General features: G+C 71.5%; 48 protein-coding genes, 1 other RNA gene and 5 pseudogenes (1 of these 54 only partly in view). 29 read left to right on the top strand and 25 right to left on the bottom strand.

Features of this window, described 5'->3' with window-relative positions:
- On the top strand, positions 1 to 881 hold the 3' portion of the coding sequence (locus tag ACFWP7_RS23510; protein ID WP_384384104.1) for a Zn-dependent alcohol dehydrogenase. 196 nt of this gene lie to the left of the window's left edge; the window shows 881 of its 1,077 coding nt (coding positions 197-1,077); its start codon lies off the left edge, out of view; it ends in the stop codon at positions 879 to 881.
- Positions 882 to 919: 38 nt separating this feature from the next.
- Positions 920 to 1,858 (top strand): 3-oxoacyl-ACP reductase, encoded by a 939-nt coding sequence (locus tag ACFWP7_RS23505; protein ID WP_384384101.1) that lies wholly within the window; start codon positions 920 to 922, stop codon positions 1,856 to 1,858.
- Positions 1,859 to 1,954: 96 nt separating this feature from the next.
- Here the strand turns inward: ACFWP7_RS23505 and ACFWP7_RS23500 are convergent, their stop codons facing one another.
- On the bottom strand, positions 1,955 to 2,107 hold the full coding sequence (locus ACFWP7_RS23500; RefSeq protein ID WP_384384098.1) for a hypothetical protein: 153 nt from the start codon (positions 2,105 to 2,107) through the stop codon (positions 1,955 to 1,957).
- A 45-nt stretch (positions 2,108 to 2,152) separates the two neighbouring features.
- Complete coding sequence (locus ACFWP7_RS23495; protein WP_384384095.1) at positions 2,153 to 3,448, bottom strand: hypothetical protein; 1,296 nt, start codon at positions 3,446 to 3,448, stop codon at positions 2,153 to 2,155.
- 243 nt (positions 3,449 to 3,691) lie between these two features.
- On the opposite strand from ACFWP7_RS23495, the gene ACFWP7_RS23490 reads away from it, so the two are divergent.
- From ACFWP7_RS23490 to ACFWP7_RS23480, 3 genes are read left to right on the top strand one after another with little or no spacing between them, the layout of a single operon-like run.
- Complete coding sequence (locus ACFWP7_RS23490) at positions 3,692 to 4,543, top strand: Nif3-like dinuclear metal center hexameric protein (protein ID WP_384384092.1); 852 nt, start codon at positions 3,692 to 3,694, stop codon at positions 4,541 to 4,543.
- Positions 4,540 to 5,283, top strand: coding sequence for a zinc ribbon domain-containing protein (locus tag ACFWP7_RS23485; RefSeq protein ID WP_384384234.1), 744 nt, complete (start codon positions 4,540 to 4,542; stop codon positions 5,281 to 5,283). Before ACFWP7_RS23490 ends, ACFWP7_RS23485 begins: the two co-directional genes overlap by 4 nt.
- 37 nt (positions 5,284 to 5,320) lie before the next feature.
- The gene (locus ACFWP7_RS23480) at positions 5,321 to 6,691 is read left to right on the top strand and encodes a bifunctional RNase H/acid phosphatase (RefSeq protein WP_384384089.1); all 1,371 of its coding nucleotides are present in this window, start codon (positions 5,321 to 5,323) and stop codon (positions 6,689 to 6,691) included.
- Positions 6,692 to 6,704: 13 nt separating this feature from the next.
- On the opposite strand, the gene eda is transcribed toward ACFWP7_RS23480, so the two are convergent.
- Complete coding sequence (eda, locus tag ACFWP7_RS23475) at positions 6,705 to 7,349, bottom strand: bifunctional 4-hydroxy-2-oxoglutarate aldolase/2-dehydro-3-deoxy-phosphogluconate aldolase (RefSeq protein ID WP_384384086.1); 645 nt, start codon at positions 7,347 to 7,349, stop codon at positions 6,705 to 6,707.
- An 86-nt stretch (positions 7,350 to 7,435) separates the two neighbouring features.
- Positions 7,436 to 8,236, bottom strand: a complete 801-nt coding sequence (gene yaaA / locus ACFWP7_RS23470) for a peroxide stress protein YaaA (RefSeq protein WP_384384083.1) — start codon at positions 8,234 to 8,236, stop codon at positions 7,436 to 7,438.
- Positions 8,237 to 8,335: 99 nt separating this feature from the next.
- On the opposite strand from yaaA, the gene ACFWP7_RS23465 reads away from it, so the two are divergent.
- Positions 8,336 to 9,766 carry an RNB domain-containing ribonuclease gene (locus tag ACFWP7_RS23465; RefSeq protein WP_384384081.1) on the top strand — a complete coding sequence of 477 codons (1,431 nt, stop codon included), beginning with the start codon at positions 8,336 to 8,338 and terminating at the stop codon, positions 9,764 to 9,766.
- 200 nt (positions 9,767 to 9,966) lie between these two features.
- Here the strand turns inward: ACFWP7_RS23465 and ACFWP7_RS23460 are convergent.
- Positions 9,967 to 10,212 (bottom strand): annotated as a pseudogene (locus tag ACFWP7_RS23460) (MerR family transcriptional regulator); the annotation flags it as partial.
- 170 nt (positions 10,213 to 10,382) lie between these two features.
- Between ACFWP7_RS23460 and ACFWP7_RS23455 the strand changes: the two are divergent.
- The 5 genes and pseudogenes from ACFWP7_RS23455 to ACFWP7_RS23435 all read left to right on the top strand — a co-directional run.
- Positions 10,383 to 10,678: pseudogene (locus ACFWP7_RS23455) on the top strand (hypothetical protein); the annotation flags it as partial.
- A gap of 79 nt (positions 10,679 to 10,757) precedes the next feature.
- Positions 10,758 to 11,579, top strand: coding sequence for an AraC family ligand binding domain-containing protein (locus ACFWP7_RS23450; RefSeq protein ID WP_384384079.1), 822 nt, complete (start codon positions 10,758 to 10,760; stop codon positions 11,577 to 11,579).
- Positions 11,580 to 11,663: 84 nt separating this feature from the next.
- Positions 11,664 to 12,443, top strand: a pseudogene (locus ACFWP7_RS23445) (DMT family transporter); the annotation flags it as partial.
- A gap of 142 nt (positions 12,444 to 12,585) precedes the next feature.
- Positions 12,586 to 12,991, top strand: an RNA gene (gene rnpB, locus ACFWP7_RS23440) — RNase P RNA component class A.
- Between the two features lie 392 nt (positions 12,992 to 13,383).
- Positions 13,384 to 14,922, top strand: coding sequence for a CHAD domain-containing protein (locus tag ACFWP7_RS23435; protein ID WP_384384076.1), 1,539 nt, complete (start codon positions 13,384 to 13,386; stop codon positions 14,920 to 14,922).
- Positions 14,923 to 15,047: 125 nt separating this feature from the next.
- Here the strand turns inward: ACFWP7_RS23435 and ACFWP7_RS23430 are convergent.
- Positions 15,048 to 15,230 (bottom strand): annotated as a pseudogene (locus ACFWP7_RS23430) (NADH-quinone oxidoreductase subunit D); the annotation flags it as partial.
- On the opposite strand from ACFWP7_RS23430, the gene ACFWP7_RS23425 reads away from it, so the two are divergent.
- Positions 15,142 to 15,324: a hypothetical protein gene (locus ACFWP7_RS23425; RefSeq protein ID WP_384384073.1), complete on the top strand. Its 183-nt coding sequence runs from the start codon at positions 15,142 to 15,144 to the stop codon at positions 15,322 to 15,324. The pseudogene ACFWP7_RS23430 and the gene ACFWP7_RS23425 sit on opposite strands and share 89 nt — an antisense overlap.
- A gap of 319 nt (positions 15,325 to 15,643) precedes the next feature.
- Here the strand turns inward: ACFWP7_RS23425 and ACFWP7_RS23420 are convergent, their stop codons facing one another.
- From ACFWP7_RS23420 to ACFWP7_RS23395, 6 genes and pseudogenes are all read right to left on the bottom strand, one after another.
- Positions 15,644 to 16,045: an ANTAR domain-containing protein gene (locus tag ACFWP7_RS23420; protein ID WP_384384071.1), complete on the bottom strand. Its 402-nt coding sequence runs from the start codon at positions 16,043 to 16,045 to the stop codon at positions 15,644 to 15,646.
- Between the two features lie 135 nt (positions 16,046 to 16,180).
- On the bottom strand, positions 16,181 to 17,080 hold the full coding sequence (nrfD, locus tag ACFWP7_RS23415) for an NrfD/PsrC family molybdoenzyme membrane anchor subunit (protein ID WP_384384068.1): 900 nt from the start codon (positions 17,078 to 17,080) through the stop codon (positions 16,181 to 16,183).
- A 47-nt stretch (positions 17,081 to 17,127) separates the two neighbouring features.
- Positions 17,128 to 18,051, bottom strand: coding sequence for a 4Fe-4S dicluster domain-containing protein (locus tag ACFWP7_RS23410; protein WP_384384065.1), 924 nt, complete (start codon positions 18,049 to 18,051; stop codon positions 17,128 to 17,130).
- The gene (gene fdh / locus ACFWP7_RS23405) at positions 18,048 to 21,293 is read right to left on the bottom strand and encodes a formate dehydrogenase (protein WP_384384062.1); all 3,246 of its coding nucleotides are present in this window, start codon (positions 21,291 to 21,293) and stop codon (positions 18,048 to 18,050) included. Before fdh ends, ACFWP7_RS23410 begins: the two co-directional genes overlap by 4 nt.
- A 91-nt stretch (positions 21,294 to 21,384) precedes the next feature.
- Positions 21,385 to 21,645, bottom strand: a complete 261-nt coding sequence (locus ACFWP7_RS23400; protein WP_384384059.1) for a hypothetical protein — start codon at positions 21,643 to 21,645, stop codon at positions 21,385 to 21,387.
- Between the two features lie 127 nt (positions 21,646 to 21,772).
- Positions 21,773 to 22,000 (bottom strand): annotated as a pseudogene (locus ACFWP7_RS23395) (alkanal monooxygenase); the annotation flags it as partial.
- 535 nt (positions 22,001 to 22,535) lie between these two features.
- Between ACFWP7_RS23395 and ACFWP7_RS23390 the strand changes: the two are divergent.
- From ACFWP7_RS23390 to ACFWP7_RS23355, 8 genes are all read left to right on the top strand, one after another.
- On the top strand, positions 22,536 to 24,551 hold the full coding sequence (locus tag ACFWP7_RS23390; RefSeq protein ID WP_384384057.1) for a hypothetical protein: 2,016 nt from the start codon (positions 22,536 to 22,538) through the stop codon (positions 24,549 to 24,551).
- A gap of 95 nt (positions 24,552 to 24,646) precedes the next feature.
- Positions 24,647 to 26,272 carry a GT4 family glycosyltransferase PelF gene (gene pelF / locus ACFWP7_RS23385; protein ID WP_384384054.1) on the top strand — a complete coding sequence of 542 codons (1,626 nt, stop codon included), beginning with the start codon at positions 24,647 to 24,649 and terminating at the stop codon, positions 26,270 to 26,272.
- Between the two features lie 319 nt (positions 26,273 to 26,591).
- A complete protein-coding gene (locus ACFWP7_RS23380) occupies positions 26,592 to 28,064 on the top strand; it encodes a hypothetical protein (protein WP_384384052.1) in 1,473 nt (490 codons plus the stop codon).
- 48 nt (positions 28,065 to 28,112) lie between these two features.
- The gene (locus ACFWP7_RS23375; protein ID WP_384384049.1) at positions 28,113 to 29,126 is read left to right on the top strand and encodes an SDR family NAD(P)-dependent oxidoreductase; all 1,014 of its coding nucleotides are present in this window, start codon (positions 28,113 to 28,115) and stop codon (positions 29,124 to 29,126) included.
- A gap of 109 nt (positions 29,127 to 29,235) precedes the next feature.
- Entirely contained in the window at positions 29,236 to 29,949 is a 714-nt protein-coding gene (locus ACFWP7_RS23370) for an NDP-sugar synthase (RefSeq protein WP_384384046.1), read from the top strand.
- Positions 29,950 to 29,958: 9 nt separating this feature from the next.
- Positions 29,959 to 30,873, top strand: a complete 915-nt coding sequence (locus ACFWP7_RS23365; RefSeq protein WP_384384044.1) for an NAD-dependent epimerase/dehydratase family protein — start codon at positions 29,959 to 29,961, stop codon at positions 30,871 to 30,873.
- Positions 30,870 to 31,565, top strand: a complete 696-nt coding sequence (locus ACFWP7_RS23360) for a spherulation-specific family 4 protein (RefSeq protein WP_384384042.1) — start codon at positions 30,870 to 30,872, stop codon at positions 31,563 to 31,565. The genes ACFWP7_RS23365 and ACFWP7_RS23360 overlap by 4 nt, the downstream gene beginning before the upstream one ends.
- A gap of 41 nt (positions 31,566 to 31,606) precedes the next feature.
- Positions 31,607 to 32,359, top strand: a complete 753-nt coding sequence (locus tag ACFWP7_RS23355) for an endo alpha-1,4 polygalactosaminidase (protein ID WP_384384231.1) — start codon at positions 31,607 to 31,609, stop codon at positions 32,357 to 32,359.
- A 75-nt stretch (positions 32,360 to 32,434) separates the two neighbouring features.
- On the opposite strand, the gene ACFWP7_RS23350 is transcribed toward ACFWP7_RS23355, so the two are convergent.
- The 6 genes from ACFWP7_RS23350 to ACFWP7_RS23325 all read right to left on the bottom strand — a co-directional run bounded on the left by ACFWP7_RS23350 (position 32,435) and on the right by ACFWP7_RS23325 (position 39,066).
- Positions 32,435 to 33,931 carry an MFS transporter gene (locus ACFWP7_RS23350; protein ID WP_384384040.1) on the bottom strand — a complete coding sequence of 499 codons (1,497 nt, stop codon included), beginning with the start codon at positions 33,929 to 33,931 and terminating at the stop codon, positions 32,435 to 32,437.
- Positions 33,932 to 34,099: 168 nt separating this feature from the next.
- A complete protein-coding gene (locus ACFWP7_RS23345; protein WP_384384038.1) occupies positions 34,100 to 34,531 on the bottom strand; it encodes a heme-binding protein in 432 nt (143 codons plus the stop codon).
- Positions 34,532 to 34,567: 36 nt separating this feature from the next.
- Entirely contained in the window at positions 34,568 to 36,115 is a 1,548-nt protein-coding gene (locus ACFWP7_RS23340; protein WP_384384035.1) for an MDR family MFS transporter, read from the bottom strand.
- Positions 36,112 to 36,696, bottom strand: coding sequence for an NADPH-dependent FMN reductase (locus ACFWP7_RS23335; protein ID WP_384384033.1), 585 nt, complete (start codon positions 36,694 to 36,696; stop codon positions 36,112 to 36,114). Before ACFWP7_RS23335 ends, ACFWP7_RS23340 begins: the two co-directional genes overlap by 4 nt.
- A 65-nt stretch (positions 36,697 to 36,761) precedes the next feature.
- Complete coding sequence (locus ACFWP7_RS23330) at positions 36,762 to 37,697, bottom strand: fumarylacetoacetate hydrolase family protein (protein ID WP_384384031.1); 936 nt, start codon at positions 37,695 to 37,697, stop codon at positions 36,762 to 36,764.
- 517 nt (positions 37,698 to 38,214) lie between these two features.
- The gene (locus ACFWP7_RS23325) at positions 38,215 to 39,066 is read right to left on the bottom strand and encodes a hypothetical protein (protein WP_384384028.1); all 852 of its coding nucleotides are present in this window, start codon (positions 39,064 to 39,066) and stop codon (positions 38,215 to 38,217) included.
- Positions 39,067 to 39,336: 270 nt separating this feature from the next.
- On the opposite strand from ACFWP7_RS23325, the gene ACFWP7_RS23320 reads away from it, so the two are divergent.
- The 3 genes from ACFWP7_RS23320 (at position 39,337) to ACFWP7_RS23310 (ending at position 42,794) form a co-directional block, all read left to right on the top strand.
- Entirely contained in the window at positions 39,337 to 40,095 is a 759-nt protein-coding gene (locus tag ACFWP7_RS23320) for an SDR family NAD(P)-dependent oxidoreductase (RefSeq protein WP_384384024.1), read from the top strand.
- Positions 40,096 to 40,296: 201 nt separating this feature from the next.
- A complete protein-coding gene (locus ACFWP7_RS23315; RefSeq protein ID WP_384384022.1) occupies positions 40,297 to 41,127 on the top strand; it encodes a FadR/GntR family transcriptional regulator in 831 nt (276 codons plus the stop codon).
- Positions 41,124 to 42,794 (top strand): thiamine pyrophosphate-dependent enzyme, encoded by a 1,671-nt coding sequence (locus ACFWP7_RS23310; protein ID WP_384384020.1) that lies wholly within the window; start codon positions 41,124 to 41,126, stop codon positions 42,792 to 42,794. Before ACFWP7_RS23315 ends, ACFWP7_RS23310 begins: the two co-directional genes overlap by 4 nt.
- Here ACFWP7_RS23310 and ACFWP7_RS23305 read toward each other — a convergent pair.
- From ACFWP7_RS23305 to ACFWP7_RS23295, 3 genes are all read right to left on the bottom strand, one after another.
- Positions 42,784 to 43,293 carry an AAA family ATPase gene (locus ACFWP7_RS23305; RefSeq protein ID WP_384384229.1) on the bottom strand — a complete coding sequence of 170 codons (510 nt, stop codon included), beginning with the start codon at positions 43,291 to 43,293 and terminating at the stop codon, positions 42,784 to 42,786. The two genes, ACFWP7_RS23310 and ACFWP7_RS23305, sit on opposite strands and share 11 nt — an antisense overlap.
- Before the next feature lie 64 nt (positions 43,294 to 43,357).
- On the bottom strand, positions 43,358 to 43,720 hold the full coding sequence (locus ACFWP7_RS23300; RefSeq protein WP_384384017.1) for a MazG-like family protein: 363 nt from the start codon (positions 43,718 to 43,720) through the stop codon (positions 43,358 to 43,360).
- Between the two features lie 71 nt (positions 43,721 to 43,791).
- Complete coding sequence (locus ACFWP7_RS23295) at positions 43,792 to 44,337, bottom strand: DoxX family protein (protein WP_384384014.1); 546 nt, start codon at positions 44,335 to 44,337, stop codon at positions 43,792 to 43,794.
- Positions 44,338 to 44,458: 121 nt separating this feature from the next.
- On the opposite strand from ACFWP7_RS23295, the gene ACFWP7_RS23290 reads away from it, so the two are divergent.
- A complete protein-coding gene (locus ACFWP7_RS23290) occupies positions 44,459 to 44,785 on the top strand; it encodes a nuclear transport factor 2 family protein (protein ID WP_384384011.1) in 327 nt (108 codons plus the stop codon).
- Between the two features lie 182 nt (positions 44,786 to 44,967).
- A complete protein-coding gene (locus tag ACFWP7_RS23285) occupies positions 44,968 to 45,963 on the top strand; it encodes an aldo/keto reductase (RefSeq protein WP_384384009.1) in 996 nt (331 codons plus the stop codon).
- 24 nt (positions 45,964 to 45,987) lie between these two features.
- Here ACFWP7_RS23285 and ACFWP7_RS23280 read toward each other — a convergent pair whose 3' ends face one another.
- On the bottom strand, positions 45,988 to 46,710 hold the full coding sequence (locus ACFWP7_RS23280; protein WP_384384005.1) for an ABC transporter ATP-binding protein: 723 nt from the start codon (positions 46,708 to 46,710) through the stop codon (positions 45,988 to 45,990).
- Positions 46,711 to 46,839: 129 nt separating this feature from the next.
- The gene (locus ACFWP7_RS23275; protein WP_384384002.1) at positions 46,840 to 48,276 is read right to left on the bottom strand and encodes an ABC transporter permease; all 1,437 of its coding nucleotides are present in this window, start codon (positions 48,274 to 48,276) and stop codon (positions 46,840 to 46,842) included.
- A gap of 398 nt (positions 48,277 to 48,674) precedes the next feature.
- On the opposite strand from ACFWP7_RS23275, the gene ACFWP7_RS23270 reads away from it, so the two are divergent.
- Entirely contained in the window at positions 48,675 to 49,826 is a 1,152-nt protein-coding gene (locus ACFWP7_RS23270; protein WP_384383999.1) for a D-alanyl-D-alanine carboxypeptidase family protein, read from the top strand.
- Positions 49,827 to 50,238: 412 nt separating this feature from the next.
- Here the strand turns inward: ACFWP7_RS23270 and ACFWP7_RS23265 are convergent, their stop codons facing one another.
- The gene (locus tag ACFWP7_RS23265) at positions 50,239 to 50,997 is read right to left on the bottom strand and encodes an SDR family oxidoreductase (RefSeq protein ID WP_384383996.1); all 759 of its coding nucleotides are present in this window, start codon (positions 50,995 to 50,997) and stop codon (positions 50,239 to 50,241) included.
- A 144-nt stretch (positions 50,998 to 51,141) separates the two neighbouring features.
- Between ACFWP7_RS23265 and ACFWP7_RS23260 the strand changes: the two genes are divergently transcribed.
- Positions 51,142 to 52,788 (top strand): alkaline phosphatase D family protein, encoded by a 1,647-nt coding sequence (locus ACFWP7_RS23260; RefSeq protein ID WP_384383993.1) that lies wholly within the window; start codon positions 51,142 to 51,144, stop codon positions 52,786 to 52,788.
- 82 nt (positions 52,789 to 52,870) lie between these two features.
- On the opposite strand, the gene ACFWP7_RS23255 is transcribed toward ACFWP7_RS23260, so the two are convergent.
- Positions 52,871 to 53,899 carry a Gfo/Idh/MocA family protein gene (locus tag ACFWP7_RS23255; protein WP_384383991.1) on the bottom strand — a complete coding sequence of 343 codons (1,029 nt, stop codon included), beginning with the start codon at positions 53,897 to 53,899 and terminating at the stop codon, positions 52,871 to 52,873.
- A gap of 129 nt (positions 53,900 to 54,028) precedes the next feature.
- Here ACFWP7_RS23255 and ACFWP7_RS23250 point away from each other — a divergent pair, with 129 nt between their 5' ends.
- Positions 54,029 to 55,396: a multidrug effflux MFS transporter gene (locus tag ACFWP7_RS23250; RefSeq protein ID WP_384383988.1), complete on the top strand. Its 1,368-nt coding sequence runs from the start codon at positions 54,029 to 54,031 to the stop codon at positions 55,394 to 55,396.
- Positions 55,354 to 56,556: a serine hydrolase domain-containing protein gene (locus ACFWP7_RS23245; RefSeq protein WP_384383986.1), complete on the top strand. Its 1,203-nt coding sequence runs from the start codon at positions 55,354 to 55,356 to the stop codon at positions 56,554 to 56,556. The genes ACFWP7_RS23250 and ACFWP7_RS23245 overlap by 43 nt, the downstream gene beginning before the upstream one ends.
- Positions 56,557 to 56,688: the final 132 nt, after the last annotated feature.

Here is a 56,688-nt window from a genome sequence, read left to right as displayed (position 1 = left end):
AGGTCGTCGAGGTCGGCGAGGGCGTCACGAACGTCAAACCCGGCGACCGTGTCGTCGTCTGCTGGCTGCCGGCCTGCGGTATCTGTCCCGCCTGCAAGCGCGGCCAGACCGAACTGTGTCTGGCCGGGTTCATGAACGCGGGCACCCCCAACTTCAGGCGCCCCGGCGGTGATGTCTTCGGCTTCGCGGGCACCGGCACCTTCGCCGAGGAGGTCGTCGTCGACGCCGGATGCGCAGTACCGATCCCCGACGACGTGCCCTTCGACATCGCCGCCCTCATCGGCTGCGGGGTCACCACCGGACTCGGCGCCGCCCTCAACACCGCGGACGTGGAAGCCGGTTCGTCGGTCGCCGTCATCGGCTGCGGCGGCGTCGGCATCTCCGCCATCCAGGGCGCACGGCTCAAGGGCGCCGCCGAGATCGTCGCCGTCGACCCGGTCGCCTCCCGCCGCGAGGCCGCGCTGACGTTCGGCGCCACCCAGGCCGTCTCCCCGGACGAACTCCCGGACGCCAAACAGCGGATCACCGCCGGCGAGGGCTTCGACTACGTCTTCGAGGTCGTCGGCCGCTCCGCCACCGCCCGCACCGCGTACGAGAACACCCGGCGCGGCGGCACCCTCGTCATCGTCGGCGCGGGCGCCATGGACGATTTCCTCCAGCTCAACATGTTCGAGCTGTTCTTCGACGAGAAGCGGATCCTGCCCTCGATGTACGGCGGCGGAGACGTCCTGCGTTCCTACGAGCGGACCGTCGCCCTGTGGCGCGCGGGCCGCATCGACCTGGAGGGCCTGATCACCCACCGGGTGCCGCTCACCGAGATCAACGAGGCGCTGGACCAGATGCGGACGGGCACGGCGCTGCGTACGTGCATCGAGATCTGACCCCGACCACAGCTTCTTCGCGAGCTCTAAGGACCTTGATGTCACTGCCACTTGAGGGGCTGGCCGCGGTCGTCACCGGCGCGGGGCGCGGGCTCGGACGTGCCGAGGCGCTCGAACTCGGCCGTCTCGGCGCGACCGTCGTCGTCAACGACTACGGCCGGCCCGGACGGGACGGTTCCGGTGAGGCGTCGGCCACCCCCGCCGAGGAGGTCGCCGCCGAGATCCGCGGCGCGGGCGGCCGGGCCGTCGCCCACACCGGTGACGTCGCCGACCACGAACAGGCGCGCGCCCTGGTCGAGTTGGCGGTCGCCGAGTTCGGGAAGCTCGACATCCTGGTCAACAACGCGGGCATCCTGCGCGACCGGATGGTCTTCTCGATGTCGGAGGACGAGTGGGACTCGGTCATCAGGGTGCACCTGAAGGGCCACTTCAACACCACCCACTTCGCTTCCGCGCACTGGCGGGAGCGGTCCAAGGCGGCGGGCGGGCCGGTGTACGGGCGGATCGTGAACACCTCGTCGGAGGCGTTCCTCGCCGGCTCGGCGGGACAGCCCAACTATGCGGCGGCCAAAGGTGGAATCGTCGGGCTGACCACCTCCACGGCACTGGCTCTCGCGAAGTACGGCGTCACCGCGAACGCGATCTGTCCGCGGGCCCGGACCCGTATGACCCAGGACGTGTTCGCCGGCGTCGCGGAGCCCGCGGACGGCCTGGATCCGCTCGCTCCCGAGCATGTCGCCCCGCTCGTCGGCTACTTGGCCTCGCCCGCCGCAGCGCACGTCAACGGTCAGCTTCTCGTCGTGCACGGAGGCATGGTCGCGATCGTCGAACGCCCGCGGGTGGCCGCCAAGTTCGACAGCGAGCAGGACACCTTCACGTACGACGAACTGGACGCGCTGCTCAGCCCGCACTACGCGGAGCGGCCGACGGGGGAGACGTTCGCGGCGGCGGAGGTGTTGGGGCTCAGGCGCGGATAGCTCTGCTTGCGGGGAGGGCTCCGGTGCACGGAGCGGCCCCGCTCGCTCTGCAGCGGGCGGGGCCGTGGTGTTGCCGGTTCTGACTGCGAGCTGTCGTCAGGCCTGGTTGCCCTGGTCGGACGGCTTGCGGTGGCGGCCCTGCGGGGTCGCGTCCGCGTCCCCGCCGGAGACCACCGGGCCGCGGTGCTTTCCGTGGCCCTCGGTCTGGGTGTCAGTGGTCGGCCATTCCATCGTGCCGGTTTCGCTCATCTTGTGTTCACCCCGTAGACAAGATCCTTCTTGTGCCGGGGGATTCTAACCGGCGGTCAGGGCGGGCGCTTCGGCGGGGGCCGGGTTTTTCTCGCCCCCGCCGCCCCTGCCCTTCCCGTCCCGGGGGGCTGCGCCCCCAGACCCCCATTCGGCCTGGACGGCCTCGTCCTCGAACTTCCCCAGAGGGGGCGCCCCCAGACGGGATGAGACCTTCCGTCCGTTCAGAGGCGCCTGCTGGAGAGGGATCGGGCGGGGGGTGGTGGTCCGCTCCGGGGGAGCCGGAGTGGCCTTCTCCTGTTCCTCCTCCTGCTCCTCCGCAGGCGCCTTCACCCTCGCGACTCCGTACGCCACCGACCCTGTCGCGTAAGGGAGTTGGAGCACCCCTTCGCCGCTCCACAGGCCCGCTCCCGTCAACCATCCCTCGGGGGCGGGGAGATGGTGGACCTGTCGTCCGGCGGGGCGCCACAGGCCCACCCAGGTGCCGGTCGGGCCGTCGATGCGCAGGGCGACCGCGCAGTTCTCCGGCATCAGCACCTGGCCGGGCTGGATCGCGAACGGGGTCACCGCGCAGTGGGCCAGGTGGAGGCTCTCCGGGAAGCGGACCGGCAGCGTGCTGCCGAGGACACCCCAGCCGAGCCGGTCGTGGCCCGGGGAGGGGGCGTCCGAGCGGATGAGGAGCAGTCCGCTGTCCGGATCCGCGAGGAGCAGCCGGTCGTTGCTGTTCTCGGCGATCTGGAGCAGCGGGGACACCTCGCCGCCGCGCTCCAGGTCCACGACGACCGTCTTGGTGTGGCCGTCCTGCAAGCGGTCCAGGGCCAGCAGACGCCCCGTGGTGTCCAGCCACACCCCGCCCGAGCAGCGGCCCGGCACCTCGGCCAGATGCTCGGGCCCGAAGGCGCCGCCCGCCACCTGCCACACCGCCGTGGACCCCCGTCCCACGGCGAGGGCGTATGCGTGACCGCCGTCCGGCGCGGGCGGCAGCAGCCGCAGCAGGGTCCCCTCGTCCGGACACTCCACCGCGCCGAGCGGCAGCTCACCGGTGCCGGGCCCGGTCGGGTAGAGCAGCGAGAACGCGTGCCGCCGGTCCGTCTCACGGTGGATCAGCACCCGTCCGTCGGTCAGCGGCAGCACCTCGGTGCCGGGCTCCTCCGGCTGATGGGACGGTAGGGGTACGGCGTACGGCTCGGGGCCGTCCAGAGTCCAGCGCTCCGGATACCAGGACTCGCCGTCGAGGGTGAGGCGTGCCGCGTACGTTCCGTCCGCGGTGATCACGCAGGCAGGGCGGGCGGCCCGCTCGTTCTCAGCCGCCTCGTTCCCGGGTTCGGTGGCACAGGCCGTCATCGTTCGGTCACCTCCGGCCACGAAGCTAGTTTTCGTACGCACGGGCGTGGGACCGGTGGGCGGACGCTTCACACATAAGGATGGCTATGTCGAGATTCGCCTGAGGAAACGGGGGCGGATGTGCTGAACGGGACGGGCGGCGGGTGGCGGGAGCGGGGTGACCGCGACGCGTCCGTCGCGGGGGTCCCGGCGGAGTGGCCCGCGGCCGGTGGGGGACCGGCCTGAGCCAGGTAGCCTTTCTTCGTGCCCCGTCTGTCTGAAGTCATCGCCGCGCTCGACGCCCTCTGGCCTCCCGAGCGGGCCGAGGGATGGGACGCGGTCGGTACGGTCTGCGGCGATCCCGACCAGGAGGTCACGCGCGTCCTGTTCGCCGTCGACCCCGTCCAGGACGTCGTCGAAGAGGCCCTGAAGCTGGGCGCCGGCCTGCTGGTCACCCACCACCCGCTCTACCTTCGCGGTACGACGACGGTCGCGGCCGACACCTTCAAGGGCCGCGTCGTGCACACCCTCATCAAGAATGACATCGCGCTGCACGTCGCCCACACGAACGCCGACCGCGCCGATCCGGGAGTCTCGGACGCCCTCGCGGGCGCGCTCGACCTCCGGGTCGTACGCCCCCTTGTGCCGGATCCGACCGACCCGGACGGCCGGCGGGGCCTCGGCCGCGTCTGTGAGCTGGACCACCCGGTGACCGTCCGCGAGTTCGCCGCGCGCGCCGCCGAGCGGCTGCCCGCCACCGCGCAGGGCATCCGCGTCGCGGGCGACCCCGAGGCGCTGGTGCGTACCGTCGCGGTCAGCGGCGGCTCCGGCGACAGCCTCTTCGAGGACGTACGCGCCGCCGGCGTGGACGCCTTCCTCACCGCGGACCTGCGCCACCACCCGGTGAGCGAGGCCCGCGCCCACAGTCCTCTCGCGCTGCTCGACGCGGCGCACTGGGCCACCGAGTGGCCCTGGTGCGAGCTGGCCGCCGCCCAGCTCGACGAGATCTCCGACCGGAAGGGATGGGGACTTCGGGTCCACGTCTCCAAGACGGTCACCGACCCCTGGACCGCCCACGCGGCCTCGACTACCGACACATCAGGAGCCCCCAACTGAACGCCGCGCCCGCCGACCAGATCCGACTCCTCGACGTCCAGTCCCTCGACGCCCGCCTTCAGCAGTTGGCGCACAAGCGCAGGTCGCTGCCCGAGCACGCCGAGATCGAGTCGCTGAACAAGGACCTCATTCAGCTGCGCGACCTGCTCGTCGCCGCGCAGACCGAGGACAGCGACTGCGCCCGCGAGCAGACCAAGGCGGAGCAGGACGTCGACCAGGTGCGCCAGCGCGCCGTCCGCGACCAGCAGCGCCTCGACTCCGGCGCCGTGTCCTCACCCAAGGACCTGGAGAACCTCCAGCGCGAGATCATCTCCCTCGCCAAGCGGCAGGGCGACCTGGAAGACGTCGTCCTGGAGATCATGGAGCGCCGCGAGTCCGCGCAGGAGAGGTCCGCCGAGCTGACCGAGCGGGTCTCCTCCGTCCAGTCGAAGATCGACGACGCGACCGCGCGCCGGGACGCCTCCTTCGAGTCGCTCGACAGCGAGGCGGCCACGGCGACCAAGGAGCGCGAGGTCATCGCAGGCGTCGTCCCCGCCGACCTCCTCAAGCTCTACGACAAGCTGCGCCAGCAGCAGGGCGGCGTCGGTGCGGCCCGGCTCTACCAGCGCCGCTGCGAGGGCTGCCGCCTGGAGCTCAACATCACCGAGGTCAACGAAGTGAAGGCGGCCTCCCCGGACACCGTGCTCCGCTGCGAGAACTGCCGTCGCATCCTGATCCGCACGTCCGAGTCCGGCCTGTAGGCCTGAGGCACCAGTAGGCCAGTAAGGAGCTTGTGCGGTGCGGGAGTTCATCGTCGAGGCCGACGGCGGGTCCCGGGGCAACCCGGGACCCGCGGGCTACGGCTCCGTGGTCATCGACGCGACCACCGGGGAAACGCTCGCGGAGGCCGCCGAGTACATCGGCGTGGCCACCAACAACGTCGCGGAGTACCGGGGGTTGATCGCCGGCCTGAAGGCGGCCCGCGAACTTGACCCCGCCGCCTCGGTCCGGGTCCGCATGGACTCCAAGCTCGTCGTCGAGCAGATGTCGGGCCGCTGGAAGATCAAACACCCCGACATGAAGCCCCTCGCGGCGGAGGCGGCCCGGATCCTCCCGCCGTCCCAAGTCACGTACGAGTGGATCCCGCGCGAGCAGAACAAGCACGCCGACCGGCTCGCCAACGAGGCGATGGACGCGGGGAAGCGGGGCGAGCGGTGGTCGCCGTCGATGTCGACGGCGGAGCTGGCCGCGAGGGCCGCGAGGTCGGCTGCGCCTGAGCCGTCGGGTCCGCCGGGGGACGCGGCTACGGGCGCGGCGAAGGCACGAGCGGCGATCGCAGCGACGCGGGGAGCGGCGGCGCCCTCTGCTGCGCCGGGTTCGGGAGCGCCCCGCCAGGGGCGCGGGGAACCGCGTGACCAGCCCCCGACGGCCCGCACTGCGAAGACTTCCGGCGGCGAATCCGCGAAGGCCGAATCCGACGTGCGGGCAGCGCGGAACCTGGCCACCGGGACCCCGTCCGTCGGCTGGGGCGCACCCCCGGACCTCGGCGCCCCCGCCACCTTCGTACTCCTTCGCCACGGCGAGACCCCCCTCACCCCCCAGAAACGCTTCTCCGGCAGCGGCGGCACGGACCCGGCCCTGTCCGAAGTCGGCCGGGACCAGGCCGAGCGAGCCGCAACGGCGCTCGCCGCACGCGGCACGATCCAGGCGATCGTGGCGTCCCCCCTCACCCGCACCCGCGAGACCGCCGCGGCCGTAGCCGCTCGCCTCGGGCTCGACGTGGTCATCGAGGAAGGCCTGCGCGAGACGGACTTCGGCGCGTGGGAGGGTCTGACGTTCGGCGAGGTACGGGAGCGCTACCCCGACGACCTCAACGCCTGGCTCGCATCGCCGGACGTCGAACCCACCGGCGGTGGCGAGAGCTTCGAGGCCACCGCCCGCCGAATCGCCCTCACCCGCGACAAGCTCATCGCCGCGTACGAGGGCCGCACCGTCCTGCTCGTCACCCACGTCACCCCGATCAAAACCCTCGTACGCCTCGCGATCGGGGCCCCGTCGGAGTCCCTGTTCCGGATGGAGCTGTCCGCGGCCTCCCTCTCCGCGGTGGCGTACTACGCGGACGGCAACGCGAGCCTGCGCGTCTTCAACGACACCTCCCACCTCCGCTGAGGAGGAGCTGTCGTCAAGCTCGCAGAGCCGCCGCTTCCCGCGCCAGGGACTCGATCCGCCCCCAGTCCCGTGCCGCCACCGCGTCCTCGGGGAGCATCCAACTCCCGCCCACACAGCCGACGTTGGGCAGGGCCAGGTACTCCGGTGCGGAGGCGAGGCCTATACCGCCCGTAGGGCAGAACCGAGCCTGCGGCAGCGGCCCCGCCAGCGACCTGAGATACGCCGTACCGCCCGCCGCCTGCGCCGGGAAGAACTTCATGTCACGCACCCCCCGCTCCAGCAGCGCCACGACCTCCGACGTCGTGGACACCCCCGGCAGGAACGGCACCCCGGACCCCTCCATGGCGGCGAGCAGTACGTCCGTCCAGCCGGGGCTGACGAGAAAGCGCGCCCCGGCGTCCACGGACTGAGCCACCTGTGCCGGTGAGAGCACGGTCCCCGCCCCCACCACCGCGTCCGGCACCTCTGCCGCCACCGCCCGGATCGCGTCGAGCGCCGCCGGTGTCCGCAGCGTCACCTCGATCACCGGCAGCCCGCCCGCGACCAGCGCCCGCGCGAGCGGCACGGCATCGGCGGCGTCCTTGATCACGACGACGGGGACGACCGGCGCGAGGTCCAGCACGGAGGCATGCGGAGATGAGGGCAGCGGCGAAGTCATGCCGCTCATCCTGCCCGCGGTGCGCAGCATGCGCAAAGGTCATTGCACATGCTGCAATATGACGTAGCTGACGTAGCTGCGGAGACTCAGTGGACCTCCGTCACCACCACGTCCAGCGCCCACGGCCTGCCCGCCCTGCCCGGTGCCTCGACCTCCACCGCGTACCCGAGATCCCGCAACGCCTCCACCAGCTCCGCCGGACCCTTGGGAGCCGCGCCCGCCATGAGCAGGCTGCGCACGATCTTTCCCTTGGTCGCCTTGTTGAAGTGGCTGACGACGGACCGCTTCTCGACGCCGTTCACGAGCTGCGCGTGCAGCACCCGTACGGTGGCCGTCCGCGCGGCGACCTCGCCCTTCGGCCTCCAGGCGGCCGCGTACGCGGCGGACCGCAGATCGAGGACGAGCCCGTCGCCGGCCGCCTCGGGGAGCGAGGTGGCCATCGGCGTACGCCAGTACGCGCCCAGCGCTCCCAGCGCGGGCAGCTTCACACCCATGGAGCAGCGGTACGAGGGGATCCGGTCGGTGACCCGGACCGCGCCCCACAGACCCGAGAGGACGAGGAGCGAACGGCCCGCGCGGCGCTTGGCCGCCGGGTCGAGCGAGGCCAGGTCCAGGGCGTCGTACAGGACCCCCGTGTAGATCTCCCCGGCCGGACGCGCGCCCGCAGTCCGCAGCTCCGTGTTCTTGGCGACCTCGCCGCGCAGGCCCTCGCTCAGCCCGAGCACCTCGCGGGCCTTCTCCTCGTCGCCGAGGCACAGCTCGACCAGCTCGTCGAGAACCGCCTGACGCGCCTCGTTGAGCCCCGGAAGCGACAGCGACTCCAGTTTCAGCGCGGTTCCCCGCCCGGAGGACGCCTTGCCTTCGGAGGGCGGCAACAGCACGAGCACGGTGGTATCTCCCTACGATGGATCCGGCCCGGGCAAGCCTAAGGGGTACCTGACGGCATCCGGAGTGCCGCCCGATGCGGCGCGGCCTACGCTCGACCCATGCCTCGCCGCCGCATCCGTGTCACCGGCACAGCCGAGGCCCCCTTGCGGGCCGCCCTGCGCGCACTGCGTACCGAGCTCGACGTGCCCGAGAGCTTCCCGCCCGACGTGCTCGAAGAAGCCGCGCGGGCACCTCGCCTCCCCGCCCACGACGCGACGGACATCCCGCTCTTCACCATCGACCCGCCGACGTCCAGGGACCTCGACCAGGCGATGCACCTGTCACGCCGCCCGGGCGGCTTTCGCGTCCGGTACGCCATCGCCGACGTCGCCGCGTTCGTCGCACCCGGCGGCGCCCTGGACGCCGAGGCCCACCGCCGCGTGACGACCCTGTACTTCCCGGACGAGAAGGTCCCCCTCCACCCGGCCGAGCTCTCCGAGGGCGCCGCCAGCCTGCTCCCGGACCAGACCCGCCCGGCCGTGCTGTGGACGCTCGACCTCGACGCGGACGGCCGCACCGAGACGGCCGACGTACGCCGTGCCCTCGTACGCAGCCGCGCCAAACTCGACTACGCGCACGTACAGAAGCAGATCGACGACGGGACGGCCGAGGAGCCGCTCGCCCTGCTGAAGGACATCGGGCTGCTGCGCGAGGGCCTTGAGGTGGAGCGCGGCGGCATCTCGCTCAACGTGCCCGAGCAGGAGATCGTCGAGAAGGACGGGATGTACGAACTCGGCTACCGCGCACCGCTCCCCGCCGACGGCTGGAACGCGCAGATCTCCCTGCTCACCGGGATGGCGGCGGCCGATCTCATGCTCGTCCACGGCACCGGTGTCCTGCGCACCCTCCCCGCCGCACCCGACGGCGCGGTCGGCCGGCTCCGCCGTACCGCCACGGCCCTGCACATCGACTGGCCGCACCACGTCTCGTACGCGCAACTCATCCGCTCCCTCGACCCGCACCGGCCGCACCACGCCGCCTTCCTCCAGGAGTGCACGACGCTGCTGCGCGGCGCGGGTTACACGGTCTTCCGCGACGGCGCCCTCCCGGAGGTCACCTCGCACGCCGCCGTCGCCGCGCCCTACGCCCACTGCACCGCCCCGCTACGCCGCCTCGCCGACCGCTACGCCTCCGAGATCTGCCTCGCGGCCATCGCCGAACAACCGCCCCCCGACTGGGTGTTGGCCGCCCTCGGCGAACTTCCCAAGGAGATGGCCGACGGCACCCGGCGCCAGGGCACCGTCGAGCGCGAGTGCGTCGACATCGTCGAGGCCGCGCTGCTCAAGGACCGGATCGGCGAGGTGTTCGAGGGCTGCGTGGTGGACGTACAGGAGCGTGAACCCACCGTCGGGACCGTGCAGTTGGAGTCGCCCGCGGTGTTCGCCCGCCTCGTCGGCGGCCCCGCGCCGCTGCCGCTGGGGGAACGGCTGCGGGTGCGGCTCACACAGGCCGACCCGGGAGCGGCGAAGGTACGGTTCGCGCCCGCGTGAGGCTCCGGAGCAGTTCGTCGGGGTCGTCCGCGTGGAGACACGCAGCCGAAAACCGTGCCCCTCTCCCACCTCGTGGGGCGGGCACAGGGCCACTCGCCGCCCGAGGCTGGCGAGCAGCCGCAACTCGGCAACTCGTGTGCGAGGGAGCCGCCGCAGCAGTCGTAGGAGACGTAGCAGGCCGTACGAGGTCTTCATCGCGCACTCCTGCAGCTCCGCGAGCACCTCGACGATCTCGCGGCCCGCGTCGTCCGCGCGCACGTCCCGCACCTCGGCGAGCCCGAGCCCCAACTCGGTCAGCCGCCGGATCCGGGTCGGCGCGACGGCGTGCCGCAGCCCGTATTCGCGGTACCCGTTCGGACGCCGCTCGGGCTCGGGCGGCAGCCCGAGGTGGTGATAGTGCCGCACGGTCCGCGTCCTGACACCGCACGCGTGGCGAGCTCTCCGATCCGCCTGCCCCCAGTAGAAACGTTGACGCTGCGGCAGGGTCAAGCGACGGCGCGCGCCGGGCGGACGAGGTCTGACGGGGGTGCCACGATCGGAGGAACAGTTCACGATCTCTTGGACGAGTGATCCCCTGATGTCCCAGTCCGGCGAGCGACGGAGGGAGGGTCGTCACATGACTGCCACGGCACGTGAATCGCTCACGCAGGGGGAGGCCCTGATCGAGGGCTTTGCGGCCCTGGGTACCCCGGAGGGATTCCGGGCCGAACCGATCGAGGGGCAGATCGTTGTGACGCCGCCGCCGGTCGGGGACCATGAGGACTGCATCAGTCTGATCGTGAGGCCTCCTCGGTGACGCTGTTCAGCGACCCTGAACAGGACGACTACCGGCAGCTCTGCATGCTCCCCTTCGGCAAGCCGCTCGCCCTCCCGGAACCGTTCGCCTTCGAGCTGGACACGACAGACTTCGTCCGAGCCCCTCGCGGTATGGAAGGGGAGCGCCCGAGCGTTGCGCCTCTGACAGTGGGCCGAGGCGGCGGAGGAGTACGGGGTGGGCGGACGTGAGCAGGCGCTCTGGACCAGGGCGACCCTCGGACGGGACGGGGGTTCGCTCGATCTGCTGACCGCTCGCTTCGACCGGCACCGGTATGCCCCGCACGCCCACGCGGAGTTCACCGTCGGGGTCTGTGTCGACGGTGCCGAGCTCATCGACTACCGCGGCGGCCGGATCCGTACCGGACCGGGCTCGATCGTCGTCCTCGCCCCCGGTGAGGCGCACACCGGTGGGCCCGCGGCCTGCGAGGGCTACGCGTACCGCGCGATGTACCCGGACGCCTCCCTCCTCGCCGAGGGCACCCTGACCCTGCCGCACTTCCGTGAACCGCTCCTCGACGACCCCGAACTGGCCGCGGCCCTGCGCCTCGCACACACCGAACTCAGCCTCTGCCCCGACCCGTTGGAGGCCGAGTCCCGCATCCCGTGGCTGCTCACGGCCCTCGCCCGCCGCCACTCCACCGCCCGCCCGGTGTGCGACACGATCCCGGGGGCCGGCCACATCGCCCATGCCGTACGCGACCGTCTCGCCGACGAGCTGCAGAGCCCGCCCTCACTCGCCGACCTCGCCGCCGACCTCGGTCTCTCCCGCTACCAGCTCCTGCGCGCCTTCCGTACGACGATGGGGATGCCGCCGTACGCCTGGCTCGCCCAGCATCGGGTGGAACGGGCCCGCGGGCTACTTGAGGCCGGGCGGCGCCCCGCCGAGGTGGCCGGCCTGGTGGGCTTCGCGGACCAGGCACATCTGACGCGCTGGTTCCGGCGGGTGCTGGGGGTGACTCCGGCGGCGTACCGCATGAGTGTGTTCCCGGTGGCGTAGCTTCACGACCGCTCGCGCAGCTACGTGATCGGTCGCGCAACAGCGTTCAAGACACCGCCCGTCGCCCCGGCCGAGACTGCTCCCATGACTGCACGAGGCTGGCTTCTCTTCTCCCTGATGGGAGTCCTCTGGGGCATCCCCTACCTGATGATCAAAGTGGCGGTGGACGGGGTCTCCCCGTCCATGGTCGTCTTCACGCGCTGCGCGCTCGGCGCGGCGCTGCTGCTTCCCTTCGCCGTACGGCAAGGGGGCCTGGTCCGTGTCGTACGGACGCACTGGCGCCCGATGCTGGCCTTCGCCGTAATCGAGATCATCGGCCCGTGGTGGACCCTGACGGACGCGGAGCGCCACCTGTCCAGCTCCACGGCCGGCCTGCTGATCGCGGGCGTACCGATCGTCGGAGTCGTCCTCGCCCGCTTCTTCGGCGACACGGAACGGCTCGGCACCCGGCGGATCACCGGCCTCGGCCTGGGCCTGGCCGGCGTCGCGGTCCTGACCGTCCCGCACCTCACCGGCGGCGACGCCCGCTCCCTCGCGGAGATGCTGGTCACGGTCCTCGGCTACGCGACGGCGCCCCTGATCGTCGCGCACTACCTCAAGCCGGTCCCGACGCTCCAGCTGATAGCCCCGTGCCTGCTGCTCGCGGCCCTGGTGTACGCCCCCGCGGCAGCACTGACCTGGCCTTCCGAGATCCCGTCCTCGCCGGTCCTGGCCTCCCTCGCGGGCCTGGGCGTCATCTGCACGGCCCTCGCTTTCGTCGTCTTCCTCGAACTGATCCGCGAGGCGGGCGCGACCCGGGCGATGGTCTTCACGTACGTCAACCCGGCGGTAGCGGTTGCGGCGGGGGTGACATTCCTGGACGAGTCCCTGACCACGACGGTCGCGGCGTCCTTCGCCCTGATCCTGGCGGGCTCCTTCCTGGCCACGGCGTCCTCCGGACCGGCCTCCGGACCCGCCTCCGGACCGAAGAGGGTCACCCGCCCGGTACCATGGTCGACACGGCAGACGAGCCGGGCGGACGGCCGCGTGGAGGTCCTTGTGGACCTCCCCGAGGAACGTCCGGGCTCCACAGGGCAGGGTGATGGCTAACGGCCACCCGGGGTGACCCGCGGGACAGTGCCACAGAAAACAGACCGCCAGGGACTTCGGTTCCCGGTAAGGGTGAAACGGTGGTGTAAGAGACCACCAGCGCCTGAGGCGACTCAGGCGGCTAGGTAAACCCCACCCGGAGCAAGGTCAAAAGGAGCCGCCGTAAAAAGCGACTCTGCGCGGACGTTCGAGGGCTGCCCGCCCGAGTCCGCGGGTAGACCGCACGAGGCCGGCGGCAACGCCGGCCCTAGATGGATGGCCGTCTCCCCGGCCGCCGCGAGGCGACCGGGCGACAGAACCCGGCGTACAGCCCGACTCGTCTGCCGGCAGGGCTCTGAACTGGTCTTTTGGGCCGGTCGGGGCCCTTTCGCGTGTCTGGGGGCTTCGCGCTTCTACCAACGGGTTCCCCGGAGTTCCCTAGAAGTGTGCACGCGTTGTGCACTGGAGCGGGGTGCGGAGTCGCGCCCTACGCGAGGGAGCCGAAGTGGCAGCGACGGTGCAGAGGCGTTCGGAGGTTGGGTACATACCCGAACGTGTCGGGCCGGAGTCGTGACGAGATGGGGAAACAGGCGGGTCGGACCCGGCCGGTTCGCCGGCACCCCATGGGCGGCAGCACCTCATGGCACCGGAGCCCGGTCCACCCTCCGGGGGCCATGTGTGACGCGACAATGGACCGCCCATGTTTACCCGGGGCTCAGATGTGTACGCGCACGTCATGACCGAGTCGAAACGAGAGACAGAGCGGAAGTACGAAGCACCCTCGGCCGACGACACCGCATGGCTGCCCGACCTCGCCGGTATGGGCGGGATCGCGTCCGTGGTGGATCAGGGCACCGAGGATCTGGACGCCGTGTACTACGACACCGACGACCTGCGGCTGGCCGGCAGGTCGGCCACCCTCCGTCGAAGGACGGGCGGGCGTGACGAGGGCTGGCACCTCAAGCTGCCGCTGTCCGGTGACAGCCGGGAAGAGGTGCGGGCCCCGCTGTCCGAAACCATCCCGGACACCTTGCGGGAGCTGGCCCTCTCCCGTACCCGTGGTGCGGAGCTGCGGCCGGTGGTCCGGATCCGTTCCACTCGTGGCGTACGGCAGTTCGTCGGCTCCGACGGAACGGCCCTCGCCGAGCTGAGCATCGACTCGGTCCGTGCCGAGTCCCTGCTCGCCACGGGGATGCGGGCCGCGTGGACCGAGATGGAGGTCGAACTGGCACCGGACACCGACCCCGCACTGCTGGACGCCGTGGACAAGACACTGGGCGAGAACGGCATCGGCCGCGCACACAGCTCCTCCAAGCTGGCTCGCGCCCTGGAGGAGACAGCAGGAGGAGTGCCCCGGGGGCCGGACGAACGTGCCGAGGCGGTAGCGCCCGGATCCGCCGGTGAGGAGGTCCTTCGCTCTGTGGACGAACGTATCCACGCCCTGGTGGACCTGGATCCCGCGGTCCGCCGTGACCTGCCCGACGCCGTGCACAGGATGCGCACCACCTGCCGTCGGCTGCGCAGCGTGTTGCGGTCCTACCGGTCGGTCCTGGACCGGGAGGCCACCGACGCCGTCCGCGAGGAACTCAAGTGGCTGGGCAACGAACTGGGCGCGGAACGCGACCAGGAGGTCCTTCGGGAGCGACTGGGCGCGAGGATCCAGGCGTTGCCTCGGGAACTGGTCTTCGGGGCCGCCTCCGCGCGCCTGCGGGTGTGGGACGCCGGCCACACCTCCAAGGCCCGCCTGCGCACGCTCGACGCCCTGGACTCACCCCGATACCTGGCCCTTCTGAACCGTCTGGCAACGCTGACGGAACGGCCCCCGCTGCGCGGCAAGGCCGCCCGGCGGCCGGGGAAGGTCATGGTGAAGGCCATCCTCAAGGAATACGGTCGGCTGGCCGACCGCATGGCCCACGCCCTGGATCTCCCGCCGGGAACGGAACGCGACACGGCTCTCCACGAGGCCCGCAAGGCGGCCAAGAAGACGCGGTACGCCACTGAGCCGGCGCGCGACTCACTCGGCAAGCCCGCCAGGCGGCTGGGCAAGCGTGTCAAAGCCGTCCAGCAGGTGCTCGGCGACCACCAGGACAGCGTCGTGGCCCGCGACGCCCTGCGGAAGGTGGCCGTGGCGGCGCACGCGGCCGGCGAACCAAGCTTCACCTGGGGCCTGTTGTACGGACAGGAGCAAGCCGCGGCCGACCGGGGCGAACGGGAGCTGCCGCCCGTGTGGGCCGAGGCGTCGCGGCACAGGCTGCGCAAGGCGCTCAACCGTTGAGGAGCGGCGGAGCCGTACGGCTCGGCGACGAACAGCGCGGTCATCGGGCCGCTGAGTGTCTCCTCGATCACGGCTTTCCCGAGCCCGATGCCGAGGGGCGGCAGGCCGGCGAGGCTCAGTGCGCCGACGACGTAGAGCACGGCGACTCCGCGCAGCTTGTGGGCGCGCCCGTGCAGGGTGTGTTCGTCCACCGAGCCGTACCGGTCGAGGAGGACGCCGGTGCAGGCGAAGAGGGCGGCCTTCACGCCTGCGTGGCCCAGGATGTACAGCGCGACCCCGTCGTCGGCCTCGGGGCTGAGGCTGCCGATCCCGATGAGGAAGAGCCCCGTGTGGGCGACGGTGGAGTACGCCAGCGACTCCTGCGCCACCCTGCGCGAACGCGTACTGGCCGAGGCGGCCTAGGGTCCTGTCGTCAAGTTCCCGTCTGCCTCGCGACGCCATGCACGCCCTCTCGCCGCACCGGGCGCAGACCCGAGTGCGTCCAGTACGAGGGTCCACGCCCGGCACACGCACCTGACACCGCGAGGCCGCCCTCCGGGCGGCGACGGGAATGTGACGACAGGACCTAGCCGCGCCGGGGAGGCGAGGCCGGCCGCCCTGCGGGACTGGTCCCCGGGCGGCCGGTGGCGAGCTCACTGCCGAACCCTCCCGGGAGCGGTTGGACAGTTGGCCGCCTTCTTCGGACTACCGGGCTGGGCCTGCTTCAAACAACCCCCGCGGATCACGGTTGGGGCGGAGCTCCGGGAATCTGGGTGGGCCCGTACCTGTCGAGGGCCTCTTCCAAGGGCGCCCGGATGTCGGACGGGAGATCTCCCGTCCGCCCCCAGACGAGAACCAGTTCCGCGATGCTGCGCAGCTTGACGTTCGTGCGCTGGGAGACTTCACGGAGTACGGCCCACCCCTCGTCCGGTGTGACACGGCCGAGGGCGACCATCATGCCGATGGCCTGGTCCACCGTGGCGTGCGAGGTGACGGCCTCCTTCAACTGGCCCACCTCTTCCCGCAGTTCGAAGATCTCCTCCACGACCTCCGCGGGCACGGGGGATTGCGTCGGGACGCCGCGTCGCTCGTCGTTTCCCGAAGTCGTCTCCGAAGTCGTCTCCGAAGTCGTCTCTGAAGTCATCTGTTCTCCGCGGTCGGGATCCCGGCCCTGCGCCGTTGTCCGTCGAGTCCATCGTCTACGTCGTCGCTACCGGGGCGCACCAGTGCCGATGGGACTGGCGGCCGCCGAGATAACCATTCCTACGGTCCGGAAGCCTCAGCCCTCGTCGGGCGGGTCGTCGGCCCGTTGGGGGACCACGGTGTATTTCGGGTCCTCCGCCGAGGCCACCCCCGCCGCGAAGATGCCGAAGCGGGTGCACGCCGAGCCCGCGAGGAGGGCAAGACCGCTCGCCACGGCAGCCGGCCGACTGCGGCGGCCGAGCAGCAGGCCGCCCGTGGCACCGGCCGCGGTGAGCAACCGGGCGGCGCGCAGCAGGGTTCCGGCCTGGTCCTGGCGGTAGGTCTCGGCGACCATTCCCAGCCGCCTCTCGGCCGCGCCGGTCGCCGTCGCCTCGGCCGCGGCGGCCAGCACCGCGGCGCAGCGGGCCGGTGCGGACTCGGTCACGGGACCGAGGACCAGGGCCATTCCGGCCGCGGCCGCCGTCGCGGACGCGGCGAAGACGTACGGGAGTTCGCGGTGCGCGCCGTGCCAGGCCGGTACGGCGGTGTCCGCTGCCAGGACGGCCGTGTACGAGGCGACCGCCGGGCCCAGCAGCGCCGCCGTCGCGGTCGCCGCCGCACCGGCCCGGGGCAGCCGCCCGGTGAGGGCGCTGACGGCGGCCGCGCCGGCTGCCGGACCGTAGCAGGCGAGCAGCCACGAGCCCACGCTCATGGGTGAGGTGGGCTTGAGCACCCGCAGCATGTTCGGGAACCGGCTCGGTACCCCGAGGTCGTGCACGAGTGCGGCGGCGGACAGTGAGACCGCGGCGAGCGAGGACACCTTCATCGCCGTGGCGGTGGTCGTACGTCCCGTGAGCTGGGCGCCCGCGGCGAGCACGGAGCCCGCGCCGGCGAGCCCGCCCAGGAAGAAGTAGCCGGCGATGTCCCGGGCGGCCCAGGATGGTGCCTTGATGACCGGGCGGCCGTAGTACGACTCGAACTCGGCGTGAGGGACCATGAGTTGCTCTCCGCGACTCCTGCGGTGGCTGTCTCGCCCCGTCTGCGTCATCGTGTTCCCTTCTTTCCCCGGAGGGCGGGCAGCGCGAAGGAGAGGGCGAAGCCGCCGACCAGCGAGAGGGCCGCCGCACCGGCGTGCTTCCACATCGTGGGGAGATCGCGGGTGGTGACGACCGGGTTCGGGGGCAGCCCGTAGACCTCGGGTTTGTCGAGGAGGAGGAAGAACGCGCCGTCGCCGCCGACTCCGTCGTCGGGTTCGTGGCCATAGAGCCGGGCGCCGTCCACGCCCGCCTCGTGCAGCTGGTCCACGCGCAGCGCCGCTCGTTCGCGCAGTTCGTCCAGCGGGCCGAACTGGATGGACTCCGTCGGGCAGGCCTTGGCGCAGGCGGGTTCCTGTCCGGCGCCGAGCCGGTCGTAGCACATCGTGCACTTGAACGCCCTGCCGTCGTCGGGGCGTTGCTCGATGACGCCGTACGGGCAGGCGGGGACGCAGTAGCCGCAGCCGTTGCAGATGTCCTCCTGGACGACGACCGTGCCGAACTCGGTCCGGAAGAGCGAGCCGGTGGGGCAGACGTCAAGGCAGGCCGCGTGGGTGCAGTGCTTGCACACGTCGGACGACATCAGCCAGCGCAGCTCGCCGGGGCCGCTGCCGGGTGCTTCCGGCTCGGCCTCCACAAGGGGGAGTTGAGTCCGTCCGTCCGGTGCCGGTACCTGCGGCTTCTGCTGTTCGATGAAGGCGACGTGGCGCCAGGTGGAGGCGCCGAGTCCCTGGGTGTTGTCGTAGCTCATGCCGGTGAGGGAGAGCCCGTCCTCCGGGATGGCGTTCCACTCCTTGCAGGCCACCTCGCAGGCCTTGCAGCCGATACAGACGGAGGTGTCGGTGAAGAAGCCCACGCGGGGCGGGGGTTCGGGGTGTCCGGCGTCGCCGGCGGGGTCGGGTTCCACACCGCTGAGCAGATGACGGTCCGTCATTTCCGTGTCTCCGTCCCCGTCTTGTCCGTGATGCCCGCGCGCCTGCGGTACTCGGCGACCAGCTTCGGCAGGTCGGGGCCGCGTGGCCGGCGCCCCGGGCGGATGTCGGCGGTCAGCGCCTTGTCCTCCTGGATGTGGGCGTTGGGGTCCAGGGCGATCGCCACGAGTTCGTTGGCCGCGTCACCGGTGGCCACGCCGTTGGGGCCCCAGTGGAACGGCAGTCCGATCTGGTGGACCGTCCGGCCCCGCACGGTCAGAGGCCTGATCCGCGCGGTGACCATCACCCGGGCCTCAACGGCGTTGCGGGCCGTGACGATGGTGGCCCATCCCATGTGCTCCAGACCGCGTTCGGCGGCCAGTTGGGGGGAGACCTCGCAGAAGAACTCCGGCTGGAGTTCGGAGAGGTAGGGCGACCAGCGGCTCATGCCGCCCGCCGTGAAGTGCTCGGTGAGGCGGTGTGTGGTGACGACGTAGGGGAAGACCTCGGCGCCCTTGTCGTCGCCGCTCGGGTGGTAGCGGTTGCCCTCCCGGGCCAGCAACTGCCGTACGGGGGAACGCGGTGTGGAGGGGTGGAGAGCGTTGGTGAAGGGCGAGTCCTGCGGTTCGTAGTGCGTGGGGAGCGGGCCGTCCTCCAGTCCCGCGGGCGCGTAGAGCCAGCCCTTGCCGTCGGCCTGCATGATGAAGGGATCGTCGCCGCGCAGGGCGTCCGGTCCGCGGGCGTCGTCCGACGGTACGAAGTCGGGGGCGCGGTCGGGCACGAAGTCGGGGACGTCGTACCCCGTCCACTTCCTCTCGGCCTCGTCCCACCAGACGTACGCCTTGCGCTCGCTCCACGGCGTGCCGTCCGGGGCGGCCGACGCCCGGTTGTAGAGGACACGGCGGTTGGCGGGCCATGCCCAGGCCCACTCGGCGGCCACCCAGTCCTGCTCGTTTCCGGGCCTGCGGCGGGCCGCCTGGTTGACGCCGTCCGCGAACACCCCGCAGTAGATCCAGCAGCCGCACCTCGTCGAGCCGTCGTCCTTGAGTTCGGTGTACGCCGAGAGCGGCGCCCCGTCCGGGCCATGGCCGTTGATCTCGGCGAGTACGGTGGCGGCGACAGGTTCGGCCAGCGGCCCGTCGACCGGGTAGTCCCAGGTCAGATCCTGTACGGGCCGGTCCATCGGGTCGGTCGACGCGGCCAGCCGCTCCTTGATACGGCGGCCCAGGTGGTACATGAACCACAGGTCGCTGCGGGCGTCGCCCTCGGGCTCGACGGCCGCGTGGTGCCACTGCAGCCAGCGGTTTGTGTTGGTGAAGGAGCCGTTCTTCTCGGTGTGGGCGGCCGCCGGGAAGAAGAACACCTCGGTGCCGATGTCCTCCGTGCGCAGTTCCCCGGTCTCGATCTCGGGGCCGTCCTGCCACCAGGTCGCCGACTCGATGAGGGAGAAGTCGCGCACGACCAGCCACTCCAGGTTGGCCATGCCGAGCCGTTGGAGCCGCGTGTTGGCGGAGCCCACCGCAGGGTTCTCGCCCATCAGGAAGTAGCCGTTGCACACGCCGTCCAGCTGGGCCATCACCGTGTCGTAGGTCGAGTGCGAGCCGGTCAGACGGGGCAGGTGGTCGAAGCAGAAGTCGTTGGCGGCGGTGGCCGCGTCGCCGTAGTACGCCTTGAGGAGGCTCACGAAGTAGGCCCGCATGTTGCCCCAGAAGCCCTTGTCGGTACGGCTGGCCTCGATGAACGCGTCCAGGTTCTCGTGCGCGTGGGCGTGCGGCATGGGCAGGTAGCCGGGCAGCAGGTTGAACAGGGTGGGGATGTCACTGGAGCCCTGGATGGAGGCGTGGCCGCGCAGGGCCTGGATACCGCCGCCGGGGCGGCCGATGTTGCCGAGCAGCAGTTGCAGCACGCTCGCTGCGCGGATGTACTGCGCGCCGACCGAGTGCTGGGTCCAGCCGACCGCGTACGCGAACGCGCTGGTCCGCTCGCGGCCCGAGTTCGCGGTCAGGTCCTCGCACACCCGCAGGAACGTCTCGCGCGGCACTCCGCAGACCTCCTCCACCAACTCCGGGGTGTAGCGGGCGTAGTGGCGCTTGAGGATCTGGTAGACGCAGCGCGGATGGCGCAGCGTCTCGTCCTGCGGGGCCTGGTGTCCGGTGCGCGCCCCGCCCGAGCCGTGTGCCTCGGGGCCGCCGGAGCCGTGGACGCGCTCCTCGTACTGTTCGTCGACCTCGCCGGTGGGCTGCTGCACCTCGACGCCCTCGTACTGCCAGCTCGACGGGTCGTAGTGGTGCTTGTCCTCGTCCAGGCCGGAGAAGACGCCGTCGAGATCCTCGGTGTCGCGGAAGTCCTCGCTCACCAGGGTGGCGGCGTTGGTGTAGGCGAGAACGTACTCGCGGAAGTCCTTCTCCTCCGTGAGGACGTGGTTGATGATCGCGCCGAGGAACGCGATGTCGCTGCCGGCCCGGATCGGGACGTGGAGGTCGGCGAGGGCGCTGGTGCGGGTGAAACGCGGGTCGACGTGGATGATCCGGGCGCCGCGCTTCTTGGCCTCCATCACCCACTGGAAGCCGACGGGGTGCGCCTCGGCGAAGTTGGAGCCCTGGATGACGATGCAGTCGGCGTGCTGGAGGTCCTGCATGAAGGTGGTGGCGCCGCCCCGCCCGAAGGAGGTGCCGAGCCCGGCGACCGTGGAGCTGTGGCAGACCCGGGCCTGGTTCTCCACCTGGACCACGCCGAGACCGGTCAGCAGCTTCTTGATCAGATAGTTCTCCTCGTTGTCGAGGGTCGCGCCGCCCAGGCTGGCGATACCGAGGGTGCGGACGGTGCGCAGCCCTCCGGACTCCCACTCCCAGGTCCGGCGCCGCGTCTCGATCACCCGGTCGGCCACCATGTCCATGGCGGTCTCCAGGTCGAGTGGCTCCCAGTCGGTGGCGTACGGCCGCCGGTACAGCACCTGGTGGCGGCGGGCCGGGCCGGTGGTGAGCTGGAGCGTGGCGGAGCCCTTGGGGCACAGGCGGCCCCGGCTGATGGGCGAGTCGGGGTCGCCCTCGATCTGCACGACCTTGTCGTCCTTGACGTAGACCTGCTGGCCGCAGCCCACCGCGCAGTAGGGGCACACGGAACTCACCACCCGGTCGGCGGTGTCCGTGCGCGGCCTGAGCTGCTCGGTGCGTGCCGACATGGCGGCCCGGCCGCGGCCCAGCGGGTCGGATCCGGTCAGCTGGCGGAAGGCGGGCCAGTCGCTGACCCATGTGCGCACACCCATGGCGTGTCCTCTCGGCGGCTGGAATCTCCGATGTCGGCGGTGGGCGCCGCTTTCAGACTGGCCCACCGGGGCGGGGACGGCACGCGGAGCGTCAGCCGGACGGTTCGTCGGGCACGGGGTGCTCGGGCCGGGGGCTTCCGGAGCGGGGGGAGCCGCGCCGACCCGTTCCGGCTTCGTCCGTGTCGGGGATCTCCGGGTCGGGCCGTGCGTCCTCGGCCGGCCGAGTCGAGTCGCCGTCCGGCTCCCAGGGGTCCCCGTCGGCGCCCGCCTGCTGGTCGGGCATGTCCCTCGGCACGGGCTTGGTCTCGCGCCCTCCGCCGTCCCCGTGACTCCCCGGACGGTGACCGCTCACGGTGCTCTCCCCTTCTCGACCGGACCCTGGTCCGGCCCCGGGTACCCCGCACGAGGCATCGCCACGCAGGGCCGTCAGGTCTTTTCGTCTGGATCACCGCCGACTGCTGCTCGAGTCTTTTCGTCTGGATCACCGCCGGACTGCTGCTCGAGAGGCCCGGCATGGAGTGGTGCTCTGCCACCCAGTACCGCAGGAACCCACGGGAGTCGGCCAGTTGGGCCGGCCGCCGGGAGGCTCTCAGCGCCTCCCGGGCCGTGTTGCGCTCACCCACGGCCACCGGATCCGGTACGGACGACAGTGCGGGCGCGGTTCCTCGGGTACTGCCCCGGACGGGATCGCTGAACCGCTCGGTCATGTCGGCGGCAGCGGGGTGCCGACCGGCCCTTCCGCGCCGCGGACTCGGGTGGCTGGATTTCAGACGGCCTGACGGATGTCCTCCACCTCGCCCCCCAGCCCCCTGTCTCCGCTGGTAGGAAGCGAAAGAGGGCGCCTTCCCGGAGCGGCCTACGGCTTTCTCGGAGAGTCCCGTGCAGGGGAAGGAGCTGGCCGAAAGGCCATCGCGTTCCACCCGGGTGTTGGGGGCTCCTGTCGGCTGGCGACAGGAGCCCCGCTCCTGCCGGTTCCTGGGAGTTCGCGGGGAATCACCTGTGCGCTGAGTGAACATTCATGTACGCAAGGTAAACAAGCGCAGGGTGGCTGAGAAACTTTTTCGAATTACCCACGAAACCTCCTCACCTCATCGGAGGATGTGTGCGGCACGGGCCGGGGGCTGCTCGCGGCCAAGGCTTTTCCATTCGCCTCGGCGTAGGTGCGCAACAAGGGTTCTTCGCTGTCCTGGTCCGGTTTTTCTTCATGCGGCCATTCGTGCCGCAGCCCATGGGGGGCACATCATGCAGGGTCTTTCGCGCGGAGCCGCGGTCTGCGCGGCGTCGCTGTTGCTCACGTTCCTGGCGCCGGTGGCCGGGGCTAGAGCCGACGACACGGAACCGAGAATCGACCTCAGAGTGCTGGTGGTCGATGACGGTGGCGAGGCCACGGCGGCCGTCGCCTCGGAGCTCGACGGAGCGGGAACGCCGTACACCGAAGTGGATTTGAGTGACGCGGGTAGACCGCAGATCGACGCGGCGTTCCTCAGCGACACCGTCGACGGGCGGCCGAGGGCGAAGTACCAGGCCGTGGTGCTGCCGAACGACAACCCCTTCGGGGCGGGCTCGGCGGAGATGGCGGCGCTGACCTCGTACGAGCAGACGTACGGGATCCGCCAGGTCGACGCCTACACCTACGCCCAGCCGGCCGTCGGGCTGAACTGGGCGGAGAACCCCGGGTACATGGGGTCGCTGGACGGTGTGACGGCGCAGGTGACCGCTGCCGGTCTCGCGGGACCCTTCGGGTATCTCGACGGCCCGGTCCCGTTCGAGGACAACGCGGCCGATGTGTCCGAGAGTTACGGCTACCTGTCCGTGCCGCTCGCCCAGCAGGCGGAGGGGGCCACGTTCACGAGTTACGTGGAGGCGCCCATTCCCGGCACCGCGGTGAACGGATCGCTCATCGGGGAGTACGCGCACGACGGCCGCCGGGAACTGGTGGTGACGTTCGTCTACAACCAGGCACAGCAGCAGTACCGACTGCTCGCCCGCGGAATCGTGGAGTGGATGACGCAGGGCGTCCATCTCGGCGCCGACCGGAACTACTTCGCGGTGCACGTGGACGACGTCTTCGGCGCGGACGACCGGTGGGACACCGTGCTGAACTGCACCCCCGGAGACGTGGACTGCCCCGAGGGTCAGGGCACGACGGACCCGATCCGGATGACGGTCGCGGACGCGCAGTACGCGAAGCAGTGGTCCCAGGAGCACGGTCTGACGCTCGACTTCATGTTCAACGGCGCGGGCAGCGAGACCTACAAGGAGGAGAACGGCGGGGCGGACGCGCTGACCGATCAACTGGTCGCGGACAAGGACGCCTTCCGGTGGGTGAACCACACCTACGACCACCCGTTCCTGGGCTGTGTGCAGAACGTGACCGTGGTGCCGTGGGTGTGTTCCACCGACGCGGCCGGGAACGTGCAGTGGGTCAGCCAGGCGGACATCACCGCGCAGATCGTGGACAACCGGAACTGGGCCACGGCCAAGGGACTTGCCCTCGACAACACGGAACTGGTCACGGGTGAGCACTCCGGCATGAAGGTGCTTCCGCAGCAGCCCGACGACAACCCGAACCTGGCGCCCGCGCTCGCCGCGACCGGGGTGACCGCGCTGGGCAGCGACAACTCGCGTGACCCGCAGCAGCGGCAGGTCGGCGCGGCGCTGACGGTGCCGCGCTTCCCGGTGAACATCTTCTACAACGCGGGCAAGCAGGCGGAGCAGGTCGACGAGTACAACTGGATCTACACCAGCGCGGCCGACGGCGGCAGCGGCATCTGCGACAACTCCACGACGACCACCTGCCTGGACGCCCCGCTGGACACCGCGACCGGTTACACCTCGTACCTCGTACCGACCGAGAGCCGGATCGCGCTCGGCCACGCGCTGTCGAACAACCCGCGCCCGCACTACATCCACCAGTCGAACCTGGCCGAGGAGCGGATCGCCTACCCGGTCCTGGAGAAGGTCCTGAGCGACTACGCGGGCCTCTTCGCCGACAACACCCCGCTGGTCAACCAGGGGATGAGCGAGACCGGCGCCGAACTCGCGAACAGGGCCGCCTGGGACGCCGCCGTCGACGGCGGACAGGTCACCGCCTACCGGATCGGGAACACCGTCACCATCGACGCGCCCAGCGGGGTGCAGGCCCCGGTGACCCTGCCCGCCGGTACGAACGGCTTCGGCAGCCCGTACGCCGGAGCGAGGTCGGGATGGACTGCCGACGGCTCGCTGGAGCCGGCGGCAGCGGCGACGGCCGGTTAGCCGCGCGCCCCGGCGGCATCGGCCGCCGGGGCCCGACCGCGCTCCTGACCACGGCCGCGGCCTGAACCAACCGTTCCTTGGGGGGAATGAGACGCATGTCCACGCGAGAGATCCTGCACGCCGTGCCACCATCGGGCACGGACGACCGGGCGGTGGTGACACTGCTCACCGAGGGAACGTATCCGCACCAGCACGGCGGGGTGAGCGTGTGGTGCGACCAGTTGGTGCAGGGGATGCCCGAGGTCGACTTCCAGGTCGTCGCGATCACCGGGACCGGCCAGGAGCCGCTCGCCTGGGAACTGCCCCCGAACGTCGGCTCAGTGGCCTCCGTCCCGCTCTGGGGACCCGCTCCGAACGGACGCGCGCCCCGGGGCAGGCGGCTGCGCCGCTTCCTCGGTACGTACGAGCGGTTCCTGCTCTCGCTCCTCGAGCCCGGCTCGCCGACCGCCGGAGCTGACTTCGCCGACGGCCTGTACGCCCTCGCGGCCCGGGCCCGCAAAGGGGAGCTGTCGGCGGCCATGCGCACCGAGGAGGCGCTGCGCACCCTGACCGCGGTATGGAACCGGCCGCACATACCCGTGGCGGCGGCCCGGCCGACCCTGCACGACGCGCTGACCGCCACCGAACTCCTCGAGCACGCGCTGCGGCCGCTCGCGGTCACGCCCTCGCAGGGCGGGGTCGCGCACGCCGTCAGCGGAGGTCTTGCCGCACTTCCCGGGCTGATGGCCCATCAACTGCACGGAACGCCACTGCTGTTGACCGAGCACGGCGTCTACCTCCGTGAGCGCTACCTCGGCTACCGCACGGGCGGTTACCGCTGGCCGGTGAAGTCGCTGCTCCTCGGCTTCTTCCGGCAGCTGGCCCGGGAGACCTACGCCCGCGCCGCGCTCGTCACCCCGGGCAACCGCTACAACCGGCGCTGGGAGGAGCACGGCGGCACGGCGCCCGACCGGATACGCACCGTCTACAACGGAGTCGACCCCGGCGCCTTCCCGCCCGCCGGTCCTGAACCCGAAGTGCCCACCCTCACCTGGGCGGGACGCGTCGACCCGATCAAGGACCTGGAGACACTGATCCGCGCCTTCGTCCTCGTACGCGAGGAGTTGCCGCAGGCGCGGCTGCGGCTGTTCGGCGGCACACCGCGCGGCGGAGAGGCCTACCGGGAGCGCTGCGAGGCCCTCGCCGCGGAGTTGGGGGCCGGCGACGCGGTGGTCTTCGAGGGCCGGGTGGAGGACATCCGCGACGCGTACGCGGCGGGCAACGTGGTGATGCTGTCCAGCATCAGCGAGGGCTTTCCCTTCACCCTCATCGAGGCCATGTCCTGCGGGCGGGCCACCGTCTCCACCGACGTGGGCGGAGTGCACGAGGCGGTCGGCGACACCGGCCTCGTCGTACCGCCCCGCGAGCCGCAGGCGATGGCGCGCGCGGCACTGGAACTCCTGCGCGACCCGGCACGCCGCGCCCGGATGGGCGAGGCCGCACGACTGAGGGTGATCGAGCAGTTCACCCTCCGCCAGACCATCGACACCTTCCGCGGAATCTACGGCGAACTCGCCACGCGCGCCGCCACCGGCCGCGAGCGGTACGCCGAGGAGTACGCCCAGGAGTTCGCCCCGGCGTCCGTCGGCGGGCGCGAGCCGCAGCCGGAGTTCGCCGGGCACGGCGTACGGCAGCAGGAGTTCGCGGGACACGGCGCAGGGCAGGCGGGTGAGGTGGGGTGAGCGGGCGGACGACCGACACTTTCCGCGGGATCCCCGGCCGGCTCGACGCGGGGTTCGCCGCCGGGCACGAGCGGGGCGTCGTGGTGCGGGTTGTTGGGCGTGGGCGGGGCGTCGTGGTGCGGGTTGTTGGGCGTGGGCGGGACGCCGTGGTGCGGGCTGCTGGGAATGAGCGGGGCGCTGTGGTGCGGGCCGCTGGGTGCCGGCGGGGCGCCGTGGTGTCGGCTGTTGGGCACGGGCGGGAAGCCGTGGTGTCGGCCGCCGGGTGGCTGTGGTGCCAGGAGGCCCCTGTGGCCGGCGTATGGCGGGCGGGTGAGGTGGGGTGAGCGGGCCGCTGCGTCTGCTGCCGGGGGACGGTGGCACCGATCAGGAACATGCCGAGCGGCGGCGGTTCCCGGCGGGATGGCCGGGCAACACGACGGCCGGTCAAGGCGGTTCGGGCCGTAGGCCGGGCCGGACCGGTCCGGCCCGGTCCCGTGACGGCGACGCGCTGCCTGAGCTCGGGCCGCGCCCGGTCCGTCGGCGTCGGCCGTCCTGGGCCGAGGACCCTTTCGACGAACTCGCCGAACGGCTTGCGGACGTATGCGGTGCGGCCGTCCACCCGGACGAGATCGCCGCCGTACTGGAGTCGGACGGGCTGACACAGGAACAGATCACCGGCCGCTACGGACGGCGGGACCTGTTCGAGGTCGCCGAGGAACTGTACGAGCGGGTACCGCGCCGCTTCCCCGACCCGGAACCGCCGCCCGACCCCTGGCGCACCAGCCCCTGGCGGTGCGTACTGCGCGGGGCGGTCTTCGGACTCCCGGGCCTGGCCTACGTGTTGGGCGCCGGGCTCCTTGCGAGCGGTACCGGCGCGATCGCCGGGCTGGCCGCCTCGGCGCTGGTCGCCTGGGCGTGGAACCAGGGCCTGGCCCACCGCGCCTACGTACGGCTCGCGGCGGGCGGCCGCCGCGCCGCCGCGCGCACTCTGCGCACCGGGGCCCCGGTCGGGGCGCTGGGCGCGGTGTCAGCCGGGCTGCTGCTGTCTGGGCAGGGCACCATGGCCGCGTTCGCCGCCGGTCAGGCGCTCTATCTCGCGGCGGGCACGGTGCTCCTGGTGCTGGGCCGCGAACGGGATCTGCTGCTCGCGCTCACCCCGACGGTCGCCGGAGCGGCCTCCCTGCTCCTCTGGCACCCCGGCCCACTGACCGTCACCGCGCTGCTCCTTGTCACCGTCGCGGCGGCGGTGCTGCTGGCGGCCCGCGAGATCGTACGGTCGCTGCGCACGGACGGTGCGACAGCTCCCGGCACCGGGCCACCGCTCGCCGCCTCCCTTCCGTACGGGCTGTTCGGCCTCGCGGCGGGGTCGCTGACGCTGATGGCCGCGTCCGCCGACGGGGCCGCCGTGGTCGTGCTCACCCTGAGCATGGGCGTCGCCGAGTGGCTGCTCTACCGCTACCGGAGCCTGGGCCTCGCCGCACTGCGGCACAGCACCACACCCAGGGGCTTCCAACTCCGGGCCGGGCGGGCGCTGTTGCTGTGTCTCGCCGGATACCTGGCGCTGCTGGCCACGCCCGCCCTGATCCGCGGGGACTCGCCCGGACCGCTGCTGGCGCTGGGAGCCGTCCTGTGGACCGCCCTGCTGCTGCAGGCCTTCGGCACGGCCTGGCCACCCGCCGTCGTCTGTCTGGCCGCCGCCGCGGGCGCGGCCCTGGGCCCCGCCGGCGTCCGCCCACTCGTCTGCGGCTGCGCCGCCGCCGCGCTGGTGATCGTCTCGTACGCCCTGCTCGGCCGGGCCACGGCCCACCGCTGACACATCTCCATCATCCGCATCACCCCTGACACCTGAGGAGACAGACCCGTGACCGAACCCGGACCCGTAACCGGACCCGTCGCCGTCACCGGAGCGGAGGGCTTCATCGGCTCGCACCTGGTGGAGGCGCTCGTCGCCGCCGGGCACCGGGTGCGCGCGATGGCCCAGTACAACTCCTTCTCCTCCTACGGCTGGCTGGAGACGCTGCCCGAGGACGTGATGGACAGCGTCGAGGTCGTCCTCGGCGACGTACGCGACCCCGGCTCGGTGGACCGGCTGCTCGCCGGCACGCAGGCCGTCTACCACCTGGCCGCGCTGATCGCGATCCCGTACTCCTACCAGGCCCCGCACAGCTACGTGGACACCAACGTCACCGGCACCCTCAACGTCCTGGAGACGGTCCGCCGGCTCGACATCCCGCGCCTCGTGCACACCTCCACCAGTGAGACGTACGGCACGGCCCAGACGGTGCCGATCACCGAGGACCACCCCATCAACACCCAGTCCCCGTACGCCGCTTCGAAGGCGGGCGGCGACCGGCTGGCCGACAGCTACCACGCGAGCTTCGGCACCCAGGTGGTCACCCTGCGGCCGTTCAACACCTTCGGGCCGCGCCAGTCCATGCGCGCGGTGATCCCGACCGTCATCGGGCAGGTCGCCGCCGGGGAACGGACCATCACCCTCGGCGATCTGCGGCCCACCCGCGACTTCACCTTCGCCAAGGACACCGCCCGGGCCTTCCTCGCGGTGGGCACCGCGCCCGCCGACGCCGTCGTCGGCCGCACCTTCAACGCCGGTACCGGCGGCGAGATCTCGGTCGGCGACCTCGTCACCCTGATCGGCAAGCTGATGGCCGCCGACCTGGAGGTCCGCGAGGACCCGCAGCGCATCCGCCCGGCCGGGTCGGAGGTGATGCGGCTGGTCTGCGACGCGTCACGACTGCGCGCCGCCACCGGCTGGGCGCCCGCCCACAGCCTCGAAGAGGGCCTTGAGGCAACCATCGACTTCTTCCGCGACCCGGCGAACCTCGCCCGCTACAAGACGTCCGTCTACAACATCTGACGGCTCCCTGACCTGTCCCTGGCTCCACGACCTACCGAGTCCCTGAACCCAGGAAATCGGCGACACCGAATCGGCGACACCTGACGACAGTCGGAAGGAAACCCCCACGATGCATGCAGTCATCCTGGCCGGAGGCAAAGGCGTGCGGTTGCGGCCCTACACGACCGCCCTGCCCAAGCCACTCGTCCCCATCGGCGACCAGCACGCGATCCTGGAGATCGTGATGCGGCAGCTCGCCGGCGCCGGCTTCACCACCTGCACCATCGCCATCGGGCACCTCGGCCACATCATCCGGGCCTACGTCGGCAACGGCTCCCAGTGGGGCCTGCGTGTCGGCTACGCCACCGAGGACAGCCCGCTGGGCACCATGGGTCCCCTGCTGACCATGCTCGACCGGCTGCCCGAGCACTTCCTCGTCATGAACGGCGACATACTCACCGACCTCGACTTCAGCGCCGTACTGCGCAGTCACGAGAAATCCGACTCGCCGCTCACCATCGCCACCTACGCGCGTACGGTCGCCATCGACTTCGGCGTACTCACCACCGAAGGCGGCAAGGTCGTCGGCTTCGCCGAGAAGCCGAGCATGGACTACCGGGTTTCCATGGGCGTCTACGGACTCTCCCGCGCCACCCTCAACGGCTACACCCCCGGCCTGCCGCTCGGCTTCGACGAACTGGTCCTGGACCTGCTCAAGGCCGAAACCCCGCCTGCCGCCTACGAGTTCGACGGCTACTGGCTCGACATAGGGCGCCCGGACGACTACGACCGGGCCAACGCGGAGTTCACCACGCGCCGCCCCGACCTGCTCAAGGGAGCGTGAGCCGGCATTATGCGCATCCTCGTCCTGGGCTCCACCGGATTCCTGGGCGGCCATGTCGCCGGGCAACTGCGCACCCGCCCGGGTGTGCGGGTGCTCGGCGGCGGCCGCACGATGGACCCCGGCCTGCCCGTGAACCTCCCCGTCGACCTTGCCGCCATCTCCGTCGCCGGACTCACCCGGTCCCTGCGGGCCCTCGCCCCCGACGCGGTCGTCAACTGCGCGGGCGCCGTCAGCGGCGACCCCGTACGCATGGCCGAGACCAACGCCCGCGGACCCGCCGTACTGTGCGAGGCGCTGCGCGAGGCGGCCCCCGGCGCCCGCCTTGTCCACCTCGGGTCGGCCGCGGAGTACGGGCCGACGCCCGCCGGGCAGACCCTCACCGAGAGCTCGCCGGCCAGCCCGCAGGGCACCTACGGGGCGACCAAACTGGCCGGTTCGTACGCGGTGACCGAAGCCGGCCGGACCGGCCTGGACAGCGTCGTCCTGCGGGTGTTCAACCCGATCGGCCCCGGCGCCCCCGCCACCAGCCTGCCCGGGCGGCTCGCCGACGAACTGCGGCGCGCACTGCCCGACGGCACGGTCACCGTCGGCGACCTCTCGGCCTACCGCGACTTCGTCGACGTACGGGACGTGGCACGGGCCGCCGTGCTCGCGGTGACCACCCCCGGCCCCCTGCCTGCCGTACTCAACATCGGCAGCGGCACGGCCACCCGCGCCAGGGACCTCGCGGAAGAACTGGCGCGGACCGCCGGATACCGGGGACCGATCGAGGAACGCGGCGCCGGGTCGCAGCGCTCCTCGGCCGTGTCCTGGCAGCGGGCCGACGTGAGCGCCGCCGCGGACGCGCTCGGCTGGCGGCCCGAACTGACCCTGGCCGACTCGCTCGCCGGCCTGTGGGCCGAGCACACCGGGGTCCCGGCGTGACCGACGCGGCGACGGACCCCGCCCGCGGCCGACTGCTCGTCCCGCTCTACGTCCACCCGGCCGTGGACCCGGCCGCCTGGCGCGCCCTGATCCGCGCCGGACCACAGCTGTACGGCGTCGTCCTCAACATCGCCGACGGACCCGGCGACACACCCGATCCGGCCTTCGTCACGGCCGCCGCCCAACTGCGGGAGGCGGGCGTGCGGGTGCTCGGATACGTGGACACGGCCTACGGCGCGCGGTCGGTCCGCGCGGTCGTCGGCGACCTGCGCAGACACCGCCGCTGGTACGACACCGACGGCGCCTTCCTGGACCGCACGGCCTCCGGCGCCGAGGCCCTGCGCCACTACCGCCGGCTGACGCGGGCGGCCCGTCTCTGCGGGGCCGGCACCGTCGTCCTCAACCCGGGCGTCCATCCGGCGCCGGGCTACGCCGAGTTCGCCGACCTGCTGGTCACCTTCGAGGGCACCTGGAAGACGTACCGCCACACCGACTTCACCGTGCCCGCCTGGACCGGCACGCATCCGCCCGACCGGTTCTGCCACCTGGTGCACAGCGTCCCGGACGGGCTCTGCCCTCTCGCGGCGCGCACCGCCCGGATGCGCGGAGCGGCCGTGCACTGCGCCGTCCCCGGCAGCGGCGCGAACCCCTGGAGCGGCCTGCCGCCGACCCTGGAGAGGGAGGCGTCTTGAGGCACGCCGCACGGCCGGGGCCCGCAACCGCCGTCACCCTCATGCTGCTTGCCCTGCTCCTTGCGGGCTGCTCCACCAACACTCCTGACGCGCCGCGCCGTTGGCAGCCGCGTCCCGGCACCGCCTGGCAGTGGCAGCTCAGCGGCCGGATCGACACCTCCGTGGAGGTCCCGGTGTACGACATCGACGGCTTCGAGAACAGTGCCGCGGTGGTCAAGTCCCTGCACGCGGACGGGCGCAAGGTGATCTGCTACATCAACGCCGGTTCCTGGGAGGACTACCGCCCCGACCAGAAGGACTTCCCCGCCGCCGTCCTCGGTAAAGGCAACGGCTGGGAGGGCGAACGGTGGCTCGACATCCGCCAACTCGACGTGCTGCGCCCCATCATGGCCAAGCGCATGGACATGTGCCGCTCGAAGGGGTTCGACGCCGTCGAGCCCGACCTCCTCGACGGCTACACCAACAAGACCGGCTTCCCGCTCACCGCCGCTCACCAGCTCGCGTACAACCGCATGATCGCGGATCTGGCACACGACCGGGGCCTGGCCGTCGGACTGAAGAACGACCTGGAGCAGATCCCCCAGCTGGTCGGGGACTTCGACTTCGCGGTGAACGAACAGTGCGCGGAATTCAGCGAATGCGCGTCACTGACACCGTTCGTCAAGGCACGCAAGGCGGTCTTCCACGTGGAGTACGACGTGCCCACCGGGAAGTTCTGTCCCACCGCCGACCGGCTGGGCCTCGACTCGATGCTGAAGCGGCTCTCGCTGGACGCGTGGCGTCGGCCGTGCTGAGCCGGACACGACCTCATACGGGCAGCACGAGGGGCGGCCGTCGGGGATCAGCCGGCCGCCCCTGCATGGATCACCTCACCTGGCCACCATCTCCGGCTCTTCCTGGCCCAGGGCGGCCGGTGTGTTCCGGCGCCCGCCGAGCGTGAGGCCCGGCAGGGCCACCAGGAAGGCCACGGCGGCGAGGGCGGCGCCGCCGAGGAGACCGACCCGGGCGGCGGCGGCGAAGTCGCCGTGACTGGCGGTCATCTCACTGAAGTACAACGAGGTCGCCAGCGCCGTGCCGAGCGAGGTGCCGATCTTCATGCCGGTCTGGTAGATCCCGGCCGCGGTGCTGCCCTCCTTGCGCGGTACGCGGTGCAGGGCGAGCGTCTGGTTGGCGGCGATGACGAGGCCGGCGCCGCAGCCGGCCACCAGCAGCGGCCCGGCGAGCAGCAATGCCATGGGAGCGCCCGAGGAGGTGTCGACGACCAGGGCCGTGCCGGCCAGTCCGAGGGCGGTCACGGCGGTGCCGACGATCACCAGCGGAGGGCCGACGCGGTGCACGATACGGCCGCTGATGACGCCGCAGACCGCCGAACCGACGGTGAACGCGACGATGGACAGCGCCGCGTGCAGTGCCGTGTAGCCGAGGCCTTGCTGGAGGAACTGGGTGAGCACCAGGAAGATGCCCGTGAACCCGCCGTACAGGGAGGCCGCGATGAGCGTGCCCACCCAGTAGTGGCGCTCACGGAACAGGTTCAGGTCGACCAGTGGCTGCCGGCCCTGTCGTGCGACGGAGCGTTCGTGCAGGACGAAGACGGCCAGGAGTGCGAGGCCGGTCCACGTCAGCCACCACCGGCGGTCGACCCAGTCCCCGCTCTGCAGCAGCGGCAGCATCACGGCCGTGACGGCGAGGCCGAGCAGCAGGACACCGACCAGGTCGAGGGTGCGGCGCGCCTCGACGCGCCGGCCCTCAGGCAGCAGGCGCACGGCGAGGAAGAGGACGACGACGTCCACCGGGATGAACGCCAGGAAGACCCAGCGCCAGCCCTCGCCCGTGCCGAAGACGTGCAGGATGATGCCGCCGAAGAGCGGGCCGATCGCCGTCGACAGGCTCACCGTCGCGCCGTAGTAGCCGAAGGCCCGGCCCCGTTCGCGCGCCGGGTACATCTGGTGCAGCATGCCGACGACCTGGGGGGCGATCAGGCCGGCCGCGACTCCTCTGGCGAGCCGTGCCGCGTCCAGGAAGGTGGCGTCGGGTGCGACTCCGCACAGCACGCCGGTGATGATGAACAGCACCATGCCGATGACGAAGATCTTCCGGCGGCCGAACTCGTCCCCGAGCCGGCCGGCCGGCACCAGCATCAGGCCGAAGGTCAGGGTGTATCCGGCTAGCGACCAGGTGACGTCGGCGGGCGTCAGGTGCAGGTGCTCCTCCATCGAGGGCAGCGCGACGGTCACGATGCTCACGTCGAGGAGGGTGAGGAACGCGGCGGCTATGCAGATGAGCAGGGCCTGCGTGCGTCGCTTCGAGGTCAGGTAGGGGGGTGTGGGTACAGCGGTTGTTTCGAGGTCTTCAGGCGTCTTTGCCATGGCGTACCTCAGGTTCCCATCGGCTGTCTGTAGCGGCCTTTCGATGCCGTGGGGGGCGCGGCGGCGCCCCGCCGGGAATGTGGCTCCGCGTGGGAGTACATCCGTCTCCGGTGGTGATGCCGTGGCCCGCTCCGTCCCGGGAGCGGGCCACGGCCGTCTGGATCCGGGTCAGCCCACGTCGGCCACCAGACCGACCTGTTCCACTCCGAAGACGGCGACGATCTCGTCGTTCTCGGGCCGCTCTCCGCTGACGCCCACCGAACCGAGCAGCTCGCCGTCCTTGTCGCGGACGAGCACACCGCCCCGGGAGGAGGCGACGCGGCCCTCGGAGATGGCGGCCAGGGCGGCGAAGAAGGCGGGGTCACGGGTGGCGTGCCGGGCCCCGGCCGCGCCGCCCGAGCCGGTGCCGAGGCAGCCCCATGCCTTGGCGTGCGCGATCTGCGGACGCAGGATTCCCGCGCCGTCCTCCCGCTTGACGACCTGGGGGTGGCCGCCCGGGTCGAGCACGGTGATCGTCAAAGGTCGCAGTCCCAGCTCGCGCGCGTGGCTCAGCGCGGCGTCGACGATCTCGGATGCCTGGTTCAGGCTCAGACCGGTCATGTCTGTGGCTCCTCTGCTTTCTTGCTGTTCTGGGTGTTATGCGTTTTCTGGAGTGTGGTCAATGGGTCGGGTGAGGGCAGGGGGTCTCCTTTTGCGGCGGAGTTGATGCTTCCGCCGACCGGTGCGGGGAGCGGGGATCGTGCTCGCCGCGTCGGCGTCGCTGACCCGCGTGGCCGCGTAGAGGCCCAGCAGGTTGATCGCGGCGGCGGTGAGGAAGGCCGCCCGGTAGCCGGACATGTCCGGCGCGCCCCCGGCGCCGGCAGAGCCGCCCGTGGCCGACACGAGGACGGTGGTGGCCACCGCGACGCCGGTGGCGCCGCCGAGCCTGCGGCCTACGTTGAACAGGGTCGAGGCCCGGCCGGAGGAGGACGAGGTGACCGTGGCGAAGGACGCGGACTGGGTGGCCACGAACACCTGCCCGACGGCGAGCCCCATGAAGAAGAGCAGCAGCCGGACCCACCACAGGCCGGTGTCCTCGTGCCACAGGCTCATCAGCGCGATGGCCGTGCTCGTCCCCGCCGTGCCGAGCATCAGGTGTCTACGGGGGCCGAGCCTGCGGTAGAGGAACCGGCTGGCGAGCTGCGAGCCGATGACCACGCCCATGGCCTCGGCGAAGATGGTCAGTCCCGCGGCCAGTGGGGTCATTCCCCGCTCGTCCTGGAGGTAGAGCGTGAGGGTGAAAAGGGTGCCGAGGAAGGCCACCGACTCCACCGTCATGACCGCGGTGCCGGAGGCGAACAGACGGTTCGCCAGCAGCCGTACGTCCATCATCGGGAACTCCTTGCGGAGCTCGACGACGATCATCGAGACGACCAGGACGGCACCGCAGGCCAGACAGGCGGTGAGGGGAGCCGTGGTCCAGCCCTGCGCGGGTCCCTCCGAGACGCCGTACATCAGCAGGCCGAGGCCGGTTCCCGCGAGGAGGAACCCGGTGAGGTCGAAGCGTTCGGCGGGCCGCGCGGGCTCGTTGCGCAGATACAGCAGGCCGAACACGGTCGCGAAGACGCCGACCGGCACATTGACGTAGAAGATCGCCCGCCAGGAGACCGAGGTGACCAGCAGGCCGCCGACCACCGGGCCGAGGGTGGGTGCGAGGCCGTTGGCGATGCTCAGGATCGCCGAGGCCCGCACCCGTTCCCCGGGGGCGAAGGCGCGCAGCAGCATCGCCATGCCGACCGAGGCGAGCATGCCGCCGCCCGCGCCCTGCAGGATCCGGAACGCGACCAGTTCGCCGAGGCTCGTCGCCATGCCGCAGAGGGCCGAGCCGAGCGTGAAGACGGCGACGGCGGTCAGCAGGGTGCGCTTGCCGCCGAAGCGGTCGCCGAGCCAGCCGGAGGCCGGGACGAAGACGGCCAGGCTCACCAGGTAGGAGATCGACACCGTGTCGACGCCGGTGGACGGCACCGAGAAGGCGCGGCCGATCGACGGCAGCGCGACGTTGACGATGGTCATGTCCAGCGTGCTCAGGAAGAGCCCGGCCACGTAGACGACGCCTACGGCCACCTTCTGGCTGATGACGATCCGTGGGCCGCGCGGCCCGTCCGGCTCGCCACCGGTGGACTGCGCGACCGGGTCCCCGCTCACCCGACCGGGTCGCCGAGCCGGAGCGCGGAGAGCGCGGTGGTCAGCCGGAGCAGCTCGTCCAGCATGCTCGACGCGTCCGCGTCCAGCCCGGCGGAGGACTCGAACGTCCCGCCGGGGGTCACCGCCGTCCGGATGGACGGGATGTGCACGGAGTGCGAGAGCGGCACCATCTTCAGCGCGGACACGACCGGGATCAGCGCGGTGACGGCTCTGGCGCCGGCGGAGACACCGCCGTAGGCGACGAAGGCGGCCGGTTTGCCGGCCCATTCCTTCGCCAGGAAATCCAGGGCGTTCTTGGTCGCCGCGTTGTAGCTGTGGTTGTACTCGGGGACGACGAACACAAAGGCGTCGGCGGCGCGCACGGTCTCGCTCCAGCGCCGGGTGTGGTCGTGGTCGTACTGGCCGCGCTGTGGGGGACGCGGCTCGTCGAGGAGCGGCAGCCCGACCTCGGCGAGGTCGACGAACTCGATGCCGAAGCCCTCGTGCCGTACCGCGAGGTTGTGGAACCAGGTGCCGACGGCGTGGCCGCGCCGGCCCGGGCGGGTGCTGCCGACGATGATCTGCAGGTGGGGTGCGGACATGAGTGACCTCCGGTTGCGCAGCGGCTCTGTGGGCGTGGGCTCTCTGGGCTCAGTGGTTCAGTGGCTCAGTCGTCGAGGACGACTTTGTTCTCGATGACTCCGAGTCCTTCGACCTCGCCGCGGACCACGTCGCCCGGCAGCACGTTGCCGTGGCCGAGGGGTGTTCCGGTCGACAGCACGTCGCCGGGGGCCAGGGTGAGCGCCTCGGTGAGCCAGGCCAGTTGCTCGGGGAGGCTGTGGAACATGTCGGCGGTGCTGCCGTCCTGGCGGAGTTCGCCGTTGACCCAGGAGCGGATGCGCAGCCGGTGCGGGTCGGGGATCTCGTCGGCGGTGACGAACCAGGGGCCGGTGATCCCGTACGTGTCGAAGCCCTTGGCACGGTCCATGCGGTTGTTGTCCAGATCGGAGACGTCCCGCGAGCCGGTGTCGCAGAAGGCGACGTAACCGGCCACCGCCCGCAGCGCGTTGTCCGGTGTGAGGAACCGTGAGCGCGGGCCGATGACGGCCGCCAGTTCCATCTCCGGGTCGACCTTCTCGCTGATCGCCGGATACCGGAGCGCGTCGTAGGGGCCCGCGAGGGAACTGGGGGGCTTCAGACAGCCCTGGAGACCTCGCCGGGGCTGCGGCGGTGCGGAAGTGCCGGGCAAACGGGGGTAGTTGGCGAGCATGCACCAGATGGTCTGCGGCCGTCCGACCGCCGGGCCGAGCCGTTCGGGCTTGTCGGACCAGAGGCAGTCCTCGTGCAGCTCGCCCGTGTCGGCGTTGTCGACGGCCCAGTCGAACGCCGCCCGGACGACGGTGAGTTCGGGATCCGCCTGGAGAAGCGCGGGCAGATCACCGGGCACGTCGAGGCGGGAGCGGGCCACCGCGTCGTCCCGGTGGACGCCCAGGCTCTCCAGCCGCCGCACGAACGCGGCCTGGATGTCGATGAGGTGGTGCGGAATCACTTCGGCGAAGCAGAGCCGGTCGCCGAAGGGGGTCCGCCGGGTGGCGATTTTCACTGGGCTCTCCGTGGGTGCGGGTGGGTGGGGCCCTCCGGCTTGCGGGGAGGGTCCCACCGGGGTGGTCCGTCCGGGGTCGAGGTGACTCGGACGGCTGGGCCGGGAGACCGCGGGGTCGGGGGTGATCCGGCGGCGGGACTCGGGGAGGGGGCCGCCCGAGCCCCGCCTGCCCTGGCAGCCGCTCGGGCCGGGTGGCCGTACGCGGCGGGGGCGGCGGGCTTGGCTGCGAGGAGACCGCCCCGTGCGGGGAGCTGTCGGCCGGTGCGCCCGGGGAGCGGGCCGGGGCGGCGTCGGCGTCCGGCCGGCCGCGCCCTGCGGGCGGGGCCGTGCGGCTGCCGACCAGCCGGTTGTACGCGTACGGCGGTGATCAGCCCGTACGCGTGCACGGGCGCGTCCACGCGGCGTACGGCCGGATCGGCGTGCGTATCCGTTTTCCGCCCGTGCAGCTCCTCGCCGACTCGGCCGGCGAGGGCGGGCAGCCGCCTCGCACTGCCCACGTCGGCCGCACGCCGCCGGCTCAGCCCCCGGCGGCGTCCTTCGCGTTCTCGAAGTTGATGCCGCCGTCGGTGACGACGGTGACGAACTTGTCGTCGTCGGGCTCGACCGGCTGCTGGATCGGGGGCAGGCCCACGGTGAACAGGACCAGCTCCTCGGTGGCCGCGTAGCGGACCTTCTCCCCGGGGTCGGCCTCCACCGCACCGAGCTTGCCGACCTCGGTGTCCTCGACCGTGCCTGCGCCGGACAGGACCACCGTCAGGCGACGGGCGTCCTCGCTCTGCGACACCCACTCGGCGCCGGCCTCGATCTTGACGAACTCGATCCAGAACTCGCGCTCGGTGTACGTGCCGATCGGCTTGCGCCTGACACCCGACCAGCCCGCGACCGGCAGCCAGTTGAGGTGGTCCGGGTTGCTGATGACCACGCCGTTGTAGCGCGGCTTGGGGAACTTGTGCTCCCGCCGGGGACGGCGCTCGGCCTGTGCCTCCTTGTTGTCCGGGCCACGGCCGCGGCCCGCGCTCATACCGAGCGCGGAGGCGCCGGCGAACTGCAGCACGAGCTGGATCTGCTTGGGGTCGGTCAGCGGGTCGTCCTGCGGGCCGTAGGTCTGGCCCTCGGGGAAGTAGCCGACCTCGCCCTCGCGCAGGATCCCCTGCTCGCCCAGGTTCATGTCACCCACCAGCGGCAGCCGGATCTGCTCGAAGGTGTGGCAGTGCCGGGGCATACGGAAGTCGGCCTCCTGGCGGCCCAGGATGTAGCGGTAGTTCTCCATGGGCTTGCTCCGGTCACCCATGAGCAGATAGTTGAAAGAGACCGTCCCCCTGGGGTGGTCCATCTTGAACGCGTTCTCGTCGAACGGAGCGATCTTCATCGCGTCCTCCGTAGGTTCAGGTGTATGCCCCTGCGGGGCCGGCGTGTCCGGTGACCCGGTCCAGCCGGCCTTCTCGCGAGGGGCCTGATGACTGTTCGCGACCGGCCGGGCAGTCCTGCCACAGGTCCTGCCACGGGTCCCGCCGCGGCGCACTCGTCCAGATGACATCCGGTTGTCGCTGTATCCACGAAACCTTCTTGGTAGGTTTGTGTCAAGGTAGGTCGTGAGCTTTTCATCGGAACCGAAGCGTCATGGGGCAAGGAGTCTGAGATGGCCGGCATGGATCTGAAGGGAACCGTCACCGTGGTGACCGGTGCTTCCAGCGGGATAGGCGCCGCCGTGGCGCGCGTCCTGGCGGCACGGGGTTCGGCCGTGGCCCTGGTGGCCAGGCGCGAGGATCGGCTCGTCGCGCTGGCCGAGGAGCTGACGGCGGCGGGCGGGCGAGCCCTGCCCGTGGAGGCCGACGTGACCGACGCGGAGCAGGCCCGCGCGGCCGTGGAGCGCGCCGTGGAGGAGTGGGGGCGGCTCGACATCCTCGTCAACAACGCCGGCGTGCCCCAGCGGGGTCCGCTGATGGACTCCTCACCCGCGGAGTTCGACCGGGTGGTGGGGGTGAATCTGCTCGGCAGCCTGTACTGCGCGCACGCCGCCCTGCCGTACCTGGTCGAGGCGGCCGCGAGTGAGCCCCGTCGGGTCGCCGACCTGGTCAATGTCAGCTCGGTGGCGGGGCATGTCGTTCACAAGACCACGAGCGTGTACAACGCGAGCAAGTTCGGGCTCAACGCGTACAGCGAGGCGCTGCGTCAGGAGGTGGCGGGCCGCCGGGTCCGTGTCTCGGTCCTCGAACCCTCCGCGGTGACCACCGACTTGTTCCCGCGCGAGGCGCGGGAGGCGATGGCCTCCCAGATCGGCTCCTACGAACGACTGAGCGCCATGGATGTCGCCGATGCCGTGGAGTACGTCGTGACGCGCCCCGCGCACGCCGCGGTGAGCCAACTGCTCATCCGCCCCAGCGAGTCGGAGCGTTGAGCACCGCTTCAAGGCTTGCAGGCTTGCAGGCCTGTAGTCCCTGTAGTCCCTGCAGTCCGTGTAATCCCTGTAATCCCTGTAATCCTTGAGGCCCTTGAAAGAACCTACCTAGTAGGTTAACTTACTGGTTGGATAGGCCGTCGAAGTCCCTTGGGCACGCCAGTCCGGGGAGCGAGGTCCAGGAACCCCTTTGGGAGAGTCATGTCCGTGCCCCATACCCCCGCGAAGATCTACCGCGGCCGGGTGGCCGACCAGATCGTCGAGGACCTCCGCGAGCAGATCCTCAGTGGTGCCCTGCCGGACGGCTCGCGGCTGCCCTCCGAACGGGAACTGGCGGCGTCGTACGACGTCAGCGCGCCCACCATCCGTGAGGCGATCCGCGTACTCACCGCGATGGGCCTGGTCACCACCCGCAACGGCAGTCGGGCGACGGTCAACGCGCAGGGCGACACCCTGCTCGCCATGTCCATCGCCTCCGTCGTGCAGTTCGAGAAGGTCGGCGCCCGCGAGGTGTTCGGCCTGCTCGGCGCCCTCAACGCGTACGCCGCCGAACTCGCCGCCGAAAAAGCCTCCGACGAGGAGATCGCCGGCCTGCGGGCCGCGGCCGAGACGAGCGCGGCGGCCGAGGGCGTCGAGCAGTCCGCCGCCGCGCTCCAGCAGTTCTTCGTCACCCTCTCCGAGATCTCCCACAACCCGCTGCTGGCCGCGCTGTGCCGGTTCATCACCGAGGTCCAGATCGGCCTCGCGGTCAAGCTGGCCGGCAGCGAGGGCAGGGACTGGGGGCGTATCGCGGGCGCCCTCCAGGCGGAGCGCCTGAGCATCGTGGACGCCATCGCGGGCCGCGATCCCGCCGTCGCCGCGTCCGCGGTCCGCGCGTACCACCAGAGCGCGGTGGAGCGGATCATCTCCGTCCGCAAGGGCGACGAGACCGCTGGATCCGACGTCGGGCTCACCGAGGCCCTCACCGCGTGGCTGCGCGCCAACGTGGGTCTTGGCGGGCAGGTCACGAACCGAAGGAGCACGCTGTCGTGACGTACGTACTGGAGACCGTCACAGCCGGAACGATCACAGCCGGACCAAACAGCGCCGCGGCGAGCGCGGTCGCGATCCGCACCGTCCGCGACGCCGCCTTCGACGTCCTGCGGCTGCACGGGCTGACCACACTGTTCGCCAACCCGGGCTCGACGGAGGTGTCCCTGCTCACCGACCTGCCCGAGGACCTGGAGTTCGTACTGGCCCTGCACGAGGGTTCGGTGGTCGGAGCGGCCACCGGCTGGGCCCTGGCACGCGAGCAGCCCGCGCTGGTCCTGCTGCACACCACGGCCGGCCTCGGCAACGCGGTGGGCGCGCTGGCCACCGCCCGCGTCAACCGGGCACCCCTCGTGGTCCTGGTGGGCCAGCAGGACCGTCGGCACCTCGCCCAGGAGCCCTTCCTCGCAGGGCGGTTGGACGGCCTGGCCGGGGACTACCCGGTCCGGGTGGAGTCACCGGTCCGCGCCCAGGACGTGCCCGGCGCGATCGCGCGGGCCGTGCACGCCGCCCGCGAGGGAAGAGGGCCCGCGCTGGTCCTCGTCCCCATGAACGACTGGGCGGAGCCCGCCGAGGACCTGCCCATTCCCGCGCCCGTCGCACTGCGCCGGGCGGCGTCGGCGGACATCTCGGTCGTCGCCGAGGTCGCCGCACTGCTCGCCGGAGCCACCGCACCGGCCCTCGTGGTCGGAGCGGGCGCGGACAACGAGGGCACGTGGACCGCGCTCACCTCCCTCGCCGAGCGGCTCGACTGCCCGGTGTGGCAGGAGCCCTTCGGGGCACGCGCCGGATTCCCGCAGGACCACCGGCTGTTCGCCGGGCACCTGCCCTCCGACCGGCCCCGGCTGCGCGCCGCGCTCGACCCGTACGACCTGCTGCTCTGCGTGGGCGCGCCGTTCCTGCGCCAATACCCTTACGCACCGGGAGAGTTGACCGGAGCCCGAGTGGTGGTCGTCACCGACGACCCGGCCGAGGCGCACCGTGCTCCCGCCGAACTCGCCGTGGTCGCCGCGCTGCCCGACTTCTGCGACCGGCTCGCCCGCCGCACCCCGCCCCGACCCGCGACGACCGAGCCTGTGCCGCGGGCCCCGCACCCCGAACCCCCCGCCGCCGGGGAGCCGGTGAGCCCCTCCCACGTCCTGGCGGCGCTCGCGCAGCGGCTGCCCGCGGACACGGTGATCGTGGAGGAGACCCCCTCCTCCCGCCCGGACCTGCACGCCCTGCTGCCCGCCCGGCGGCCGCTCGGCTTCCTCAGCGCCGCCATGGGGGGGCTCGGGTTCGCGATGCCCGCCGCGATCGGCGTACGCATGGGACAGCCGCGCCGCCCGGTGGTCGCCGTCATCGGTGACGGATCCTCGCTCTACCAGGTCCAGTCCCTGTGGACCGCCGCGCACTACGGCGTGGGCGCCGTCTTCGTCGTCCTCGCCAACGGCCGCTACGCGGTGATGGACCGGCTCGCGGAGCAGCAGGGGGGCAAGCCGCCGTGGCCGCCCTTCGAGGAGGTCGACGTGGCCGGCCTCGCCGAGTCCTTCGGCTGCCCCGTCCGCAGGATCGACGACTACACGGACCTGTGCGAGACGCTCGACGCGCTCTGCCCCGGGCTGGCCGACCGCACCGAGCCGCTCGTTCTCCAGGTGACCGTGAGCGCGGAGGGCGAGTTCAAGCCCTGATGCCCGGCAGGCCGCGGAGCAGAGCCGCCAGGGACTCCTCCTCGGTCCGCCCCGCCGTGTCGACGGTCAACTGCCCGCCGTCCCACGGCTGGTAGGCGATGCGCGCGATCTGTCCCCAGTCCGGCAGCGGTAGACCGGGGATGTCCGTCACGCGGGTCGCCACACGCTCGCGGTGCTCGGCGGGGTCCGAGCAGACCACCTCCACCTCGACGGCGGTCACGCCGGCCCGGGCGGCCGCCTCGCGCCAGGCGGCCCGGGTGACAGGCAGTGGGTTCACCGACTCGGCGATCACGGAGTGCCCCTGCCTGAGGTGCTCCTCGGCGAGGGCGTACCCGACGACGTAGCCCGCCGGGCCGACCGGGTGGGTGGTCAACCCCGAGCGGACCAGGGCCTGTTCGATGGTGTCGACGCGGACGTGGACCGCACCTGTGCGGTGGGCGAGGAGCCGGGCGAGCGTCGTCTTTCCGGTGGCGGGGAGGCCACCGAGGATGATCAGCACGAGGCTCGGTGTGCCGCACGGGTGCCGCACAGACGGGTCACCTTCGCGAGGTCTGCTGTGTGGGTCACGGGGTTCGGGTCGGGCCGAGTGAGCGCTCCGTGACCTCGGCCAGGTGGGCGGTGAAGACCTCGCGGGCGTCCGGAGCCAGCGTGCGCAGGGCAACCAGGGCCGTGATGACGACGTCGCAGAGTTCGGACCGTACGTCGTCCCAGGTGTGGCTCGTACCCTTGCGAGGGTTCTGGCCGGTCACGCCGATCACCGCCTGCGCGACCTCGCCGACCTCCTCGGAGAGTTTCAGCATGCGCAGGAGCAGCAACTCCCGCCCGGCGACTGCCTGGTTGGTGTCCAGCCAGGTGTGCAGGCGGTCGATCGAGTCCCAGACGACGTCGTCAGCGTCGTCAGCGTCTTCAGCAGCGCGGTCAGTCATGCGAGCAGCTTGCCACCCCCGGGAGCACCCCAGGGACGGCGGCCGGACGCCTCCTCGTCGAGTCCGGACGCCTACTCGTCGAACAGTGTTTCCTGCTCGCCCTCCGCCGCCTTCCGCACCCGCTGGTTCCGCGCGCCCACGACCGCCGCGGTGACCGCCGCCGTCACGCCCAGCGCGGCCGGCACCATCCAGCCGCGGTTCACCGCGTGCCCCAGCACCTGGTCGAGTGAGAGCCTGCCGGGTCCCGTCACGGCGAGACCCGCCGCCGTCAGGCCCAGGCTCGCCGCGTACTCGTAGCCGCCGCCCTGCGCGAAGAACCCGTTCGGCACGTGCACCGCCGCCGCGCCCGCCATTGCGCCGGCCGCCGCCGCCCCGGCCGCGGGGGTCGCGAGGCCCAGCGCGAGCAGTGCGCCGCCGCCCGCTTCGGCGAGCCCCGCCGCCGTGGCACTCGTCCTCCCGGGTGAGTAGCCCATGGACTCCATGGCCATCCCGGTGTTCCGGAGCCCGCCCCCGCCGAACCAGCCGAACAGCTTCTGCGCCCCGTGCGCGGCCAGCACGCCGCCGGTGCCCAGGCGGAGCAGCAGCAGTCCCAGATCACGTCGGTCGAAACAGGTCATGGTGACTCCCGGAACGGGCGGGGTGGAGGGACCTCCACCGTCGCACCGATGACCCCCACCCGGCGCGCCCGTGCCGCCGTTCGGGTGGCGGCCCCCGGACAGCGGTGTGAGTCTGGCTGGCATGACGATTCAGGTAGCCAAACTCAGCGACCCGGCCGTCCGGGCGTTCGTCACCGCTGTGAACGCCCACGACCGCGACGCCTTCCAGGCCGTTCTCGCCCCGGGCGCCACCATGTCCGACGACGGTTCCGACCGTGACCTCGCCGACTGGACCGACCGGGAGATCTTCTCCTCGCGCGGCCACATGGACGTGGACAACGAGTCCAAGGGCGGCCGCTCCCTCATCGCCCGCTACAGCAACGACGCCTGGGGCGAGATGAAGACGAGGTGGAGCTTCACCGTCGACGACGGCGGCAGGATCTCCCGCTTCGAGACGGGTCAGGCGTAACCAACCGTCACAACCCGCGGCCGGGGTTGGACCTCACTACTCGCGGCCGGGGTTCGACCGTCACAACCCGCGGCCGGGGTTCGACCGTCGCAACTCGCGGCCGGGCGCTCGGGCGCCCTGCGTCACAACTCGCTGCCAGGGTCTTGCCCTCGCGTGCACTCCAACTCCTAGCGTCCACACGTATGGAGACCTTCGAGCACCACAGGACACTGGGCCGCAGCGGCATCGAGGTCAGCGCCCTCGGCTTCGGCTGCTGGGCGATCGGCGGCGAGTGGGGGACTCCCGACGGGCAGCCCCTGGGCTGGGGCAAGGTCGACGACGAGGAGTCCGTACGGGCCGTACGCCGCGCCCTCGACCTCGGCGTGACGTTCTTCGACACCGCCGACGCATACGGCACCGGGCACAGCGAGCGGGTTCTCGCGCGCGCGCTCGGCAAGCGCCGCGCCGATGTCGTCGTCGCCACCAAGTGGGGCAACCTGATCGACGAGGAGCGTCGCGTCGCGCTCGGGAGCGACGACTCACCGGCGTACGCCCGACGTGCGCTGACCGCCTCACTGCGCCGCCTGGACACCGACTACATCGACCTCTACCAACTGCACATCTCCGACGCCGACCCTGACCGTGCCGTCGAACTCCGCGACGCCTGCGAGGAGTTCGTGAACGAGGGGCTGATCCGTGCGTACGCCTGGAGCACCGACGACCCCGAGCGGGCGGCGGTCTTCGCGGCGGGCGAGCACTGCGCCGCCGTACAGCACTGTCTGAACATCCTCCAGGACGCCCCCGAACTCCTGGCGCTCTGCGAGGAGTCGAACCTGGCGAGCATCAACCGCAGCCCGCTCGCCATGGGTCTGCTGACCGGCAAGCACGCGCCGGGGCGTGCCCTCGAAGCGGGCGACATCCGCAACGCGCCGCCCGCCTGGCTGCCGGGCTTCAACGAGAGCAGCGGCGCAGACCCGGACTGGCTCGCCAGGGTCGATGCCCTCAGGGACATCCTCACCAGCAACGGCCGTACGCTCGCGCAGGGCGCCCTCGCCTGGATCTGGGCGCGCAGCCCGCGTACCGTCCCGATCCCCGGTTTCCGCTCGGTCGCCCAGGCCGAGGAGAACGCGGGGGCGATCGCCGAAGGGCCGCTCACCGCCGAGCAGTTGACCGAGGTCGACCGGGTTCTCGGACGGTGAGCGGCCCCCAGGACCGTCGAACGACTACTGGGCGAACTGCTGAGGAGCGGGAGCCACGGCGTGCCGCGGGCCGCCCTGCTCCTTCAGTGAGATCTGCCCCTTCTTGATGGTCGCGAGGCGCGGCGCACGGCGGGCGATGGACGAGTCGTGGGTGACCATGATGAAGGTCAGCCCGTACTCGTGCCACAGCCCGTCGAGCAGGCCCATGATGTCGTCGCGGGTGCCCTCGTCGAGGTTGCCGGTCGGCTCGTCGGCGAGGAGCACCTTCGGCTTCTTGACCAGGGCACGCGCGATGGCGACACGCTGCTGCTGGCCGCCGGACAGCTCGGACGGCGCATGGGTCAGCCGGTCGCCGAGGGCGACCGAGGCCAGCGCCTCGGCGGCCCGCTCGCGCCGCTCCTTGGGCTTCACGCCGAGCGGGACGAGCGCCGTCTCGACGTTCTCCTGCGCGGTCAGGGTCGGGATGAGGTTGAACGACTGGAAGATGATGCCGATCTTCTCGGCGCGCAGCCGGGTCAGCTTGGCCTCGCTGATGGAGGCGAGGTCCACGCCGTCCAGCTCGACGCTGCCCGAGGAAGGGCGGTCAAGGCCGCCGATCATCTGCAGCAGGGTGGACTTGCCGCCACCCGTGGGGCCCTGGATGACGAGCTGGTCGCCGTCCTCGATGGTGAGGTCGATGCCGCGCAGCGCCTCCACCGTGTCCTTGCCCCGCGTGTAGCGCTTGGTGACGCCAGTGAGCTTGTACATGAGTTCTCCGAAGATGAAGCAGGCGTGAGGTGAGGTGAGGAAAGGGGGGCGGGGCGCCGCGACCCGGGGGAACGGACGCGGCGCCCCAGCTCAAGGGGCCGACCCGAAGGCCGGTTGCCCGAGGGCCTGTTACTGAACGCTGCGCAGCGCGTCCGCCGGGCGCATCCGGGAGGCGCGCCAGCCGCCCATCGCACCGGCGATCAGACCGCCGGCGATGGCCAGGCCCGCCGCGAGCGCGATGGTGGTGAGCGAGACCGGTGCGGAGAGCGCGATGTCCATGGTGTTGGTGGCCGCCTGCTGGGCGCCGCCGCCCATGCGACCGCCGCCTCCACCCGCGCCGGCCGTGGAGCCGAGCTCCGCGGTCAGCGTCGGGCTGATCGCCGTCACGGTGTACGCCGCGCCGAGACCGATGGCGATGCCGAGCGCGCCGCCGATCAGACCGTTCACGATGGACTCGCCGACGACCTGCCGGGTGACCTTGCGGGACGGCCAGCCGAGCGCCTTGAGGGTGCCGAACTCACGCACCCGGCGGGAGACGGCGGAGGAGGTGAGCAGCGCCGCCACCAGGAACGCGGCGATGAGCACCGCGATGGACAGCCACTTGCCCACGCTGGTCGCGAGGTTGGAGGCGGTGGACAGCGAACCCGAGACGGTGTCCGCGAGGTCGGCGGAGGTGGTGACCGTCGTACCCGAGATGTTCTTCTGGATGGCCGCCTTGACCGTGTCGATCTGCTTCGAGTCGGTCGCGGTGACGTAGATGGTGGTGACCTCGTCGGCCGAGTCGCCCAGCGTCTGTGCCTGCTTCAGCGGCAGGTAGACGTCGGTGGTCGACTCGCTGCTGTCCGGTGTCGCGATGCCGATGATGTCGTACTTGGTGTCCGAGATCGTGATCGTCTTCGCGGTGGTGAGCTCGTTCTCCTTGGCGTACGACGCGCTGACCACCGCGACCTTGGAGTTGGACTGCGCCGTCGTGAAGGTCGTGCCCGTGGTGATCTTCGACGTGGCGAGCGGGCCGAGATCCTGGTTGGTGACGTCGACGCCAGCGACGGTGTACGAGTTCACGTCGAAGGACGCGCCGCCGCCCTGTACGCGGGGCTGGCCGCCGCCCTGGCCGCCACCGCCCTGGCCGGAGGGCGCCGCGGACTCCGCGGTGCCCTGGGTGAAGGAGCCGTCGACCTTGGTGACGTTCAGGCTCAGCGCGCCGACCGCGCTCGCCACACCCGCCTGATCGGCGACCTCGGTGACGAGCGAGGCCTTGAGGGCCTGCCCGCCCTGAGGCATCACGCGGTCCGAGCTCTGGGTTTCGCTGCTGTCCGAGCCTGCGTCGAAGTCGAACTTGGGCCGGCCCGACGCTCCGTCCGTGGGTGCTGCCTGTGCCTTGGTGACCGTCATGTCGGTGCCGAGCCCGTACAGCGAGGTCAGGACCTTGTCCTGGGCCTGCGTCATGCCGGCCGACACCGAGTTGACGGTGATGACCAGCGCAATACCGAGCGCCAGACCCAGGGCGATGACCAGGGCCGCTTTCTTGCGCCGGCTCAGCTCACGCTTGAGATAGATGCCAAACATCCCGTTCCTCAAAGGTTCTTGGCGCCCGCTGTGGGCGCGGCCACAAGCTATGGACGGAAGCTTTGAGTCAGGCTGAGTAAGGGATGTGTAAGGGCTGAGAATGTGAGGCCCGATATCAATATTTCATCAGACAGCTGATTCCTAAGTTCCCTAGGGGTGACTGCCAGGTAGTGCCTGTTAAGTGGCTTCTTGGTGAAGAACGGCGGGCCCGTCCGGTACATATCTCCCGGTGGGACGGTGGATGGGTGTACGGGCGGGTCCGCGCCTCTTTCGGCATGTCGCGCACGCGTCGTCGGCGCGTTCCCGTCCGTTGCCTTTGCGCTCCCTTTGGGAGCGCGGTGGATTTTCTTTGTCACCCCGCCGTGCGGTGTCACAGACTGCCTCTGTACGGTCCCGGGGTGCGTGATTCCACCCGGCTCTCCCGTCGTGCCGCCCTCGGCCTCGCCGCCGCTGCCGTTCCGCTTGCCGCGGCCGTCCCCGCTGCCGCCGCGACCACGATCGGTGGTGAGCGGTTCGCCCACGGCGGTGTTCAGGTGAGTGGCGCCTCCGGTCTGCCCAAGGGGCTCACCGCCCCCTCCTGGCTCGTCGCGGACCACGACAGCGGCGAGATGCTCGCCTCCTACAACGCGCACCGGCGTCTCGCGCCCGCGTCCACCCTCAAGATGCTGTTCGCGGACACCGTGCTGGACAGGTTCGGGCGGACCGAGAAGCACACGGTGACCGCCGCCGACCTGGCGGGGATCCCCTCCGGCTCCAGCCTCGTCGGCGTCCGGGCCGGAATCACGTACACCGTCGAGGAGTTGTGGCTCGGCGTCTTCCTGCGCTCCGGCAACGACGCCGTGCACGTGCTCAGCCACATGAACGGCGGCGTCGACGAGACGGTCGCGCAGATGCAGGCGAAGGCCGAGGAACTGCAGGCCCTCGACACCACGGTGGTCAGCCCCGACGGCTTCGACCACGAGGGTCAGCTGTCGTCGGCGTACGACCTGACGCTCTTCGCCCGGCACGGGCTCGCCGACGCCGACTTCCGCGCCTACTGCGCGACGAGGACCGCGGACTTCCCGGCCGGCGGCAAGAAGACCTTCCAGATCCAGAACACCGACCGCCTGCTGACCGGCGTGGACGGCGTGGCGGCGTACGACGGCCTGATCGGTGTCAAGAACGGTTATACGAGCAACGCCGGCAACACCTTCACAGGCGCCGCGACCCGCGACGGGCGGACCCTCCTCGTCACCGTGCTGCACCCGAAGAGCGGCGGCGGTGGCGTCTACGAGGAGACGGCCGCGCTGCTGGACTGGGGGTTCGGGGAGGGCACGAAGGCCAATTCCGTGGGCACGCTGGTCGAGCCGCTCGGTGCGGGTGGCACGGGCGGTGCGAGCGCGACGCCCGCACAGCAGGGGGCGGCAGGCGCTTCCGCCGCCAGCACCGCGAACAAGTCCTCGTGGGGGATGGCGGGCGGGGCCGGGGGAGCGGTGGTGCTGCTCGCGGGCGGCACACTCGCCCTGCGCAACCGCGGACGCGGGTCCGGGGGCGGCAACCACCGCCGTTGAGCGGTGTGTGCGTGGTGCGGCAACCATCGCCGTTGAGCGGTGTGTGTGGTGCGGCAATCACCGCCGTTGAGCGACGTGTGCGTGGTGCGGCAATCACCGTGTGCGCGTGCGGGGTGGCAACGGCCGCCGTCGGTCGGCAGATGTGCGGTTGCAGCCGTCCGCGGCCCGGTGCATACCCCGCGGTCCTGCGCGAGGTCCGCCCCCTCCGGGCCGCGAACGGCTGCTCCTCCCCCCTCGGCGCGGACCGTGATGTACACCGTGGCCGTACCGAAGTCTTGCGCTCCAAGTGTGAAGCTCTGATGGAGGAGAGGTTGAGCATATGCCCGCCACCGGCCTTTATGGTCCGGAGGTTCAGCTTCCGTTTGTGCAGGTTGAGGATTCGACGCGGCGGGCGTGGGCCTGCGCGGCCCTCTCAGCCGCGCCCCGCGTACGGCATCGCCGTCGCCAGCACCGTCGCGAACTGCACATTCGCCTCCAGGGGCAGCTCCGCCATGTGCCGCACGGTGCGCGCCACGTCGGCCACGTCCATCACCGGCTCGACCGCCGTCTCCCCGTTCGCCTGGAGGGTTCCGGTTCGCATGCGTTCGGTCATGTCGGTCGCCGCGTTGCCGATGTCGATCTGACCGCAGGCGATCCGGTACGGACGCCCGTCCAGGGACAGTGACTTGGTCAGTCCGGTCAGCGCGTGCTTGGTCGCCGTGTACGGGGCCGAGTGCGGGCGCGGGGTGTGCGCGGAGATCGAGCCGTTGTTGATGATCCGGCCGCCCTGCGGGTCCTGCCCCTTCATCTGCCGGTACGCCGCCTGCGCGCACAGGAACGCCCCGTTGAGGTTGGTGTCCACGACGTGCCGCCAGGCCTCGTACGGCAGCTCCTCGAACGGGACGCCGCCGGGACCGAACGTGCCGGCGTTGTTGAAGAGCAGGTCGAGCCGCCCGAAGCGGTCGTGCGCGGCCGCGAAGAGGGCCTCGACGTCGTCGGGGCGTGCGACGTCGGTCCGTACGGCGATGGAGGGTCCCTCGGGGGCGAGGGCGGCCGTCTCGTCCAGCAGCTGAGGCCGGCGCCCGGCGAGCGCCACCGACCAGCCGGTGCGCAGCAGTTCCACGGCCACGGCACGTCCGATGCCCGATCCTGCTCCGGTGACCAGCGCGATCTTCGTTTGCATGGCATTCATGGCCCCGCAGCGTACGGGAGGCCCCGGGCGGACTCCGTCATGCGGAACTCACGCGTCCGCCATCCTGCTGTTGTGTACGCGCCAAGCTGACGTCGATCGCGACCACTCCAATGGCAGGCACCACCACCGTCAGGGGAGGGCCAGATGACATCCGCAGCCCACACGCATCCGTCGCAGCACACCCCCGAACTCCGTGCCGTCGCCCGCCACATCGGCCGCCGCCGCTTCCTCACCCACACCGCGGCGGCCGTCGCGGTGGCGTTCGCCGTCAACCTGCCGACCGCAGGCGTGGCGAGCGCCGCCGAACTCGACGCCTCGAAAATCACCGAGGACCCCTTCACGCTCGGGGTCGCCTCGGGCGATCCGCTGCCCGGCTCCGTCCTGCTGTGGACGCGGCTCGCGCCCGCCCCGTACCAGCCCGACGGCGGTCTGCCCGCCGAACGCGTCACCGTGTACTGGGAACTGGCCCACGACGAGCACTTCGGCCGGATCGTCAGACGCGGAACGGCCACCGCACACCCCGAGTTCGACCACACCGTGCACGTCGAGGTCGGCCCCCTCGCCCCCGACCGGGTCTTCTACTACCGCTTCCGGACGGGCGGTTGGATCAGCGAGACGGGACGCACGCGCACGACGCCCGCCCCTCACACCCAGGCGTCGGCCCTCACCTTCGCCGCCGTCTCCTGCCAGTCCTACACGGACGGTTACTTCACCGCGTACGGCCATCTCGCCGAGGACGATGTCGACGTGGTCTTCCACCTCGGCGACTACCTGTACGAGTACGCGGTCAATTCCGCCGGCGGCTACCGCAACTACACCGACCGGGTCATCCCCGCCCTCTTCAACCACGAGACCCTGACCCTGGAGGACTACCGCCTGCGGTACGCCCTCTACAAGTCCGACCCGGACCTGCGCGCCGCACACGCCGCGCACCCCTTCGTCGTCACCTGGGACGACCACGAGACCGAGAACAACTACGCCGACGACATCCCCGAGAACGACGTACCGCCGGAGGAGTTCCTGCTGCGCCGCGCCGCCGCGTACCGCGCGTACTGGGAGAACCAGCCGCTGCGCCGACCGCAGCAGCCGGCGGGGGCCGACATGCAGCTCTACCGGCGGCTGGGCTGGGGCCGGCTCGCCCAGTTCGACATCCTCGACACCCGGCAGTACCGCTCCGACCAGGCGTACGGCGACGGACTCGACCTCCCCGGCCCCGAGATCGACGACCCGGCGCGCACGATGACCGGCGAGACGCAGGAGCGCTGGCTGCTCGACGGCTGGCGCGGCTCACGGGCGCTGTGGAACGTCGTCCCGCAGCAGGTCAACTTCGCCCAGCGGAAGTTGGACATCGCTCCGGTCGCCCGGCTGTCGATGGATGCCTGGGACGGCTACCGCGCCTCGCGCCGGCGCGTCCTGGACGGGGCGAAGGCGGCCGGGGTCGAGAACCTGATGGTCCTCACGGGCGATGTGCACGTGGCGTACGCCTACGACATCAAGGACGACTTCGACGACCCGTCGTCGGCGACGCTCGGTACGGAGATCGTCGCCACGTCGATCTCCAGCGGCAGGGACGGCGCCGACAGGCCCACCACCTGGGACACGTACACCGGGGCCAACCCGCACATGAAGTTCTACAACGGGCGGCGCGGCTATGTGACGGTCGAGCTGGGGCGGGAGGCGGCGCGGGCGGACTTCAAGGCGGTGTCCGGGGTGTCGACGCCGGGCGCTGCGATCACGACGGCGGCGTCGTTCGTGACGGAGGTGGGCGACCAGTGCCTCAAGCCTGCCTGATCGCCGGCCGGTTCGGCTCTGATCGGCTCGCCTCTGATCGGCTCGCCTCCGATCGGCTCGGCTCGGCTCGGCTCGGCTCTGATCAGTTCGTCTCCGAGGGATAGCGGACGCCGATGCGGTCCCGGATCGCGTCGAGCGTCCGCATCACGGCGAGGGTGCCGTCGAGGGGGACCAGCGGGGACTCGGTCTCGCCGGCTCGCAGGGCGCGCATGACCTCGGCGGCCTCGTGTTTGAGGCTGTTGCGGGGGCCGTGTGCCGGGTCGGCCGTGAACTCCTCGGGGTCGAAGCCGTCACGGTGCAGGACGAAGCGGTCCGCGAAGAAGAAACCGTCCGGGACGTCGATGCGGCCCTCGGAGCCGGTGACGGAGGCGGCGGTGGGAGTGCCTCCGGTGAGAGAGCAGTGCACCGAAGCGAGAGCGCCGCTCTCGAAAGAGAGCACTGCTCCAGTCTGGAGATCAATGCCCTCGTCGGAGAGCACTGCTCTCGCGACAACGTCCGAGGGCTCCCCGAGCAGCAGCTGCGCGAACGACACCGGATAGACCCCCAGATCGAGAAGCGCGCCACCGCCCTGCGCCGGATCACGCAGCCGGTGCGAGGGCGGCAGTGTCCCATTCCTCGCCCCCGGCAAGAGGTGCCCGGAAATTCCGAAGTCGGCCTGCACGGTGCGCACTTCACCGACCGCACCGTCCTCGACGAGCGCCTTGAGCCGCCGGATCAGCGGATTGCAGTAGGTCCACATGGCCTCCATCAGGAAACGGTCGTGCCGGCGCGCGAGTGCGACCAGCTCTTCCGCCTCCCGTGAGTTCAGCGTGAACGCCTTCTCGCACAGCACATGACGCCCCGCCTCCAGGCACATCCCGGCGGCGGCCCGGTGCGCCGAGTGCGGGGTGGCGACGTACACCACGTCCACGTCCGCGTCCTCGGCGAGCGAGGCCCAGTCCCCGTACGCCCTGGGAATCCCGAACCGTTCCGCGAACGCCTTCGCCGAGGCGTCCGTCCGCGAGGCCACGGCCACCACCTCGGCGTCCGGCAGATCCACGAGGTCCGCCGTGAACGCCGCGGCGATCCCGCCCGTCGCCAGAATCCCCCACCGCACGCGATCCACTGCCATCTCCGGCCCCTCGCTCTGTGACCTCTGTGACCCTCTGTGACCGCTGCGGTCCCTGCGGCCTCCATGGCCCCGAACACGCTGTTCGAACTGAGAGCATAGGTGGCGAATCACTCGGAGAGGGAGGGGCGCATGCCCGAGCGTGGCACTACCGCGCGGGAGCAGGAGGGCCGGGAGGGACGGGAGGGCCGGGAGGGACGGGAAGGCCCGGAGGGGCACATATCGGACACAGCCGTCGCCGCGTTGCCCGGTGCACATGGCACCGCCGCCCTCCGCCGCACCGGACTCCTCGTCACCCTGATCCTCGGCGGGCTCACCGCCACACCCCCGCTGGCGATGGACATGTACCTCCCCTCGCTGCCGGAGGTCACCAGGTCCCTGCACGCCCCCGCCGCGACCGTGCAGCTCACCCTCACCGCCTGCCTCGCGGGCATGGCGCTCGGGCAGCTGGTCGTCGGCCCGATGAGCGACCGATGGGGACGGCGCAGGCCGCTGCTCGTGGGCCTGCTCATCTACATCCTGGCCACCGCGGTGTGCGCCACCGCCCCGAACATCGAACTCCTCGTCACCTTCCGCCTCGCCCAGGGCCTGGCGGGCGCGGCCGGGATCGTCATCGCGCGGGCGGTCGTCCGCGATCTGTACGACGGCGTGGAGATGGCCCGCTTCTTCTCCTCCCTCATGCTCATCTCCGGCGTCGCCCCGATCATCGCGCCGCTCATCGGCGGGCAGATCCTGCGGATCACCGACTGGCGGGGTGTGTTCGTGGTCCTCACCGGGGTCGGCATCGCGCTGACGGCGGTCGTCTGGTTCCGGCTGCCCGAGACCCTCGCGCCCGCCGACCGGCACAGCGGCGGCGTGGCCGAGGCGCTGCGCTCGATGCGCGGACTGCTGGCCGACCGGGTTTTCACCGGTTACATGCTCGCGGGCAGCTTCACCTTCGCCGCGCTGTTCGCGTACATCTCCGCCTCGCCCTTCGTGATCCAGGAGATCTACGGCGCCTCCCCGCAGACCTTCAGCCTGCTCTTCGGCATCAACTCCGTCGGCCTGGTGATCGTCGGCCAGATCAACGGCAAGATCCTGGTCGGCCGGGTCAGTCTCGACAAAGTTCTCGCCGTCGGCCTGGCGGTCGTCACGCTCGCCGCGACCGCGCTGCTGCTGATGTCCACGGGCGCCTTCGGCGAGCCCGGGCTCGTTCCGGTCGCCGCCGCGCTGTTCGTGCTGATGTCGGCGATGGGCGTGGCCATGCCCAACACCCAGGCGATGGCCCTGATGCGGGTCAAGCACGCCGCGGGTTCCGCTTCCGCGCTCCTGGGTACCTCCTCCTTCCTCATCGGTGCGATCGCCTCGCCCCTCGTCGGCATCGCGGGGGAGCACACGGCCGTCCCGATGGCCGTCGTCCAACTGGTGGCGGTACTGGTGGCCGCCGCCTGCTTCGTGGGACTGTGCCGTCCCTGGCAATGGGAGTCCCCCCGCTCGATCGGAGCCGAGAGCGGGGGGTGACGTACACCGGACGGAAAGGCGGGGGACAGCTGAGCGCGCCGAGACTGCGCATCGACTCACCGGAACGGGCCGGGCTCGACCCCGGAGAACTGAAGCACCTCGTACGGGAGGTACGCGCTCTCACCGGCGGGGCGGACCCCTGGGCGGCGGGCCTCGTCCTGGTCGCCGGGCGCGGTCCGGTCATCGCCGTCGAGGAGGCGGCGGGGTGGGCGGTCCGCTACGCGTCGTACGACCAGGAGGCGGAGACGGGGGTCGAACTGCCGCCCGGGACATGGGTGCCCGCGACCGTCGACACACCCTTCGATCTGGCCTCCCTCACCAAACTGTTCACGGCGGTCGCCGCGGTGCAGCAGTTGGAGCGGGGCACGCTCGGTATCGACGCGCGTGTCGGCGCGTATCTGCCGGACTTCCGCGCGGTCGTCGAACACGGCCTGACCGTACGGCAGTTGCTCACCCACACCTCCGGGCTGCGGCCCGAAGTCGCGCTGTACAGCTGCCCGGACGACCGGGCGCGGCTCGCGATGCTCCGGGCGGAGGCGCCCGAGTCGGAGCCGGGGGAGTACGTCTACTCGGACGTGAACCTGCTCCTCCTCCAGCATGTCCTTGAGCGCGTCACCGGGCGCACGCTGGACGTCCTCGTGCGTGACGGGATCACCCGGCCGCTCGGGATGACGGCCACGGGCTTCGGGCCGTGTCCCGGGGCGGCGGCCACGGAGGACCAGCGGTGGCCGTGGGCGAAGGCCGATCGGGGCATGCTGCGGGGTGTGGTCCACGACGAGAACGCCTGGGCCCTCGGCGGTGTGGCGGGTCACGCCGGGCTTTTCTCCACGGGCCGCGACCTCGCCGTCTTCTGCCGCACCCTCCTCGCGGGCGGCTCCTACGGCCCCGCCCGCATCCTCGGCCCCGACTTCGTCGAACTCATGCTCACCCCGCCAGGCCTCGGCTTCGCCCTCGACCAGGCCTGGTTCATGGGCGACCTCGCGGGGCGCGGTGCCGCGGGCCATACGGGGTTCACGGGGACGTCGCTGGTACTCGACCCGGCGACGGACACGTTCGTGGTGTTGCTGGCGAACACGGTGCATCCGCGGCGCCGGCCGGCCGACAACGGGCCGCGGGCGGCGGCGGGGACGTGGATGGCCCGGGCGGTGCGGGGGGCTTGAGGGGGAGTTTGTTCGCCCCCTCAAGCCCCTGCCCGTCCCTTGTTCCTGAGGCTCCGCCCCAGACCCCGCCAGGGGGCGCTGCCCCCTGGACCCCCGCTCCTCAAACGCCGGAGGGGCTGAACCCCTTTAGCC

This window comes from Streptomyces sp. NPDC058470, from assembly GCF_042721055.1.
GTDB lineage: Bacteria > Actinomycetota > Actinomycetes > Streptomycetales > Streptomycetaceae > Streptomyces.
The sequence above is the reverse complement of the archived record's forward strand: the minus strand, read 5'-3'. Positions and strand labels throughout refer to the sequence as shown.

Bases quoted from the DNA above. Each gene is read 5' to 3' on its own strand.
- ACFWP7_RS23370 (WP_384384046.1), top strand. From the start codon at position 29,236: ATGCATGCAGTCATCCTGGCCGGAGGCAAAGGCGTGCGGTTGCGGCCC.
- ACFWP7_RS23320 (WP_384384024.1), top strand. From the start codon at position 39,337: ATGGCCGGCATGGATCTGAAGGGAACCGTCACCGTGGTGACCGGTGCT.
- ACFWP7_RS23410 (WP_384384065.1), bottom strand. From the start codon at position 18,051: ATGACGGACCGTCATCTGCTCAGCGGTGTGGAACCCGACCCCGCCGGC.
- fdh (WP_384384062.1), bottom strand. From the start codon at position 21,293: ATGGGTGTGCGCACATGGGTCAGCGACTGGCCCGCCTTCCGCCAGCTG.
- ACFWP7_RS23250 (WP_384383988.1), top strand. From the start codon at position 54,029: ATGCCCGAGCGTGGCACTACCGCGCGGGAGCAGGAGGGCCGGGAGGGA.
- ACFWP7_RS23345 (WP_384384038.1), bottom strand. From the start codon at position 34,531: ATGACCGGTCTGAGCCTGAACCAGGCATCCGAGATCGTCGACGCCGCG.
- ACFWP7_RS23505 (WP_384384101.1), top strand. From the start codon at position 920: ATGTCACTGCCACTTGAGGGGCTGGCCGCGGTCGTCACCGGCGCGGGG.
- ACFWP7_RS23465 (WP_384384081.1), top strand. From the start codon at position 8,336: ATGCCTCGCCGCCGCATCCGTGTCACCGGCACAGCCGAGGCCCCCTTG.
- ACFWP7_RS23350 (WP_384384040.1), bottom strand. From the start codon at position 33,931: ATGGCAAAGACGCCTGAAGACCTCGAAACAACCGCTGTACCCACACCC.
- pelF (WP_384384054.1), top strand. From the start codon at position 24,647: ATGTCCACGCGAGAGATCCTGCACGCCGTGCCACCATCGGGCACGGAC.
- ACFWP7_RS23420 (WP_384384071.1), bottom strand. From the start codon at position 16,045: ATGACTTCAGAGACGACTTCGGAGACGACTTCGGAGACGACTTCGGGA.
- ACFWP7_RS23275 (WP_384384002.1), bottom strand. From the start codon at position 48,276: ATGTTTGGCATCTATCTCAAGCGTGAGCTGAGCCGGCGCAAGAAAGCG.
- ACFWP7_RS23260 (WP_384383993.1), top strand. From the start codon at position 51,142: ATGACATCCGCAGCCCACACGCATCCGTCGCAGCACACCCCCGAACTC.
- eda (WP_384384086.1), bottom strand. From the start codon at position 7,349: ATGACTTCGCCGCTGCCCTCATCTCCGCATGCCTCCGTGCTGGACCTC.
- ACFWP7_RS23335 (WP_384384033.1), bottom strand. From the start codon at position 36,696: ATGTCCGCACCCCACCTGCAGATCATCGTCGGCAGCACCCGCCCGGGC.
- ACFWP7_RS23280 (WP_384384005.1), bottom strand. From the start codon at position 46,710: ATGTACAAGCTCACTGGCGTCACCAAGCGCTACACGCGGGGCAAGGAC.
- ACFWP7_RS23255 (WP_384383991.1), bottom strand. From the start codon at position 53,899: ATGGCAGTGGATCGCGTGCGGTGGGGGATTCTGGCGACGGGCGGGATC.
- ACFWP7_RS23325 (WP_384384028.1), bottom strand. From the start codon at position 39,066: ATGAAGATCGCTCCGTTCGACGAGAACGCGTTCAAGATGGACCACCCC.
- ACFWP7_RS23355 (WP_384384231.1), top strand. From the start codon at position 31,607: ATGCTGCTTGCCCTGCTCCTTGCGGGCTGCTCCACCAACACTCCTGAC.
- ACFWP7_RS23495 (WP_384384095.1), bottom strand. From the start codon at position 3,448: ATGACGGCCTGTGCCACCGAACCCGGGAACGAGGCGGCTGAGAACGAG.
- ACFWP7_RS23390 (WP_384384057.1), top strand. From the start codon at position 22,536: ATGCAGGGTCTTTCGCGCGGAGCCGCGGTCTGCGCGGCGTCGCTGTTG.
- ACFWP7_RS23245 (WP_384383986.1), top strand. From the start codon at position 55,354: ATGGGAGTCCCCCCGCTCGATCGGAGCCGAGAGCGGGGGGTGACGTAC.
- ACFWP7_RS23265 (WP_384383996.1), bottom strand. From the start codon at position 50,997: ATGAATGCCATGCAAACGAAGATCGCGCTGGTCACCGGAGCAGGATCG.
- ACFWP7_RS23315 (WP_384384022.1), top strand. From the start codon at position 40,297: ATGTCCGTGCCCCATACCCCCGCGAAGATCTACCGCGGCCGGGTGGCC.
- ACFWP7_RS23285 (WP_384384009.1), top strand. From the start codon at position 44,968: ATGGAGACCTTCGAGCACCACAGGACACTGGGCCGCAGCGGCATCGAG.
- ACFWP7_RS23300 (WP_384384017.1), bottom strand. From the start codon at position 43,720: ATGACTGACCGCGCTGCTGAAGACGCTGACGACGCTGACGACGTCGTC.
- ACFWP7_RS23290 (WP_384384011.1), top strand. From the start codon at position 44,459: ATGACGATTCAGGTAGCCAAACTCAGCGACCCGGCCGTCCGGGCGTTC.
- ACFWP7_RS23435 (WP_384384076.1), top strand. From the start codon at position 13,384: ATGACCGAGTCGAAACGAGAGACAGAGCGGAAGTACGAAGCACCCTCG.
- ACFWP7_RS23295 (WP_384384014.1), bottom strand. From the start codon at position 44,337: ATGACCTGTTTCGACCGACGTGATCTGGGACTGCTGCTGCTCCGCCTG.
- ACFWP7_RS23365 (WP_384384044.1), top strand. From the start codon at position 29,959: ATGCGCATCCTCGTCCTGGGCTCCACCGGATTCCTGGGCGGCCATGTC.
- nrfD (WP_384384068.1), bottom strand. From the start codon at position 17,080: ATGGTCCCTCACGCCGAGTTCGAGTCGTACTACGGCCGCCCGGTCATC.
- ACFWP7_RS23500 (WP_384384098.1), bottom strand. From the start codon at position 2,107: ATGAGCGAAACCGGCACGATGGAATGGCCGACCACTGACACCCAGACC.